41 protein-coding genes and 18 pseudogenes (1 of these 59 running past the window's edge) are annotated in these 57,671 nt (G+C 58.9%); 19 read left to right on the forward strand and 40 right to left on the reverse strand.

The features are described from left to right. The 5 genes and pseudogenes from X771_RS137295 to X771_RS1000000169505 all read left to right on the forward strand — a co-directional run. Nucleotides 1-795: ATP-grasp domain-containing protein (locus tag X771_RS137295; RefSeq protein WP_023690338.1), on the forward strand; the 795-nt coding region annotated here is incomplete at its 5' end. 762 nt (nucleotides 796-1,557) lie between these two features. After that, entirely contained in the window at nucleotides 1,558-2,265 is a 708-nt protein-coding gene (locus tag X771_RS137290; RefSeq protein ID WP_023690339.1) for a class I SAM-dependent methyltransferase, read from the forward strand. Nucleotides 2,266-2,341: 76 nt separating this feature from the next. Beyond that, the gene (gabT, locus tag X771_RS137285) at nucleotides 2,342-3,703 is read left to right on the forward strand and encodes a 4-aminobutyrate--2-oxoglutarate transaminase (protein WP_084566840.1); all 1,362 of its coding nucleotides are present in this window, start codon (nucleotides 2,342-2,344) and stop codon (nucleotides 3,701-3,703) included. 475 nt (nucleotides 3,704-4,178) lie between these two features. Then, nucleotides 4,179-5,399: an acetyl-CoA carboxylase biotin carboxylase subunit family protein gene (locus X771_RS137280; RefSeq protein WP_031203253.1), complete on the forward strand. Its 1,221-nt coding sequence runs from the start codon at nucleotides 4,179-4,181 to the stop codon at nucleotides 5,397-5,399. Nucleotides 5,400-5,583: 184 nt separating this feature from the next. Further along, nucleotides 5,584-5,908: pseudogene (locus X771_RS1000000169505) on the forward strand (IS481 family transposase); the annotation flags it as partial. Nucleotides 5,909-6,895: 987 nt separating this feature from the next. On the opposite strand, the gene X771_RS1000000169510 reads toward X771_RS1000000169505, so the two are convergent. Next, nucleotides 6,896-7,264 carry a LysR substrate-binding domain-containing protein gene (locus tag X771_RS1000000169510; protein WP_245262798.1) on the reverse strand — a complete coding sequence of 123 codons (369 nt, stop codon included), beginning with the start codon at nucleotides 7,262-7,264 and terminating at the stop codon, nucleotides 6,896-6,898. Next, nucleotides 7,218-7,472, reverse strand: a complete 255-nt coding sequence (locus X771_RS1000000169515) for a hypothetical protein (RefSeq protein ID WP_245262799.1) — start codon at nucleotides 7,470-7,472, stop codon at nucleotides 7,218-7,220. Before X771_RS1000000169515 ends, X771_RS1000000169510 begins: the two co-directional genes overlap by 47 nt. A gap of 193 nt (nucleotides 7,473-7,665) precedes the next feature. Here X771_RS1000000169515 and X771_RS01615 point away from each other — a divergent pair. After that, nucleotides 7,666-8,666, forward strand: a pseudogene (locus tag X771_RS01615) (IS256 family transposase). Nucleotides 8,667-8,710: 44 nt separating this feature from the next. Here X771_RS01615 and X771_RS137275 read toward each other — a convergent pair. The 5 genes and pseudogenes from X771_RS137275 to X771_RS1000000167515 all read right to left on the reverse strand — a co-directional run bounded on the left by X771_RS137275 (nucleotide 8,711) and on the right by X771_RS1000000167515 (nucleotide 14,115). After that, nucleotides 8,711-9,043 carry a LysR family transcriptional regulator gene (locus X771_RS137275; RefSeq protein WP_023690347.1) on the reverse strand — a complete coding sequence of 111 codons (333 nt, stop codon included), beginning with the start codon at nucleotides 9,041-9,043 and terminating at the stop codon, nucleotides 8,711-8,713. A 256-nt stretch (nucleotides 9,044-9,299) separates the two neighbouring features. Beyond that, nucleotides 9,300-9,786 (reverse strand): annotated as a pseudogene (locus tag X771_RS1000000169520) (transposase); the annotation flags it as partial. A 197-nt stretch (nucleotides 9,787-9,983) separates the two neighbouring features. Then, complete coding sequence (locus X771_RS137270; RefSeq protein ID WP_023690349.1) at nucleotides 9,984-10,979, reverse strand: 2-oxoglutarate and iron-dependent oxygenase domain-containing protein; 996 nt, start codon at nucleotides 10,977-10,979, stop codon at nucleotides 9,984-9,986. Nucleotides 10,980-11,197: 218 nt separating this feature from the next. After that, nucleotides 11,198-11,926, reverse strand: coding sequence for a class I SAM-dependent methyltransferase (locus X771_RS137265; RefSeq protein WP_023690350.1), 729 nt, complete (start codon nucleotides 11,924-11,926; stop codon nucleotides 11,198-11,200). 926 nt (nucleotides 11,927-12,852) lie between these two features. Continuing rightward, on the reverse strand, nucleotides 12,853-14,115 hold the full coding sequence (locus X771_RS1000000167515; RefSeq protein WP_084566841.1) for an acetyl-CoA carboxylase biotin carboxylase subunit family protein: 1,263 nt from the start codon (nucleotides 14,113-14,115) through the stop codon (nucleotides 12,853-12,855). A 311-nt stretch (nucleotides 14,116-14,426) separates the two neighbouring features. Between X771_RS1000000167515 and X771_RS1000000167520 the strand changes: the two are divergent. After that, nucleotides 14,427-14,628 (forward strand): annotated as a pseudogene (locus X771_RS1000000167520) (transcriptional repressor TraM); the annotation flags it as partial. A gap of 438 nt (nucleotides 14,629-15,066) precedes the next feature. Here X771_RS1000000167520 and X771_RS137250 read toward each other — a convergent pair. Both X771_RS137250 and X771_RS137245 read right to left on the reverse strand, forming a co-directional pair. Next, on the reverse strand, nucleotides 15,067-15,489 hold the full coding sequence (locus X771_RS137250) for a hypothetical protein (protein WP_023690356.1): 423 nt from the start codon (nucleotides 15,487-15,489) through the stop codon (nucleotides 15,067-15,069). Nucleotides 15,490-15,768: 279 nt separating this feature from the next. Then, a complete protein-coding gene (locus X771_RS137245; protein WP_023690358.1) occupies nucleotides 15,769-16,935 on the reverse strand; it encodes a M24 family metallopeptidase in 1,167 nt (388 codons plus the stop codon). Between the two features lies 1 nt (nucleotide 16,936). Between X771_RS137245 and X771_RS137240 the strand changes: the two genes are divergently transcribed. The 6 genes from X771_RS137240 to X771_RS137220 all read left to right on the forward strand — a co-directional run bounded on the left by X771_RS137240 (nucleotide 16,937) and on the right by X771_RS137220 (nucleotide 23,077). After that, entirely contained in the window at nucleotides 16,937-18,430 is a 1,494-nt protein-coding gene (locus X771_RS137240) for a PLP-dependent aminotransferase family protein (RefSeq protein ID WP_156936046.1), read from the forward strand. A 295-nt stretch (nucleotides 18,431-18,725) separates the two neighbouring features. Continuing rightward, a complete protein-coding gene (gene ehuB, locus X771_RS137235; RefSeq protein WP_031203256.1) occupies nucleotides 18,726-19,607 on the forward strand; it encodes an ectoine/hydroxyectoine ABC transporter substrate-binding protein EhuB in 882 nt (293 codons plus the stop codon). Between the two features lie 104 nt (nucleotides 19,608-19,711). Next, nucleotides 19,712-20,497 (forward strand): ectoine/hydroxyectoine ABC transporter ATP-binding protein EhuA, encoded by a 786-nt coding sequence (gene ehuA / locus X771_RS0135235; protein WP_031203257.1) that lies wholly within the window; start codon nucleotides 19,712-19,714, stop codon nucleotides 20,495-20,497. 54 nt (nucleotides 20,498-20,551) lie between these two features. Then, nucleotides 20,552-21,223 (forward strand): ectoine/hydroxyectoine ABC transporter permease subunit EhuC, encoded by a 672-nt coding sequence (ehuC, locus tag X771_RS137230; RefSeq protein ID WP_031203258.1) that lies wholly within the window; start codon nucleotides 20,552-20,554, stop codon nucleotides 21,221-21,223. A gap of 4 nt (nucleotides 21,224-21,227) precedes the next feature. Next, on the forward strand, nucleotides 21,228-21,887 hold the full coding sequence (ehuD, locus tag X771_RS137225; RefSeq protein WP_023690364.1) for an ectoine/hydroxyectoine ABC transporter permease subunit EhuD: 660 nt from the start codon (nucleotides 21,228-21,230) through the stop codon (nucleotides 21,885-21,887). A gap of 101 nt (nucleotides 21,888-21,988) precedes the next feature. Beyond that, nucleotides 21,989-23,077 carry a M14 family metallopeptidase gene (locus X771_RS137220; protein ID WP_031203259.1) on the forward strand — a complete coding sequence of 363 codons (1,089 nt, stop codon included), beginning with the start codon at nucleotides 21,989-21,991 and terminating at the stop codon, nucleotides 23,075-23,077. Between the two features lie 52 nt (nucleotides 23,078-23,129). On the opposite strand, the gene X771_RS1000000167530 is transcribed toward X771_RS137220, so the two are convergent. The 6 genes and pseudogenes from X771_RS1000000167530 to X771_RS1000000168425 all read right to left on the reverse strand — a co-directional run. After that, a protein-coding gene (locus tag X771_RS1000000167530; protein WP_245262801.1) for an IS630 family transposase occupies nucleotides 23,130-24,078 on the reverse strand; the annotation gives its coding sequence in 2 pieces (ribosomal slippage) (nucleotides 23,130-23,736 and nucleotides 23,735-24,078; 951 coding nt in all). A gap of 267 nt (nucleotides 24,079-24,345) precedes the next feature. Beyond that, nucleotides 24,346-24,651: pseudogene (locus X771_RS1000000168415) on the reverse strand (transposase); the annotation flags it as partial. A 54-nt stretch (nucleotides 24,652-24,705) separates the two neighbouring features. Next, nucleotides 24,706-25,097 (reverse strand): annotated as a pseudogene (locus tag X771_RS1000000167535) (transposase); the annotation flags it as partial. A gap of 63 nt (nucleotides 25,098-25,160) precedes the next feature. After that, nucleotides 25,161-25,646 (reverse strand): annotated as a pseudogene (locus tag X771_RS0135245) (transposase); the annotation flags it as partial. Between the two features lie 11 nt (nucleotides 25,647-25,657). Further along, nucleotides 25,658-25,772: pseudogene (locus X771_RS1000000169525) on the reverse strand (transposase); the annotation flags it as partial. Nucleotides 25,773-25,818: 46 nt separating this feature from the next. Further along, a pseudogene (locus X771_RS1000000168425) lies at nucleotides 25,819-25,960 on the reverse strand (IS630 family transposase); the annotation flags it as partial. A gap of 72 nt (nucleotides 25,961-26,032) precedes the next feature. On the opposite strand from X771_RS1000000168425, the gene X771_RS0135250 reads away from it, so the two are divergent. Further along, complete coding sequence (locus tag X771_RS0135250) at nucleotides 26,033-27,043, forward strand: IS110 family transposase (RefSeq protein ID WP_031203262.1); 1,011 nt, start codon at nucleotides 26,033-26,035, stop codon at nucleotides 27,041-27,043. Between the two features lie 276 nt (nucleotides 27,044-27,319). Here the strand turns inward: X771_RS0135250 and X771_RS1000000167540 are convergent, their stop codons facing one another. Together X771_RS1000000167540 and X771_RS1000000168430 are read right to left on the reverse strand one after the other, a co-directional pair. Further along, entirely contained in the window at nucleotides 27,320-28,078 is a 759-nt protein-coding gene (locus X771_RS1000000167540) for an IS630 family transposase (RefSeq protein ID WP_280942430.1), read from the reverse strand. 86 nt (nucleotides 28,079-28,164) lie between these two features. Then, a pseudogene (locus X771_RS1000000168430) lies at nucleotides 28,165-28,314 on the reverse strand (IS1380 family transposase); the annotation flags it as partial. Nucleotides 28,315-28,471: 157 nt separating this feature from the next. On the opposite strand from X771_RS1000000168430, the pseudogene X771_RS1000000169530 reads away from it, so the two are divergent. Then, nucleotides 28,472-28,711 (forward strand): annotated as a pseudogene (locus tag X771_RS1000000169530) (hypothetical protein); the annotation flags it as partial. A gap of 48 nt (nucleotides 28,712-28,759) precedes the next feature. Here X771_RS1000000169530 and X771_RS01530 read toward each other — a convergent pair. After that, nucleotides 28,760-29,231, reverse strand: a pseudogene (locus X771_RS01530) (IS5 family transposase); the annotation flags it as partial. A 104-nt stretch (nucleotides 29,232-29,335) separates the two neighbouring features. Between X771_RS01530 and X771_RS01000000165525 the strand changes: the two are divergent. Next, nucleotides 29,336-29,615: pseudogene (locus X771_RS01000000165525) on the forward strand (transposase); the annotation flags it as partial. A 119-nt stretch (nucleotides 29,616-29,734) separates the two neighbouring features. Next, nucleotides 29,735-30,774 (forward strand): annotated as a pseudogene (locus X771_RS1000000167550) (IS110 family transposase). Nucleotides 30,775-31,076: 302 nt separating this feature from the next. Here X771_RS1000000167550 and X771_RS137200 read toward each other — a convergent pair. The 5 genes and pseudogenes from X771_RS137200 to X771_RS1000000169535 all read right to left on the reverse strand — a co-directional run. Next, the gene (locus X771_RS137200; protein WP_050587504.1) at nucleotides 31,077-33,275 is read right to left on the reverse strand and encodes a xanthine dehydrogenase family protein molybdopterin-binding subunit; all 2,199 of its coding nucleotides are present in this window, start codon (nucleotides 33,273-33,275) and stop codon (nucleotides 31,077-31,079) included. Between the two features lie 63 nt (nucleotides 33,276-33,338). Continuing rightward, the gene (locus X771_RS137195) at nucleotides 33,339-33,812 is read right to left on the reverse strand and encodes a (2Fe-2S)-binding protein (RefSeq protein WP_023690383.1); all 474 of its coding nucleotides are present in this window, start codon (nucleotides 33,810-33,812) and stop codon (nucleotides 33,339-33,341) included. Between the two features lie 252 nt (nucleotides 33,813-34,064). After that, a pseudogene (locus X771_RS1000000167555) lies at nucleotides 34,065-35,400 on the reverse strand (acetyl-CoA carboxylase biotin carboxylase subunit family protein). 372 nt (nucleotides 35,401-35,772) lie between these two features. Continuing rightward, nucleotides 35,773-36,000 (reverse strand): hypothetical protein, encoded by a 228-nt coding sequence (locus X771_RS1000000168440; RefSeq protein ID WP_156936047.1) that lies wholly within the window; start codon nucleotides 35,998-36,000, stop codon nucleotides 35,773-35,775. A gap of 421 nt (nucleotides 36,001-36,421) precedes the next feature. Next, nucleotides 36,422-36,846: pseudogene (locus tag X771_RS1000000169535) on the reverse strand (IS21 family transposase); the annotation flags it as partial. Between X771_RS1000000169535 and X771_RS1000000169540 the strand changes: the two are divergent. After that, a pseudogene (locus tag X771_RS1000000169540) lies at nucleotides 36,840-37,036 on the forward strand (integrase core domain-containing protein); the annotation flags it as partial. The pseudogenes X771_RS1000000169535 and X771_RS1000000169540 sit on opposite strands and share 7 nt — an antisense overlap. Nucleotides 37,037-37,265: 229 nt before the next feature. Here X771_RS1000000169540 and X771_RS01000000165530 read toward each other — a convergent pair. From X771_RS01000000165530 to X771_RS137120, 17 genes and pseudogenes are all read right to left on the reverse strand, one after another. After that, nucleotides 37,266-38,288: pseudogene (locus X771_RS01000000165530) on the reverse strand (IS110 family transposase). A 360-nt stretch (nucleotides 38,289-38,648) separates the two neighbouring features. Then, on the reverse strand, nucleotides 38,649-40,133 hold the full coding sequence (locus X771_RS137175) for an aldehyde dehydrogenase family protein (protein ID WP_084566843.1): 1,485 nt from the start codon (nucleotides 40,131-40,133) through the stop codon (nucleotides 38,649-38,651). Beyond that, nucleotides 40,126-41,502, reverse strand: coding sequence for an aminotransferase (locus X771_RS137170; protein WP_023690393.1), 1,377 nt, complete (start codon nucleotides 41,500-41,502; stop codon nucleotides 40,126-40,128). Before X771_RS137170 ends, X771_RS137175 begins: the two co-directional genes overlap by 8 nt. A gap of 39 nt (nucleotides 41,503-41,541) precedes the next feature. Beyond that, on the reverse strand, nucleotides 41,542-43,233 hold the full coding sequence (locus tag X771_RS137165; protein WP_023690394.1) for a hydantoinase B/oxoprolinase family protein: 1,692 nt from the start codon (nucleotides 43,231-43,233) through the stop codon (nucleotides 41,542-41,544). Nucleotides 43,234-43,689: 456 nt separating this feature from the next. Further along, a complete protein-coding gene (locus X771_RS1000000169545; protein ID WP_245262803.1) occupies nucleotides 43,690-43,926 on the reverse strand; it encodes a transposase in 237 nt (78 codons plus the stop codon). A 541-nt stretch (nucleotides 43,927-44,467) separates the two neighbouring features. Further along, nucleotides 44,468-45,397, reverse strand: a complete 930-nt coding sequence (locus X771_RS137160) for a polysaccharide deacetylase (RefSeq protein WP_023690395.1) — start codon at nucleotides 45,395-45,397, stop codon at nucleotides 44,468-44,470. 219 nt (nucleotides 45,398-45,616) lie between these two features. Further along, nucleotides 45,617-47,407: a CocE/NonD family hydrolase gene (locus tag X771_RS137155; RefSeq protein WP_031203267.1), complete on the reverse strand. Its 1,791-nt coding sequence runs from the start codon at nucleotides 47,405-47,407 to the stop codon at nucleotides 45,617-45,619. Nucleotides 47,408-47,535: 128 nt separating this feature from the next. Further along, nucleotides 47,536-48,669 carry a serine hydrolase gene (locus X771_RS01470; protein WP_023690397.1) on the reverse strand — a complete coding sequence of 378 codons (1,134 nt, stop codon included), beginning with the start codon at nucleotides 48,667-48,669 and terminating at the stop codon, nucleotides 47,536-47,538. A gap of 54 nt (nucleotides 48,670-48,723) precedes the next feature. Beyond that, complete coding sequence (locus X771_RS1000000168955; protein ID WP_198025866.1) at nucleotides 48,724-48,909, reverse strand: serine hydrolase; 186 nt, start codon at nucleotides 48,907-48,909, stop codon at nucleotides 48,724-48,726. After that, complete coding sequence (locus X771_RS137150) at nucleotides 48,906-50,030, reverse strand: serine hydrolase (protein WP_156936049.1); 1,125 nt, start codon at nucleotides 50,028-50,030, stop codon at nucleotides 48,906-48,908. The genes X771_RS1000000168955 and X771_RS137150 overlap by 4 nt, the downstream gene beginning before the upstream one ends. A 113-nt stretch (nucleotides 50,031-50,143) precedes the next feature. Further along, on the reverse strand, nucleotides 50,144-51,127 hold the full coding sequence (locus X771_RS137145; protein WP_023690400.1) for an ABC transporter ATP-binding protein: 984 nt from the start codon (nucleotides 51,125-51,127) through the stop codon (nucleotides 50,144-50,146). Beyond that, nucleotides 51,124-52,113, reverse strand: coding sequence for an ABC transporter ATP-binding protein (locus tag X771_RS137140; protein WP_031203275.1), 990 nt, complete (start codon nucleotides 52,111-52,113; stop codon nucleotides 51,124-51,126). Before X771_RS137140 ends, X771_RS137145 begins: the two co-directional genes overlap by 4 nt. Next, complete coding sequence (locus X771_RS137135) at nucleotides 52,110-52,991, reverse strand: ABC transporter permease (RefSeq protein WP_023690402.1); 882 nt, start codon at nucleotides 52,989-52,991, stop codon at nucleotides 52,110-52,112. Before X771_RS137135 ends, X771_RS137140 begins: the two co-directional genes overlap by 4 nt. Then, on the reverse strand, nucleotides 52,991-54,007 hold the full coding sequence (locus X771_RS137130; protein ID WP_023690403.1) for an ABC transporter permease: 1,017 nt from the start codon (nucleotides 54,005-54,007) through the stop codon (nucleotides 52,991-52,993). The genes X771_RS137135 and X771_RS137130 overlap by 1 nt, the downstream gene beginning before the upstream one ends. A 36-nt stretch (nucleotides 54,008-54,043) precedes the next feature. Further along, nucleotides 54,044-55,597: an ABC transporter substrate-binding protein gene (locus tag X771_RS137125; RefSeq protein ID WP_023690404.1), complete on the reverse strand. Its 1,554-nt coding sequence runs from the start codon at nucleotides 55,595-55,597 to the stop codon at nucleotides 54,044-54,046. Nucleotides 55,598-55,660: 63 nt separating this feature from the next. Continuing rightward, nucleotides 55,661-55,795, reverse strand: a complete 135-nt coding sequence (locus X771_RS1000000168960; protein WP_023690405.1) for a hypothetical protein — start codon at nucleotides 55,793-55,795, stop codon at nucleotides 55,661-55,663. Beyond that, a complete protein-coding gene (locus tag X771_RS137120) occupies nucleotides 55,779-56,891 on the reverse strand; it encodes a serine hydrolase (protein ID WP_245262805.1) in 1,113 nt (370 codons plus the stop codon). Before X771_RS137120 ends, X771_RS1000000168960 begins: the two co-directional genes overlap by 17 nt. A gap of 735 nt (nucleotides 56,892-57,626) precedes the next feature. Here X771_RS137120 and X771_RS1000000168450 point away from each other — a divergent pair. Beyond that, on the forward strand, nucleotides 57,627-57,671 hold the 5' portion of the coding sequence (locus X771_RS1000000168450) for a hypothetical protein (protein ID WP_156936051.1). 162 nt of this gene lie beyond the right edge of the window; 45 of the gene's 207 nt are visible here — the first part of the coding sequence; the start codon lies at nucleotides 57,627-57,629; the stop codon falls past the right edge of the window.

The following is a 57,671-nucleotide window of genomic DNA, read 5'->3' on the forward strand; positions in this document are numbered from 1 at the left end:
CGCAACGCCGATGAGGTGGCCGAACATACGACCTATCTGTTGGGCGGGAAGCACATATGGCGGTCGTCGCCAAGGATGCTGGTTGAAGAGTTCGCAGAAGGCCCCCATTATATCGCTGAGATAATGGGAAATGAGGTCATCGGGATCACCGCTGCCGAATTCGGCCCCCCACCGCATTTCGTCTTTCGTGAGTTCATCTTTCCGGCCCTGCTGACCGATGACGAGCATGAGCGGATCGCCGATGTTTCGCTGAGCTGTTTGCGAGCTCTCGGCCTTGGTTGGGGGCCAGCGAACATTGAACTCCGGTGGACGAAGCGTGGCCCAGTCGTCATTGAAGTCAATCCGCGTCTTTCTGGCGCGCCCGATCCTCAACTGGTTCAGCTGGGCTACGGTGTCGATCTTGTCACCGAGCACATCAAGCTTGTCATCGGGGACGAATGGGATTTGCGCAGAAGGCATTCGCACATTGCGGCCGCGCGGATTCTGGTTCCTGATCGCGATGGCACCCTCGATTGGATAAGTGGCGACAGTCGGGCGGCTGCTATATCAGGTGTCGCCGAGGTCAAAATTTTTGTTGAATCCAAGACGCCGATCGTCAGGACAGGCGATTACAGAGACTGTCTCGGATATGTCATCGCCGCTTCACCCAGCCGTGCTCTGACCGAGGCGACACTCCAGCGTGCCCTCGAGTTAATCGATTGGTCGATCACACCATTGCCGCCCCTTGGCGAACAGGAACAATCCTTGGACCCAACCCTCTCTGCTCCAGCGTCGGCGGCGCCCGGTAAGAGATGATCGTGTCAAGCTCGTAGAGTTAGCAAACGGACAGCCCCCCGTGTCAAATTCCCGATGCTTGCATAACCGCCAGGTCAGCGACTAGCATGCTTGCCCCTACCACGCGAAGGGCGTTGCAGCAAACCACTACATACACCCGAAGGAACTCAAGATCGTATTCGAGCCCTTGCGACCGGGACGAGGCTCGCCAGCTCGAGCTGAGGCAGCAGCGCATGCTCCCTGAAGCGAGCGCAGTCATGCAGGATAGGCGTTGGCGATCAGTTTGCGATAAAGGCGCCCCAAGTTGCGCCTTTTCGTCGACGTTACTGGTGTGTGTTATGCTAACAGAATAACCGACTCTCTACCACGCCGTGCAGCAGGCCCACATCTGGCTCAAGGCCGCTGCACAACGTTGCTGTGTTGCGCGACCGCTCGCTTCCGGGAAGCGCGGTCTTCGGCGCGAATACTTATGCTAGTCCGCGGGATTGCTTCGAGGACTAGAAACTCGAAGAAGCAGTACGCGATCGTCCGACATTATGTCAGCTTTGTCTGGTCATGTCAGCTTTGTCTGGTCATGTCAGCTTGGTCTGGTGGGCGACACAGGCTTGTTTAGCCAATTTCGAATTTTTGCCTGCGGCCAAACAGCTGATAACAGCCACAAAAAATGTTTCTCGCCTAGTTCGGCCCAATTGGCACGAGTTTTGAGGCCCTGGTTTGCGAGGCGGCATCAGGTGCCGCCCGGCGCGCCGCCGACCATCTGCCCCCAATTAGGAAGGAACTGTCATGAACACCCTCGATCAGCAGACAGCACTGGAGCAGGCCGCACGAAAGCGCATCAAGGATTCCCACGCCCTCAACGGCGACGCCAGTCGCTTGGCCCACTTCTATCGCGAATGGGCCAGTTCCTACGATTTGGATGTCGGCCGCGACGGGTACTGCGGGCCGATGATCGTGGCGGAACTTGCGGGTGCCGTGCAGACGGCCTATTTGGCCACGCAGCGAACTGCCATCGCAATCCTGGACGCCGGCTGCGGAACGGGCCTCGTCGGCGTGGAACTGGAACGCCTCGGCTTCCGGTTGATCGACGGGATCGACCTCTCCGAGGAGATGGCCGAACAGGCCCGGCAAACCCGCGTCTACCGCCATGTTCAAGGCAACGTCGACCTTAACGGGCCGCTCTCCGACTACTCCAGCGCGAGCTACGACATTACGGTCTGCTGCGGCGCATTCACGCTCGGGCATGTCCGACCGGAGGGGCTGCGTGAGTTGGCTCGCATCACGCGCCCAAATGGATTCATCATCGCAAGCACCCGCAAGAGCTATGCGGAGACGGCATCCTTTGAGGACGAGGTGCGGCGTCTGCAGGATGCGGGCGTCCTGGTGCCGGCACAGCGTCTAAACGATGGCAGATACGTCGCCGAGGAGGACGCGCACTACTGGGTTTTCCAAGTTCCCGAGAAGGCCATCGCACCAGAGGAACAGGGGCTATGACCACGCTACCGCAAATCTCGCTGGCGAAGCTGGCAACCGATGCAAGGCGTGTTTGTACAGGGGAGTGCATTGCGGCATGACGGCACGATCGAGCGCGGAGTTCCAGGCGAGACGTGAGAGCGCACTGCCGCGTGGCGTTGCATGTGCGTTTCCGGTATGCGCGGAACGCGCCCAAGGCGCAGAGATTTGGGACACGGAGGGCCGTCGATACATCGATTTCATCGGCGGCATGGGCGCGCTTGCGGTCGGACATTCGCATCCGCAGGTCGTTGATGCGGTCAGAACGCAACTCAAGCGCTTCACCCATACCTTCTTCGGCAGCATTCCTTATGACGGCTACGTGCGGCTCGCGGAACGCCTCAACGCGATGGCTCCGTTTCCCACGCCGGCGAAAACCCTGCTTGTCACCACTGGCGCAGAAGCGGTCGAGAACGCGGTAAAGATCGCTCGTTTCCACTCGGGTCGAAGGGGTGTCGTCGTCTTCAGAGGAGGCTTTCACGGACGCACGTTACTGACCCTTGCGATGACCTCACAGCTCGACCCTTACAAACGCGGCTTCGGCCCCTTCCCCACAGATGTCTACCGCGCGCCCTTTCCTTCGGCCTATCGAGGCCCGAGTGCAGAGGAGGCCCTTCAGGCGCTTCGAGACCTCTTCGAGACGCAGATCGAACCCGACCAAGTTGCAGCCATGGTGATCGAGCCGATCCAGGGTGAAGGTGGTTTCCTGCCGGCGCCGCCGGAGTTCATACGCGGTCTGCGCGCTTTGTGCGACGCGCACGGCATCGTCCTGATCGCGGATGAGGTCCAGTCCGGCTTCGCTCGCACCGGCCGGGTTTTCGCCATCGAGCATTCAGGAGTGGAGCCGGATCTTGTAGCGCTGGGAAAGAGTTTCGGCGGCGGGCTCCCAATCGCCGCTGTCATCGGCAAGGCGGTGATCATGGACGCGGTGCCGCCGGGCGGACTCGGAGGCACCTACGCGGGGAATCCCCTTGCATGCGCAGCGGCACTTGCCGCCCTGAACGTGCTTGAGGAGGAGAACCTGGCTGCCCGCAGCATGGAAATCGGCGAGCGCCTTGCCTCCGGCTTCCGCTCCCTCAATCTGGGGACCAATTGCCCAATTATCGGCGAGGTGCGCGGTTTGGGCGCGATGATCGGCATTGAACTCGTCGATGATGCAATGTCCCAGCGCCCGGCGACAGCGCTGACGGCGAGGCTCGTGGAAGACGCCGCGATGCATGGTCTTCTGCTCGCCTCGGCCGGACTTGCGCATAACGTCATACGCGTCCTTGCTCCGCTTACAGTATCGAACGAGATCATCGACGAAGCCTTGGCGATTTTCGAGGATTCGCTTGCGCGGGTGGCCACGCTTCCCACGCTTGATTCATATGATCCCGACGAGATGGCCATGCTGCGCTTAGAAACAGAGCCGCAGATCTGATGGGTGAGCTTTTCCCGCTCCGCATCCAGGCGATGGGGGGAGACGATGGACCGCGTGCACGCTATCTCCTCGGCGGATTTGGACGGCATGAGCGCATGGAGCGCCGGCCGGCTGCTTTGCAGAAGGCTCCCGTTTCAGGGTTGTCGTTTTGATTGGACTTGACGTGAGGCGTAGCGAAGTGCGGCTGATCAGTCACACTTCGTATTGAGTGCTCACCGGCTCCGCAGCATTCGAGCGCGCGTCGTCATCCTCAACGATAGCCTCAGGGCCGCAAAAAGTAGCCTGCCAGGTTGTTTCGGCTGCTGCCGCCGCGCGGTATCAAGACGGTTGCAACAGATCCTTCAAATGAGCTTGCAGAACTTTCACGCCTCCCAACCGCTGACTAGGGTACAACGTCCGAGGTAAGGCACGGCTTCAAGAGCTTAGCCTGATTTACGCTTAGATGCCCCAACAGCACGCAATCTCGGAGTTTACAATGGCAAGAAGAGCGCTAATCCTGCTTGAAGGCACAAGCGCGAATGGCCAGCTATACGTCCAAGCCGCCCAGCGTCTTGGTCTTCATCCAATTACCCTGTCCGCTAACCCAGCGCAGTACGACTATCTTGCGCCGGAAAGCATTGAGGTAGTCGCGATCGACACAACCAAGCTCGACGCGCTGATCCACGAATGTTCCCGGTTGAGTGCGACCTATGACATTGCAGGGATTACGAGCGCCGAGGAGGCGGTCTATGCGACAGTTGGCGAGCTCTGTCGGTATTTCGAGCTACCGGGACCGAACCCCACAGCGATTGCACAATGCTGCGACAAATTCACTCAACGTCAGCTCCTCGCTGAGGGCGGCGTTCCAATCCCAGCTTATCGCTTGGCAGCGAATGGCGCGGAGGTAAAGAGCGCTGCTGAGGAGATTGGGCTGCCGGTGGTTCTTAAGCCGGCCGTGGGCGCGGGCAGCAGCGGCGTCCGATTATGCCGCGACTTCGATGAGCTAGCTGAACACACGACCTATCTGTTGGGCGGGAAGCACTTCTGGCGGTCTTCGCCAAGGATACTTGTGGAAGAACTCGCGCAAGGCCCCCATTATTGGGCTCACATAATGGGAAATGAGGCTATTGGTATTGAGGCCGCTGAGTTCGGCTCCCCACCTCATTTCGTCTTTCGTGAAGGTATCTTTCCGGCCCCGCTGACTGATGACGAGTATAAACGTATAGCCGAACTTTCGCTGAGCTGCTTGCGAGCTCTCGACCTCGGCTGGGGGCCAACGAACATCGAATTCCGTTTGACGAAGCGTGGCCCAGTCATCATTGAAGTCAATCCGCGCCTCGCTGGCGGTCCCCAAGCGGTTCAGTTGGCTTACGGTGTCGATCTTATCACTGAGCACATCAAGCTTGTCATCGGCGAAGAATGGAATTTGCGCAGAAGGCATTCGTATATTGCGGGCTGGCAGTCCCTGCTTCCTGATCGCGATGGCATCCTCAATTGGATAGACGGCGACAGCCGGGCGGCTGCCCTGTCAGGTGTCGCGGAGGTCAAACTGTATGTTAAACCCAAGACACCGATCTTCAGGAAAGGCGATTACCGAGACTCTATGGGATGTGTCTTCGCTGTTTCGCCCAACCTTGCTCACACGAAAGCGATCCTTCAGCGTGCCGTTGGCTTGATCAAGTGGTCGATCACACCATTTCCGACCATTAGCGAATAGAAAAAAGTCTGAACCCAACCCTTTCTGCTCCAGCGCCGGGGCGCCAGGTAAGAAATGATGGGCATGTAAGCCTGCCCGTTCGGGGAGAGATGATGGGCGGGCGAGGAATTCCAGTTCACCACCCCCGGCGCCGGTGGCTCAGCTGTACTGCCGATTAAGGAAGCAAATGGCAAACGGCGAGCAGTTCCGAGCGGACGCCTTCGAACATGCCTGCGCCAAGAACGACATTGAGCACCGCACGACCAAGCCAAGCATCCATGGACCAATGGGCCAGGTCGAGAGAATGAACCGGCCCCTCAAGGACGCCACCGTCAAGCGCTTGCACTACGAGAGCCACGATCAGCTCCGCCGACATTTAGCCGACTTCGTTGCCGTCTACAACTCTGCCTGAAGGCTCAAGACCCTTAAGGGCGGCCATACGAGTTCTGCAAGACTTGGGCTACATGCCAGAACGCTTCAGGGTAAATGCGGTCCAGCAACTGCCTGGACTTCTCTATTCGGCGTGTTGAAGTCAAGCGCCTTTTAAAGCCTTCCCTCGGCCAACGGCTTTTGATGTCTTCGCGGGCCTTGCTTCTCTTCGGGATCGGCGCGCGCTGGCCCTCCCAGCATGGGATCAGTTGGAATGAAGGACAATCTAAACAGCGTTCTCACCGTGTGCTCACGATCGATGCGAGTCCCGGCACGTCCTCTCTTCATCCTTCGTCCCGCGAAGGACATTCATCCACCCTTGGCAGATCTCGTTATCGGCTTTTCCCTTTCCTTTGCTGGACCGGCTATAAATTCACCGCTTCTGCATCCTCTCGCGCCCAGCGGAACTCACTGCCGTCGGACCCATATTATTCTATGCATGATAACCCTAATCTACGAGCAAGGGCGACGGTCGCTCTTTGCCGGCACTCGCTTGTCGGTGATGCCAGGCACATTCAACGCAACGCAGCGTGGGCGCTGCTGATCACCACGGCCGCGTCGAACTCGCAAACGTCGCCGATGGTGAGAACCAGTTCGTGCTCAGGAGGACCTAATGTTGTCGGGCCAGAAAGGGCCGGCCATGATCGGCGCTTGCAATGCCCCACCGAAGCTATGAATTTGAGAGTAAAGTCACGCACTTGTTGGTGATCAGCTTGGGGCAGCCCTTAGCGCTATTTACATCCCCAGATCAGATTGTTTCCTTTTTTCGATCTGCTCGCCCGGAAACGTCCGTAAGAATGGTGTCTTGCGGTCTCCAGCACTTCATCGCAGCGAGAGCTCTCTCGCCTGCCTGCCGAACTTCTGTCATTTTCGGAGGTCCCGCTAAGGCAGGGGCGACGGCACTCAGCACTGATCGGATTTCTTTCTGATCCTGTCCTGGAATGCGGAGCGGGAACGAAGCTTCAATTCTAGATCGAGAATTCCTAAATGAATCCACGCCCAGTAAACGTCGTCCCGAACCCGTGATGCCGATCACCGTACCGCTGTGATTCGGGCCATGCAGAGGCGTGCCGGCGCGAGTTCTAACTTCAAGCGTTCCGCTCTTCGGCCGAGATCTTCCGCAACCACTCGCGCAGCCGCTCGGCCCCCGGCGATAGGATCCGGTTGTCGTTCCACGTCAGACAGTATCCTCCCGGGGCGTCCAGCTTGAGGTCGGTAATCCTGACGAGCTTGCCCTTTTCGACCGATGTTCGCACCAGCCGGTGCCAGCCCACGGCAACGCCCTGATCAGCCTGGGCGGCTTGCGGAGCCACGAAGAACTTGCTGAACCTATGGCCACGAAGCGGCCCGTGTGGAATCCTGGCGCGGCGCAGGATCTCGTCCCAGCCGACCCAACCGGATTGGATCCCTTCAACGTGCAGGAGTGGCAATTCGGGCAAGCACTTTGGCGGTCGCATCGCTGTGCTCCTGGGCGAAGCCGGGACCGCAAACCGGGTAGATGACATCGCTAAACAACAGTTCCGCTGTCTGGTCAGGCCATGAGCCGCAGCTATAGCGGATGCGCAGCTCGACTTCGGCGCGCCGATAATCGCGCGAACTGTCGGAAATCACATGGTCGACTTTGATATCACCATGCTGTGACCAAAAGCGCCGCATGCGCGGCATCAACCACATCGACGCGAACGCATCGGTGGAGGCAATGGTCGTGTCCCATCAGGTGGTGTAGCTCGGCGGTAGCGAAGCCGCTCACGAGCGCGCCGTTAGCAGCGCTGTAGCGAGCGAGCGGCGTGTGGGTGGTCATCGGCGCTTTCCGGTAGGGTTTGGTTGTTGACCCCAACCCATTTCGGAAGGACCACTGATGACCGACGACATGATAAACCTGCGCACGCTCGTGGAGAAGACCCCGGATCCCGATCTGCTGCGGGAGATGATCGGCTTTGCCGCCGAGCGACTGATGGAAATGGAGGTGGGCGCGGCCACCGGCGNATCTCGACCCGGTCGGTTGACGACCTGGTCAAGGCCATGGGTATGAGCGGCATATCCAAGAGCCAGGTCTCGCGGCTGTGCGAGGAGATCGACGGGAAGGTGAAGGCCTTCCTCGAGCGGCCGATCGAGGGCGATTGGCCATACCTGTGGATCGACGCCACTTACCTGAAGGTCCGCCGCGGTGGGCAGATCGTCTCGGTCGCCGTTATCATCGCCGTCGGCGTCAACGCGGACGGCCGGCGCGAGGTACTGGGCATGGAGATTGGCACCTCGGAGGCCGAGCCGATCTGGACAGAGTTCCTGCGCAAGCTGACACGTCGCGGCCTGCGCGGCGTCAAGCTCGTTGTCTCCGATGCTCACGAAGGCCTCAAGGCGGCCGTCAACAAGGTGCTGTGCGCGACATGGCAGAGGTGCCGCGTCCACTTCATGAGGAACGTGCTGGCCCATGCCGGCAAGAGCGGGCGCCGCGTCGTCTCCGCTTTCATCGCCACCGCCTTCGCCCAGGAAACGCCCGGGGCTGCAAGCACGCAATGGCGCGCCGTCGCCGACCAGATCCGGCCGAAGGTGCCGAAGCTGGCGACAATCATGGACGACGCCGAGCCCGATGTGCTTGCCTACATGACTTTCCCCAAGGAGCATCGCGCCAAGCTGCACTCGACCAACCCGATCGAGCGCCTCAACGGCGAGATCAAGCGGCGCACCGAGGTCGTCGGAAGCTTCGCGAACGACGATGCGATCGTGCGCCTCGTCGGCGCAATCCTGCTCGAGCAGAACGATGAATGGGCAGTGCAGCGGGCCAGATATATGACTCTGCAAACGATCAGCCAGATGAGCGATGATCCCCTGATCAGCCTGCCAGCCGTGGCGCGCTGATCAGCCCGGCCCATGCCGGAGAGCACGGCGACTAATGCCGCCAGCTACACCACGCCGCGGGACACGATCGAGGCAATCGTTACATTGCGGGAATAATCGCCGCGTTTGATGGCCCTGACGACATCGGACGCCTTGGAAAAACTGCTTGCCAGCACGCTATAGAGGTCCTTGCCAGCGCTGGTAAGCCTGACGTCGGTTCCAGGTCCCGCAAACAGCGGAACGCCAAGCTCGTTCTCAATGGCTTTGATCTGCCGACGGATCTCTCCCGATGTCACGTCTAGCTCGGAAGCCGCAAGCTTGAACGAGAGATGGCGTGCCGATGCCTCGAATACCTCAAGGGCAGTCGGGGACGGGAGATCGTAATATTGACAAACCATTGAAAAACCCAATCAGATCGACAGTCTCGAACCAAACAACAGGGTACCCACGCCGTCCTCTGGCCCATAGACGACCGCAGTTTACAGGCGTTAAAGTTGAGAGACTGGTCAATCACCAACGGCCTCGGTGACGGATTGCGGCCGTCCGCCGTGACCCACGCAAGTTGCGTGCCGAATTCGCGCACCGTTTTACGCACCACTCACCCATACCGACGGCCCGGCCGTCATTGGCCTAGCTGCGACCGATATCGGCCTTGCCGCTCGCCAGGATCGGCACGGTGGTGCCGTCATCATGCAGACAGCTTCGCAGCAAGCACATGCGCCTCGGTTGCGCGTGCACCGGCTTCAGCACCGCGGCACAGGGCCGACTGGTCTGCCAGCGTGGAGAGGCTCAGATCGATGCCCGCGCAGTGATAGCGCTCGCTCTGCCGGTTCAACGGCTAATGGTGGGCAATCTTCTCAAACAGGACCGCCAACAGGTTAGGCCCAGCAAAGCGGCGCGGCTCACATATGAAGGGTGCAGGCGGCTGGTCTCGCATTCGCGAGAGGCGACTTCTCGCGTTCGGTCTGGATCACTTTCCACTGGCGCGGGATGACCTCAGGGTCTTAGTGATGTCCTCGCCAAGCTTCGCCAGTCTGGCCGAACCAGTACGACGGAGTGGCAAATGACCACGCGTTCACGCGGCAGATGCTCGGGACAGCTTCCTCGATGGTCGTTTGCGCTCGAAGGCCCTAATCGTTGTCGGCGACCGCGCCGCCATCGGTGTCGTGCCTGACAGTATTGTCTCACCCATGGCGTTTTATCTGAAATTCCATCCGCGGGCGACTTCGAAGGCCCGCCTGTTTGCGGACTGGCTCGCCAAGGACGTTTGGATGGCTGTAGTTCTCCGGAATGAAGCGCGGCAGGCAGTGTCACGTGGTAAGTGCCTGTCCGCTCTCATCACGCTTTGGCCAAGTGAGCGTAACTTGCTGCGAATCGCCCGAATTTGTGCTCGCCGCAAATCACCGGCTTGTAGCGAAGCGGGTTGCTGTCCGTGACAAATGAGGGCAATGGTTCGATGATCGCATTGAAATCGGCATCAATAAAGAAGGGGATCGAGTATCGTTCGCGGCCCGAGCTATTCACCACGCGGTGCATGTTCGCCAAGTATAGATCGTTCGTGAGCCGCTGAATCAGATCGCCAATGTTGATTACGAATGTGCCGTGGATTGGAATGCCCTCGATCCAATCGCCATGGCGGTTCATGACCTGAAGACCACCCACATCGTCCTGCGCCAGGACGGTCAGATTCCCGTAATCCGTGTGGGCGCCAATACCGATGATCTCTTCGCCAACACAGCCACTCTGCGGCGGGTAGTGAAGCAGGCGCTGAATGCTGATGGGGTTGCGCGTGAGGTTCTCGAAATAGCTTTCCGACAGGTCCAGACTGAGCGCAATGCCCTGCAAGAGTTTTTTCGCGAGGTCCACCATCTTTTGATGGTATCCGTATGTCAGTTCCCGAAACTCGGGCAGACTTGAGGGCCACTGGTTGGGGCCAAAGAACGGACCTTCCAGCGTCGAACGTTCAGGTCCGAAGTCAAAGCACTCCTTCAGGTCTTTCGTTTTGCCCGGATCGGTGTTCTCCCCGAACGGCTCAATGTATCCGCGCAGGGCCACATCGGATTTGCTAATATGCAATGTCATCTTCTGCGACATCGGCAGATCAAAGAACCGACGGCTCACATCGAATACCGAATCCACGAAATCCTGAGCAATACCGTGGTTCTTCACATACATGAACCCAGTGTTCGACAGGGCCCAACGTATCTCCTTGGCCACCATCTGTTTGTTGCTGCCATCGAGAAGCGGCGCTATATCAACCAGGGGGATCTTGTCAAAGCTTTCGCGTTTCGCGCGAAGCTTGTCGTCCAGTTTGGCAACGATATCCTTAGACATGGGCACACCTTTGTTTTGGCAACAGGAGCCGGCGCGACGATTGGCGCATTTTCTTGGTGGACTGGCTGCGTGAAGAACAGTCAGGAAGCCTTGGATAGCTTGTGCGGTGCATTCTTTGGGGGGCGTGCTCAGCAATGTAGAAGAACCCGAACTCCTGGTAGGGCATACGCAGGGGCTCGTGCTTGTCGTGTCGCGTCGCATCGGCCGTCAGCTTTTCGTCAGAGAGTTTTCGGCAACGTTGTCATGGCCGGTCCTCCGTTGGCACTGGGGTTCTCGGGCACCTGGAAAGCCCAATAGTGTGCGTCCTCCTCCGCCAAGTATCTGGCGTCCTTTAGACGTTGTGTCGGCACAAGTATGCCCGCATCCTCCAGACGCCGCACCTCCTCTTCGAAGCATTCGGTCTCGGCATAGCTCCTGCGGGTGCTTGCGATGATGAATCCATTCGGGCGCGTGACGCGAGCCAGTTCGCGCAGTGCTTCCGGTCGGACATGCCCGAGCGTCAAGACACCGCAGCAGACCGTGATATCATAGCTCGCGCTGGAGTAGTGGGAGAGCGGCCCGTTGAGGTCGACACCGCCTCGGACGTGGCGGTAGACGCGGGTTTGCCGGGCCTTTTCGGCCATCTCCTCGGAGAGATCGAGGCCTTCGATCAACCGGAAGCCGAGGCGTTCCAGCTGGACTCCTAGCAGGCCCGTTCCGCAGCCAGCGTCCAGGATTGTAATGACTGCTCGCTCCTTGGCCAAATAGGCTGTCTGCACGGCACCCGTCAGTTCGGCCACGATCATCGGCCCGCAGTATCCGTCGCGGCCGACATCCAGATCGTAGCCACTGGCCCATCCGCGATAGAAGTGGGCCAAGCGATCGGCGTCGCCGTCGAGGGCGTGGGAATCCTTGATGCGCTTTCGTGCGGCTTGCTCCAGTGCCGTCTGCTGATCGGGGGTGTTCATGTCAGCTCCTCCGTGTAGTGGTAGATGGTTATCGGCGGCTCGCGGTCGCCACCTGCTGCCGCTTCAAAACTCGTGCCAATTGGCCGAACGAGGCGAAGAAAAAATTGTGTCACTTTTTCCAGCTATTTGGCCCCAGCAAAAATCAGAAACTGGCCGAACAAGCCTGCGTCGCCGACCGGACAAAGCTGACAGAATGTTGGATGCCGTCATCTGAGGCCCTGTACGTTGAGGTCGCCTAAGAGGTACTTTTACGGAAATAGTGGCCTACCAGAGACACCGAGAGCAAGACGGAAGAACAGGCGGCTGCGGCGCTCCAAGGCTTCGGTTCAATCGCCGAAACTGCGGTCCACCAACTTGCAGATGTCAGCGCAAGGATTGACTGACCGTGGGGAGGTGGGCGTCGGCTGCACAGGAGCTCAGTCCCTCCTATGTCGGGCTCCGTTCGCTAATCGCAGCGTGCAAGCTCTGGCCTCAGGTCTCTGAGTGGCACCAGTAGCTGGTCGATGAGCTGTGCCATCGGGCCCGGATCGAGCCGCTTGAAATTCACCTCGAAGAGACGCGACAATGAGGGCATCCGTTCTGGCGGCAACTCGAAAGCGCGAGTTTCCAGCCCTCGAAGTAAATCGTGGTCAAGTCGGGTTCCCTGTTGGCATGAGATATCTAGAGCGTCGGCGAAAAGCGGTTCGCTTGATTGTCCACTTGTGGCGCCGTGCCCTGACGCAAACTACTCCGCTCGGGCTCAAAGCTTATCGACGTACGTCAAATCCTCAGGGAAGGCGCAACTTCGGCGCGTTTATCGCAGACTGATTGGCAACGCCCATACGGCATGGGCGCTTCTCGTTTCAGGAAGCTTGCGATGCTGACTCAGCTCGAGCCGGCGAGCCAAGCCGCCGGCGTTGGAGCAGAGAGTGGGCCTAGAATCGTTCCTATTCGTCACCGGTCGGAAATGGTGTGACCGACCAATCGATCAAGTCAACGGCGCGCCGAAGTATCGCCTCGGTCTGAGCTCGGCTTGGAGAAGCGGCGGCGACGTGTCCGAGACAGTCTCGCCAGTCGCCTTTCCTGACGATCGGCGTCTTGAGTTCAACATAGAATTTGACGTCGGCGACACCTGGCACGGAAGCCGCTTGACTGTCGCCACCGATCCGATCGAGGATGCCATCGCGATCAGCAACCAGGAACTGCACAGCCGCTGTGTGCGAATGCCTTCTACGCAAATCGAATTCCTCGCCGATGGCAAGCTTGATGTGCTCGGTGATGAGATCGACACCGTAAGCCAGCTGAACCAGTTGGGGAGAGGGCGTGCCCGGAAGACGCGGATTGACTTCAATTACGACTGGGCCACGCTCCGTCCACCGGAATTCAATGTTCGTCGGCCCCCAGTCAAGGCCGAGAGCTCGCAAACAGCCCAGCGACACATCGGCGATACGCTCATGCTCGTCATCAGTCAGCGGAGCTGGATAGGTGCTCTCACGATAGACGAAATGCGGTGGGCGGCCGAAGTCAATAGTGCCAATCCCAACGACCTGATTTCCCATTATGTCAACGGTATAATGGGGGCCTTGTGCAAATTCTTCGACGAGTATCCCCGGCGAGGACTGCCATTTGCGCTGGGTAGGCGAAGGCACGCGTATGTGCTTTCCGCTCAACAGATAGGCCGTGTGTTCGGCTAACTCATCGACGTTGCGGCACAATCGGACACCGCTGCTGCCGCCGCCAACGGTTGGCTTAAGAATTACCGGCAGGCCGATCTCTGCGGCTGAGCTTTCTACGTCCGTCGCATTCGCTGCCACGCGGTAAACAGGTATTGGAACGCCAGCCTCCGCGAGGAGCTGACGTTGAGTGAATTTATCGCAGCATCGTTCAATGGATGCGGGGTTGGGTCCCGGTAGATTGAAATGCCGGCAGAGCTTGCCGACTGTCGCATAAACCTCCTCCTCCTGGCTCGTGATGCCAGCAATGTCATAGGTCTCACTCAGCCGGAAACATTCGCGAATCAGCGCATCGAGATCATCTGTATCGACGCGGATTGTCTCAGACCTTTCCGACGCAAAATAGTCGTACTGAGTGGACGCTGGATCGGCCGACAGGATAATTGGATGAAGGCCAAGACGCTGGGCCGCTTGGACGTACAGCAGACCACAACCGCATGGACCGCCTTCAACCAGGATGAGCGCTCTTCTTGCCATTAGCGTTGACCTCCGTTGCGTGCTGTGCGGCGGTCTGAGTGCAACCACGCGTCGGCTTTTTATTCGCGCCTGAACCCAGACTTGCGATAAATACCATCGTCAGCGATTTGCAATCGCAAAGGTTCTGTAAATTTAGTTGAAGGATCTGTTGCAACGTTGCGATTGCTGGCGGAGCGTCTCGATGAATTTCTGGTCGACAAACGCGCCAACACCCGGTATCGACACTAGCAGCTGACATGGTGAGCTTTCCCGCGCAGCGGCGACAAGCTGCCGATCAAGTTCCGCCGCCCGGTCGCGTCCCCACGGGGGCAGCCATCCGCACATACCGGCGTCTGGTGGACAAGGCCGACAAACTGTTTCAGGCCTTGCCTGACGCTTACAAGTCCGGAAAAGCGGCCAGTGGCGCTCGGCATCTCTGTTACATCGAAGCCGCCGTCGATGCACGCGCAGATGAGCGTCGTGAACACATTGATCGGCTTCCTCGGCTTTATCCCGAAGGCGTCGGTGAACTAAGTTTCAGATCAGATGAGCTTTCTGCGAGACGCGGCGGCAACGGCGTCGATCTCCCCGTCGAGATCAATCGTCAGCTTCTCTGAGGCGAGGGTGAAGATCGACATCGAATATGCAGGAGAAGCCGAAGCCGGTCTACGCCGAGCCTGGCCAAGCCCGCGCCCAGGCGCTCCGCATGGTGTGGCCAATCGTTTGCCGCCGATTGGAGGAATTCCCCAAGTCAACGCCACGCAGCTCTTTAAGGACCGTTGGAAAGAGTTGGCACGGTATCCCTAGTGAGTTGTCTGTGGAATGCGACCTGCAAGCGCATTCCCGTGGTCAAATTTCCAAACACCCCGACCTTGTTCTCGGCTAGGAAGCGGTCGCCTTCGGCCCCCGGGCAAGAAAAACCGTGCGTACCTGCGCGGGCGGGAATTGAAAGCGGCGTATCGCATCAGGTGATCATGACTGGGATAGCGACGCGTGCACTGCAGAAATGATGTCAAAGGTGGGACGCTGAAGCACACTTTGAATCTGATCCACAAAGGGCGAAAACGCACAGCATTCGACGATGATCGCGCCGAGATTTTCGTTGCGCAACGAGCTTTCGCAAAGTCGGTTCAGTGTAGCGCCGATTAGATCCCAGTCGTAGACCGCGTCAGGTCGGTTTATCTGCCGCCAGGCTTCAGTTCCCTCAATCCCCGCCTTTGTGATTCTGCCTTCCTGCAGTTGCGGCCACGCGGCACGCAAATGCGCGTCAGATAGGGCCGTGGAATCAAAGCAGATGATTGCAATCTTCTGTCTCGCGGGTGTAATAGCTGCGAGAACAGGAAGAAGCAGTAGGCTAGACGTCAGCGTGGGCAGGCCAACGGTTTCTTTGATCATGTTATGATATAATACCGAGTACCCGCAATTCGAGATAATCGCTGAACATCCACGATCCTTCAGCCGACGAGCGGCTTGTAGATAAGCATCCCGTACATGAGGGAGATCGTGAAGTATGTCGGGTACAGACACCTCTTTGACAACCTCCTCGATCACACCCTGTGGGAAAACTCCGGTCTGACCCAAACACCGCGACGGGCAGCCCCTTGGTTTAGGCTCGTCGAGGCGAAGTAGGCCTAGCGGAGTTACTACCGGGCTCGAAGTCATGAAATGCTCCCTTTAGGAGACGGCAAACAATTCACGCGGCATTCGGGAAAAGGATTCGCAGCCCTTTTCCGTCACGCGAATGGTCTCACTCAGGACAAAGCTGAGTTCGCCCTGCCACATCCCAAGAATTACGTGAAAAATCATATTGGGCTGGAGTTCGGTCGTATCGCCCGGCCTCAGGCTGGCCGTGTGTTCACCCCAATCGGGCGGATAGCCCAGGCCGATGGAATAACCAATTCGAGACGATTTGTTCAGACCGTGTCGCGAAATCACGTTCCGCCAGACTTCCTCCATTTCCGAGCATACTCGTCCCGGAGCGATGGCAGAGAGCACGGTCTCCATTCCTTCTCGCACAACAGCAGCAAGTTGACGCAATTGCCCAGGTGGGGTGCCCAAATAAACACTTCTCGCCAGACCGGCATGATAGCGAGCCCGACAGCCGCCAAGTTCGATGTTCACCACTACGTCACTGCCTACGGGATCGTCGGTCCAGGAAAGGTGGGGTGCGTCTGCTCGGGGGCCAATCCCCATGACCAACCCGCCAGGGACAGCGCCTCCGAATGACTCTGTCCCAGTGATCTGGGCCTGCATGATCCGCGCAGCCAAGTCGCATTGCCTCATGGACGGGGTGATGGCATCGATACCCGCCCGCATCGCGCAATCTGCTATGACGCCAGCCTGTTTTATGAGTTCGACCTCCGCCTCTGATTTGATGATGCGAACCCAGTTGACCAGGTTCGAGCCGTCCTTGAAGGTGCAGTTGGGCAGCGAGGATTGCAGCCGCTCAAAGCATCGTGCGGTAAAGAAGTAGTTGTCCATTTCGACACCGACGACGCGATTGCCGAGTCCTCTTCGGTCAAGCTCTTGGGCGACAAACTCCATAGGATGTCGCTCCGTCGACTGAACATAGTGGTCGGGGTATCCAATTACATCGCTCGACGGCAGATATGCCGTGCTGGTCGCACATGGAACATCGATGCCACGGCCCACCCAAACCGGCTGATGATCGAGCGCGACGATAACCATCTGGTGCGTGTAGAACGACCAAGCGTCGTAGCCGGTTAGATAGTTCATATTTTCCGGCGAGGTGATCAGCAGCACCTCGATCCGGCGCTGCATCATCTCTTCCTTGGTTCTCGCAAGGCGGCGCGCGTATTCTTCCAATCCGAACTGAGGCATCGTGGATCCCTTTGCATTTCGCGTCACAGGTGATACGACGCTTGCTGACCATGTCAATTGCTGTATTGGATCAGCACAATATCTGGCAAAGAGGGAGAACATGCGTTGGACTTGGAAGCCCGTGCTATCCTCATTAAAGGGCGCGAGGTACCAAGCAATCGCGGACGCCATCGCCGCCGCGATCGATTCCGGCGAACTTCGGCCGGGGGAAAGATTGGCTCCTCAGCGCGACCTGTCATTTCGCATGGGGGTCAGTGTTCAGACCGTCTTTCGGGCCTATGCCGAACTCGAGCGCCGCGGTCTGGTATCCGGGGAGGTCGGGCGCGGCACCTACGTGCGGTACGCGAATCTAGACAGAGTGCCCGGCTCAATCGTCGACAAAAGCGAAGAAGACCTTTTGGACTTCTCGACTATGGCGCCAATAGTCGGAGACAAGCATGTCCAGGCTCTCCGAGATATGCTAGCGGCGCTATCGAAGTCGCGAGAGCTCGAATCCCTGCTCGCACACAGGCCGATCGTGGGATTGCATCATCATCGAAGCTTGGGCGCCGATTGGCTGAAGGCCTTAGGTCTGAAGGCTTCTTCAGAGACGATATTGATTACGAATGGCTGCCAGCATGGCCTTTGGGTCGCGCTTGCATCTCTGACGGAGCCCGGCGATGTCGTCGCAACCGATCATCTCGTCGACAGCAGCATCATCACAGCGGCCACGATCCTAAAACTGCAGCTGCGGGGGTTAGCCAGCGACGAGAGCGGCGTGCTTCCGGACGTTTTTGCCGCCCTGTGCAGCCGTGAACCGGTAAAAGCAGTCTGCCTGACCCCAACCCTCAACAATCCAACCGCGAGCTTTATGGACGAGGAACGACGACGCGCTATCGCTGAGGTCGCGAGAAGGTTCAACGTCTGGATCATAGAGGATGACGTCTTCGGTCCGCTTGTCGAAAGGCGGCCGCCTCCAATAGCTGCGTTCGCTCCAGAGCGGACGTGCTACGCGACAAGCTTTTCCAAGAGCGTAATGCATTCCCTTAGGACCGGTTATCTGCTGGTCCCCGAGGATCTGGTTTCGAGAGCAGTTTCGCGGCTAAGGACGACAGGTTGGATGTCGAATTCGTTCGTCGCCGAGATCAGTTGCAGATGGCTTTCCGATGGGACAACAACTGAATTGATTGCCTGGCAAAGGCAGAAGCTTGTGCAGCGCCACAAGATCCTCCATCGGGCTCTAAAAGATGTTCAAAAAAATACGTGCCCGACATCGCTGCACGTTTGGTTACCTCTCCCCGGGCTCTGGCGCACGGGCCCTTTCGTCGAAGAGGCCAGACGGAGGGGGGTTTTGGTCACCGGACCGGATCCTTTCATCGTCGGTCGGGAGGCGGACCCACACGCGGTGAGGCTAACGATCGGCGATTCCGTTCGCGACGATGACGATTTTAAGCGAGGAGTAGAAACGTTGGCGCGCCTGCTCGTCAGCGACCCTGAGCCGACCTTGCCGCCATGAGCGATAGTTGAGCTTTCGTCACCAAGCTTCTCCCACGCACTCGCCATATGCAGATTCAAAATCAGTGCAACGACGGGGAGTTTAGGATCTGCGAGCAAATGGATCATGCCAATTTCACGATTGACATGCATGTCCTCTGCTGGAACTGTGGCACGTAATCGGCCGGAAAGCGAAGGCCGCGCACAATCGGTGCCGCGTGCGTAGAGCGGCTTTGCTGGTGGGAGCTTTTGGTCCGCCGATTTCGGTGCGGCGCATAAGCGTTGCCACCTCAAAAAGATAATAAAGGGGAACGAACATGAGAAACTTCCTTAATTCCATTCCTCACCAACGCACATTCTGGGCGGTAGCTGGAATCGCCGTTCTTCTGCTCGCGTCGATGGGCATTCGGGCAGCCGAAGCTGAGGATGAAGTCAGCGCGCTCAAGCAGAAGGGCACAATTACGTCAGGCGTTGCGAACGAGGCACCGTGGATGATCGTGGGATCGGACGGCACCCTCTCAGGCGTCGGCCCCGAGGTTGATCGTGAGGCGCTGGCGGCAACCGGTGTTTCCAATTATGCGGCGCAGGTGATGGACTACGGCGCGATGATCCCCGCGCTGCAGGCAGACCGTGTCGATATCATCTCGTCAGGTGCTCTATTCATCAAACCTGCCCGTTGTGAGCAGGTCATCTACTCAGAGCCGGTTGTTTGCAATTCCGAGGGCTTTCTGATGAAGAAGACCCTCCAGGCAAAAATTCAAAGTTACAAGGATGTCGCAGAGGGGAACCTTCGCATAGGTGTCTGTGGCGGCTGCTCTGAGCAGCGGTTTGCGACTGAAGCCGGTGTTTCGCCTCAGAACATGGTAATTTTCCCTGACGGCGTCAGTGCCCTCAAGATGCTCCAAGACGATCGCATTGATCTGTTCGCACTGCCGGATGCCTCCTTGGAGGCCCTACAAAAACAGAGCCCGGATGCCAACCTGGCAGTTGTTTTTCCCGTCAAGGGCACTCCAATCGGCTGCGGTGGCGCCGCGTTCAAAAAGGAAGACGTCGCCCTGCGCGACCTTTACAATCAAGGGTTGGCGAAGATTGTCGCCAACGGCCAGTATGCAGCGATCATGGCAAAGTATGGCCTGTCATCGCACGTACGCTTGCGTGAGGGCCAGACGACCGCTGCTCTGTGTTCCGCTTCACAATGAAGTCCTGCTGACGGGCGGTGTCCAGCAACGTGGGGATTGGACGCCGCCGCAGAGGCTTTTGAGCGGAGGTCCGTTTAGCTGAATATAACGCAAGGATCTCCGGTATGACGAACCCTGCTGTCGAGTTTCGGGGCGTCCGCAAGCACTATGGCGGAAAATCCATTCTCAATGACCTGTCTTTCTCTGTGCAGAGCGGAGAACGACTGGCATTGATCGGGCCTTCAGGTTCGGGCAAGACCACCGTGTTGCGGATATTGATGACGCTGGAAAACATCGACGGCGGAGATGTCCTTGTTGGAGGGCAATCGGTATTCTCAGAAGTGCGAAACGGCTCGCGGCAAGCAGCCTCTAGTCGGCATTTGACCCGCATGCGAAGCCAGCTTGGAATGGTGTTTCAGCACTTCAACCTCTTTCCACATAAGACGGTTCTGGAAAACGTCACCCTGGCACCGATTCTGACGAAACAGAACAGCCCGACAGAGGCACGACGGGCCGGCCTCGATCTCCTTAAGATTGTCGGGCTTGAGGACAAGGCAAACGAACGTCCAGCAGCATTGTCTGGAGGACAGAAGCAGCGGGTCGGTATCGCCAGGGCGCTGGCGCTAAAGCCACAGATACTTCTGTTCGATGAAATTACGTCCGCCCTGGACCCGGAACTCGTCGAGGAGGTGCTCGCGGTGATCACCAAACTGGGACAAGAGACGGACGTGACTATGTTGCTCGTCACGCATGAGATGAGCTTTGCCCATGATTTTGCTGACCGTGTGCTCTTTATGGACGCAGGCTCAATCGTCGAAGAAGGAACTCCCGAGAAAATCTTTCGCGAGCCGTTCTGCGAACGGACAAGAGCGTTCTTGAAGAAGATCATAGCTGCTGGCCAACGTCTTTGATATGGCTCCAAACGGCTGGCCGATCGCGTCAGAACCAGCGAAGGTATGTTCTCAATGTGGTTAGTCGATCAAGGCTTCGGTTACTTCCTGCTCATCCTTCAAGGTGCGTGGGTCACAGTTGAAATTACGATTGCCGGCAGCCTTATCGCCTTGCCAGCGGCGCTGCTCGCCGGTTTGGGCAGGTTATCGCGAGTCGCACCAATTCGCTGGATTAGCACCGCCTACATTGAATTCTTTCGCGGTACGTCCGTGATCGTTCAGCTTTTTTGGGTTTATTTCGCACTGCCACTGTTTGACGTCCGCCTTTCTCCTTTCCAAGCTGGTTCGCTAGCGATCGGACTGAACGTGGGAGCCTATGCAGCCGAAGTCGTCCGGGCAGCCGTGCGCGCTGTCCCGAAAGACCAACTTGAAGCGGCAGTGGCCCTGAATCTCAGCCGCAGTCAGTCGTTGAGGCACATCGTTTTACCGCAGGCGTTCGTCATCATGCTTCCAGCCCTCGCCAATGCCGGAATTGAACTCCTAAAGGCGACTTCAGTTGTTTCGCTTATCTCGCTGGCGGACATGACCTTCAATGCGCAAATCGTACGGATGCAGACCGGCCAGACCGCGGGGCCATATCTATCAATCCTCGTTGTGTATTTCATTTTGGCGTCTGTGATCGCGTGGGGCACGCGAAGCCTGGAGCGGCGCGTTAACCTTGGCCTCGACCGAAGCTGGAAACCCTGACCTCATGACCTGGGACTGGCAATTCGTAGGCAAAATCCTGCCAGACATGTTGGCCGGCTTGTTGGTGACTATCGAAGCCACGCTGCTTGGCTCGGCCCTGGCGATGACACTTGGGTTGCTCTTCGCCTTCGGTCAACGTGTTCAAAGCGCAGCTTTGCGGCGCGCGACCAGGTTTTTCGTCGAGTTCATTCGACGGACGCCACTGCTCGTACAGTTGTATTTCTTGTTCTACATTCTTCCCGATTGGGGCATTATCCTATCCCCACTCACTTGCGGCGTTTTCGGTCTGGGCTTGCATTATGCCGCATATACATCCGAGGTCTATCGCGGCGGGATCGACAATGTAGCGCGCGGCCAATGGGATGCTGCGAAAGCTTGCAATCTCTCTTCCTGGCACACCTGGTGGCAGATCATTTTGCCCCAAGCCATCCCGCCAATGATACCAGCCCTGGCCAACTACTTCATCGCGATGTTCAAAGAAACTCCTATCTTGTCAGTCATTTCACTCATGGAGGTTATGGGTGTAGCGCGGCAAGAAGCGAACATCTATTACCGCTATCTCGAACCTATATCGTTGGTCGGATTTTTGTTTCTGGCGATCAGCATCCCCGGGATAATACTGACTAGACGCCTGGACCGCCTCTTTAATTCCGCGCCGCGCTAGGAAGGGACGAGAGTGACGGGCCAATAGGAACTTGGCCCATCGCCTCACCGCACCGATTGTCAATCGATCAGCCGTGCGTCACGCCGGCCCTGGAGTGGACGATGCTAACTGTGGACAGCTATTTCTCCGCCGATTATCAGGGAGCAAGGCTCAAGTTTCGTGATGCCGCTACGCAAGCGCGCGCGGCTCTTGCCGAGTTTCGCCATCCCGGCCGCGGACCGAGCGACGAAGTCTTATCTACGGACGTGGCCCTGTTTGGGGACACAACGCTACCGAACCTGGCAATCGTAGCGACAGGACTACATGGCGTTGAAGGCCTCTGCGGCTCTGGATGCCTTGTCGGACTTCTAGAAGATAGGATCGTCAACGAGTGGACCAGCGACACTGCCGTGTTGCTGGTCCACGCGCTTAATCCGTACGGTTTCGCACATCTGAGGCGAGTGAACGAGGACAACGTTGACCTCAATCGAAATTTCGTCGACCATAAGAAGCCGTTCCCGAAAAATGATGAGTACCGGAAATTGCATGGCAGCCTACTCCCAGAATACTGGGAAGGCCCCTCTAGAGACGCTGCAGAAAGCGCACTCCGCCTTTACGCGGAGGCCAACGGGTATGACAACTTCATCTCGGCAGTGACGCGGGGCCAATACGAGTTCGCCGACGGCCTTTTTTTTGGGGGTCGATCTCCTGCCTTTTCGAATTCGCTCTGGCGACGGCTGCTTTCCGAGTATGGTTCCCAACGAGAACGTGTATGCGTCATCGACATCCATAGTGGGCTTGGCCCCCGCGGGTATGGCGAAATTCAGTTCGAACGTGGTCCGTTGGATCCAGAATACCAGCGAGCTCAGACTTGGTATCGAGGCGCGGTAACAACGGCAGAGAACGGCTCATCATCATCGGCAGCCATTACGGGCTACAGTGCGATCGCTGTTGCAGAAACCCTGCCCACGGCCGAACGCACCTGCGTGACGCTCGAATATGGCACCGTTGAATTGGAGCAGGTTTTGAGTGCACTTCGAGGAGACCATTGGTTGCATGCTCGCGCATCGAACGACCCGCGCTTAACGCGGGAAATTAAGCAGAACATGCGTGACGCATATTATTGCGACGAAGCTGCGTGGAAACGGGACGTCGCGGAGCGCGCAGTCGAGGTGTTTCGTTGGAGTTTACACGGATTGTCCGAGTGGTGAGGGATCCACTCAATTGGCGAAACTTTGTCCGGCCGACTAGAGCAGAATCTGATCACTCAGGCTCGTATCCTGCGGCGCAGAAGTAGTTTGAGCACTCCTCGGCGGTGAAGCGTGGCAAGGCGTCGCGGATAGCGTCCCAAAGCTCGGGGATGTTGCGTGCGGCGGCTTTCCTGAGGATCGACTTCAGCTTGGAGAAGGCATTCTCGATCGGGTTAAAGTCGGGGCTGTAAGGCGGTAGGAAGAGCATTCGCGCGCCGGCCGCTTCGATCGCTTGGCGGGCGGCGGCGACTTTGTGAGCGGGCAGGTTGTCGAGGATGACGATGTCACCAACTCGAAGCGTAGGCGCCAATACATGCTCGGCATAAGCGGCGAACCATTCACCCGTCATCGGTCCGTCGAGGACCATCGGCGCAGTCATGCCCGTCAGGCGCAATGCGCCTGTAAAAGTAGTCGTTTTCCAGTGCCCGTGCGGGATCGGAGATCGGCACCGCATGCCCCGCTTTGCCCGTCCACGCAGACGAGCCATCTTCGTCGATGCGCCGGTCTCGTCGATAAAGACCAACCGTTCGGGATCGAGATCAGGCTGGGCCTTGAACCAGGCGCGTCGCCGCGCGAGCACGTCGGGCCGATCCTGCTCGCTGGCGTGCGCTGTTTTTTTTGAAGGTCATCGAGTGACGGTCGAGAAAGCGCCAGATCGTGCTCGGCGCGAACACGACCGCATGCTCCGCCCTGAGAAATTCAGCCAACTCGACCAGTGTGATGTCGTCCTGACCTTCGATCACCGCTAGGATCGTATCCCGGTAGGCTTCGATCCGCTGGGAGCGCTTGTCTCCGCCTTGGGGCTTTGCCCGCGTCGCGCCGCTCTCTCGCCATTCGCGGACCCAGCGGACCGCGCTTGCCGCGGCAACACCGAAACGATCCGCCGCAGCCCGCCGCGACAGACCACTCTCAACCGCTGCGATCACTCGCGAACGCAAATCCTCCGATATGGCTCTAACCATGCCTGCTGGCCTCCATACCCAGCCGACATGATGAATCAGATATTCTCCCCGATGGGGAATCCCTCGCGATTCCATCAGGTCAGATTATGCTCTAGCCGCCTTGATGCACGGCGATGAGCTTTCGGCGGCCTGCATCGGCGATCTGGCCGCCCTCGGGGTGCATTTTGACAAGCCTCGTCGGGTGCCGGCGATGATCCGTCGTGATGGCAGGCGGGGGTTTGCAGGTTGCGGTCGGCGGGTTCGTTTCGGGGCGCCTGCGCCCCATCGTTATGTCGCGAGTTGAGGGATGCGATCGAGGACGATGCGCAGGATGCGCTGGTCGGGGCACGATGTCGGCAGGTGCAGGCGGATTTGGGTTTTCATCTCGACCACCCGCGCAGCGATTTTGATGAGGCGCAATCGCAGCCTGCGGATCTTGCCTGTCTTGGTGACGCTTCGAAGCGCGCCGTTGTGCTGGCCTCCAGATCCACGACATGCTTGCGCAGGGTCGTGGTGGGCGCGAGGCCAAAGATGAAGTCGACGTCGTTGGCGCGGCACCAGTCGATGACCTTGCGGGCTGCAATAATGGCTATCGCCGCGGAGCAGGATTCGAANCTTGAACATGCGGACCTTGCCTCTCTTGGCCGACGCTTCCAGGCGTGCTGTCGTGCTGGCCTCCAGATCCGCCACATGCTTGCGCAGGGTCGTGGTGGGCGCGAGGCCAAAGATGAAGTCGACGCGCAGCACCAGTCGATGACCTGGGTTGCAATAATGGCTATCCCCGCGGAGCAGGATTCGAATGTTCGGCCAGTTGATCCGGATCGCCCGCACCAGACGGCGCAGGTGGGGGCGGATCTCAGCCCCACTCGGCCGCTTGGCCGGTCGCAGGATCGCGCTGACGAACCGTCCCGCACCATCGAACACGACGATCGGCTGGAAGCCGTACTCGTATGGTGGGCATTGAACAGGCGAAGCTGTTGGCCTCCGTGCACAGCGTCGAAGGTGTCGTCAATGTCGAGTACGATCCGCTTCGGCACTTGCCGGAACGAGGCGCAATAGAGATCGACCATCGCCCGTCCCATCGCGACCAGCTCCCGCACCNGGATCGCCCGCACCAGACGGCGCGGGTGGGGGCGGATCTCAGCCCCACTCGGCCGCTTGGCCGGTCGCAGGATCGCGCTGACGAACCGTCCAGCACCATCGAACACGACGATCGGCTGGAAGCCGTACTCGTCATGGGGGGCATTGAACAGGCGGAGCTGTTGGCCTCCGTGCACAGCGTCGAAGGTGTCGTCAATGTCGAGTACAATCCGCTTCGGCACCTGCCGGAACGAGGCGCAATAGAGATCGACCATCGCCCGTCCCATCGCGACCAGCTCCCGCACGCCGGGTAGGTTCTCCAGCCGGCACAGCGTCGATTGCGACGCCAGATCCCGACCCGACGGCATCGCATCCTGGGCCATCTTGAAGACCGGATCGCGGCGCAGCCGGTTGGCGTCGTTGCCGTCCTCGTAGCCGGCGCCGATCATCTTCATGCGAAAGTCGATCATGTCCGCCAGGCTGTGGACGACCTGGTCCGGGCAGCGCGGANCGCATCCTGGGCCATCTTGAAGACCGGATCGCGGCGCAGCCGGTTGGCGTCGTTGCCGTCCTCGTAGCCGGCGGCGATCATCTTCATGCGAAAGCGCGATCATGTCCGCCAGGCTGTGGACGACCTGGTCCGGGCAGCGCGGATCGTCGATGCAACGTCCTGTCTAATCCAGGTTCATATCCTACGGCTTTGAAGTAGTTGGCACATTCGGCTGGGGTGAAGAGGTGCGCCGACCGCGTCCCAGAGAGCCTTGATGGTTCTCTCGGCCTTTGCTCGCAGCAGCGCCTTGAGTTTGGCGAAGGCGTTCTCAATTGATGGTGTGGATGGCTCCTGCTCCCGGCGTCGCATTGCGCCATAGTTGGGACCCGAGCAAAGGAGCCATCCATGTCAGAACTTGCCACAGTTGGCATCGACCTCGCAAAGAGTGTCTTCCAGATCCATGGTGTCGATGGGAACGGTCGGGTTCTCGTACGCCGTCAGCTTCGCCGCAACCAGTTGCTGGTGTTTTTCCAGAAGCGTCCACGATGCCTGATCGGCATGGAGGCTTGCGCAGGTTCTCACGATTGGGGGCGCAGGCTTCTGGAGATGGGGCACGACGTCCGGCTGATGCCGCCCTCCTATGTGAAGCCTTACGTGAAGCGCGGGAAGACGGATGCTGCGGATGCGGCCGCCATCTGTGAAGCCGTGACACGCCCCTCCATGCGGTTTGTCGCCATCAAGAGCGAAGCCTGCTCGTCGGTTCTGGTTCTTCACCGCACGCGAGACTTTCTGGTTCGCCAGCGCACGCAGATCGGCAACGCGATCCGGGCCCACATGACGGAGTTCGGCGTCATCGCGGCGAAGGGCGCGCAGAACGTCAATCGACTGAAGGATCAACTGGATCAACTGCCGGAAGTAGCTCGAATGCCTGTGAGTTTGCTCTTCGATCAGTTGGCCGAGACGGACAAGCGGATCGAGCGGCTGACCGACGAGCTCGAAGAGACCTACGCGCAAAGCGAGACAAGCCAGCGTCTAGCCACAATCCCAGGTGTGGGGATGCTGTCGGCGACGATCATCGCGGCGACGACGCCGGATGTCGACAATTTCGGCAGCGCAAGGGACTATGCCGCCTGGCTCGGCCTCACTCCCAAGCCGCACTCCACCGGAGGCAAGCAGAGGGTGGGTCGGATCTCGAAGATGGGCAATCGTTATATCCGACGCTTGCTGTATCTGGGCGCCATGGCGCAGATCATGCTCAGATGCAGACTCAAGCGCGAGCCGAGCTCGGACTGGCTATCGGGCATGCTGATGCGAAAGAAGACGAAGATCGTCGCCGTCGCTTTGGCGCATCGCATGGCACGAACAATATTCGCCGTCCTGAGGGACGGATCGCGTTACGAGCCGCAGTCAGCCTGACAGGCTCTCGGAATGGTCAGGGCAAAGTGAGGTGATGGCGAACAAACGGAGACGAAGAACCAGGACACCCCGATCAATCCGAAGCGCCTCGAGCGCGCTCGATTGAGTGGGACCTGTTCTCCAAGCGGATATTCATCAGGGCGCGCAGCGATCCCGTTGCACATTCAGACGCCGTATACATGGCCGCAACCGACCTGTTCACCAAACCCGATCCGATACCCTTGACCCGCAGGAGCCATCCATACACGGATTGAAGTCGGGACTGTAGGGCGGCAACTAGAGCAGGCTCGCGCCTGCGGCCTCAATCGCGTCGCGCACGCCGGCGGCCTTGTGGGCGGGCAGGTTGTCCATGACGACTACGTCGCCCTCCGACAATGTAGGGACCAGCACCTGCTCGACATAGGCCAGGAACACGTTGCCGTTCATGGCGCCGTCGTAGATGAAAGGCGCAGTCATGCCCGTCAGCCGCAGCGCTCCGGTGACGGTCGTGGTCTTCCAGTGGCCATGCGGCACGCCGGCCCGGCAGCGCTCGCCGCGCGGCGCTCTTCCACGCAGGCGGGCCATCTTTGTGGAGAGGCCGGTCTCATCGATGAACACGAGCTTCGCCGGATCAAGATCGAGCTGGCCGTCGAACCAGTCCCGGCGCCGCTTCAGGATGTCGAGGCGACCCTGCTCCAGTGCGTGCGCGGACTTTTTTTGAATGTCCAGCCGTGACCGCGAAGCCAGGCGCTCAAGGCGCTGCGGCTGATCCGCACTGATCGCTCGGCGACGAGCCGCTCCACCATCTCGTTCAGCGTGATTGTCCTGGCGCTCCTCGATCAGCCCGACTATGAAGGCTTCATGCGCATCGAGGCTGGAGGCGCGGCGGCGGCCCTGCGGGCGTGGCGCCAGTTCGCCGATCTTCGCCCGCGCAATCCAGCGGATCGCGCTGGACGCTCCCACGCCCAACCGCGCCGCCGCTTGCCGCGCCGACATGCCCTCGTCCGAAGCCTTCAAGACCCGCGACCGAAGATCACCGCTCAATGCTCTTCCCATCGTCCACCTCCATCGAGGTGGATGTTGAATCAGCACAAAACGCAGCCGTCACATCACAATCGATTCATCGATCACAGGACGTGCTCTAGACGCTCAGCCACCCGCAACCGCTTTTCCACCTCGGCCAAAGCCAGAACGCCGCTGCTGGACGACAGCATGCCGCCGTCAAAACGGGCGACGACGGACTTGCCGCCGACTGATGACAAACCGCTCAGCGGCAGCGTAAGGTCATTCATGGCGTGGTCTCCGGGAAATGGTTCGGATCGGCTTAAGCAACCAAATCCTACGTCATTTTCAACAGCTTGCTCCACATCCGCCAACCCCCGTGAATTTTTCGGGTTAACCTTTAACGCTAGATGCGACCATCGGACAGGCGGTGGAAATCGGCGGCATCCTGAGCGCATCTGTCGTCAAGGGCAGCATGATTACCTGTGCGACGCCACCGTCGTCATCGCCGGGCAGAAGCGCGGCCTGACTGCTACCATGCGACGCGAACTCAAACGGCGATCGGCAATCGAGGCCGGTCATATGAAGACCAATGGTAGGCTGGACCGTAACTTCCTCTTCGGCCATACTGGCGATGCCGCCAATATCGTGGCTGCCACGCATAATCTGCGCCTCATCCTTCAGGCTGCTCACTTTTTGGTGCTTAGTGTCTGAATCGGAATGGCCGCCGTGTTTTCAGGTCCTTGCGAGCCGTCGGGTGAGCATGCGGATGTTTGCGATGAAGACCCAGGCCTGTGCGGATTCGATGGATCGCTCGAAGTTCTTGGCCAGCCTTCGGCATCTGCCCAGCCATGCGAAGGTCCGCTCGACGACCCCATCGGCGCGGCAGGACTTCGAAGCCTTTGGCGCTGTCCGACCGCTTGACGATCTCCATCGTAAACTTGCCGATCTTTTGCAGGGCGCCCCGCAGTTTCGGCCCTGCATAGCCACCATCGGCAAAGACATGGCGCAGCCACGGCCAGCGCTCGAGTATGGATTTCAGGACGGCCGGCGCGCCGTCGCGGTTCTGGATGTCGGCGGCGTGAACGACGACGCCGACCAACAGGCCCAGCGAGTCGACGACGATGTGCCGCTTGCGGCCCTTGACCTTCTTGCCGGCGTCGAAGCCACGAACTCCGCCGCTTTCGGTGGTCTTCACCGACTGGCTTCTTCTATTCGGCGGTTTAACGTCAAGCGCCTCCTACCTCTTTTTCGCTTTGCCGGCATTGGACGTCTTTCGCGGGGCCTTGCTTCTCACCGGGATCGGCGCTCTGGCCCTGGGTGAACCACCTGTTCGCCGACGGCGCCTACGATCGGCTCAAGCTCATGTACAAGGCCGCCTGATCTGGATTTCGTGGTCGAGATCATCCGCCGATCCGACGACCAGAAGGGCTCCGAAGTCTTGCCCCGCCGCTGGGTCGTCGAGCGAACCTTCGGCTTGATGACGCGGTGGCGGAGGCTCGTGCGCGACTACGAGAAGCGCATCGACGTCTCTCACGCCATGATCCTCGCTATGGGCGGCAATCTTATCCGCAGAAACGCCCATCCCTGATTTTCAAAACAGATAGGGTGATTTGGGGTCTCTCCCGAGCCAGATGATGGCGGCTGCTCCTATCGAAATGTGAAAACGTGGTCGATGTGAGTCGCCACAAACATTTGGAAGGAGCAGCCATGAAGTACTTTGCCGGACTTGACGTGTCTTTGGAAGAGACCTCTATTTGCATTGCCGACGAGACTGGCCGGATCGTGAAGGAGGCGAGAGCGTTGAGCGATCCGCAGGCATTGCGTGACGCGCTGAAGGGGACCGGCTTGCCGCTTGAGCGGATCGGCCTGGAAGCGTGCTCGCTGACGGCCTGGCTTCACGATGGACTACACGCCGAAGGCTTGCCGGCGACCTGCATCGAGACGCGGCAGGCCAAGGCGGCGATGAAGACGATGCCCAACAAGACCGACCGCAATGACGCCCGCGCGCTGGCGCAGATCATGCGCACTGGCTGGTATCGGCAGGTGCATGTCAAGAGCAGGCAGTGCCGGCTGTGGCGTTCGCTGCTGGTTGCCCGCCGCACGGTGCTGAACGAGATGCGTTCGATTGAGAACGTAGTGCGGGCGATCCTGCGCGAGGCCGGCGTCAAGGGGCCCGCCGTCGGGCAGCGCGTTTGCCGGCCGCGTGCGTGAGCTGACGGGCGCCGACGCCGAAGTGATGGCGATGGTCGAGCCGCTGCTTGCAATCCTCGGTGTCATGTTGAGAGAGTTCGCCCGCCTGACGAAGCAGGTTGTCGACATCGTCCGCAATGAAGAAGTCTGCCGGCGGCTGAAGAGCGCGCCGAGCGTCGGGCCGATCACCGCGCTCGCCTTCCGCGCCACGATCGACCGGCCTGAGCGGTTCGGCTCGTCGCAGGTGGTGGGGGCGCATCTGGTCTGACGCCGGCACGCTACCAGTCCGGCGAAACCGACATCCAGGGAAGGTCAGCCGATGCGGCGACGAACTTGCACGCACCGCGCTTTATGAGGCGGCCCACACACTGCTGGTGCGATCGAAGAAGTGGTCGAGCCTCAGAGCATGGGGCATGAACATGGCCAGGCGGCGCGGCATGGCACGAGCCCGGGTCGCGGTCGCCCGCAAACTGGCCGTCATTCTGCATCGCATGTGGGCCCACGCGACCGAGTTCCGCTTTGGAAAGGAGCCTGTTCACCTGGCCCGCGTGAACTGAGACAGATCGAGGAGCAAGCAACACGAACAAAGCCTTCGCCCGAAAGGGCGATGCCTGGATCGTTCCCTTGGGACGATGGGCGAGGCGATCTCGTCGAGTATCCCGAACCTGCCGGCCCAAGCGCGGCAAGGTCGTGAAACAGATTGAGACGCCTCGCCCTCCTGACCCCATCATGCGGCGGCCCAAGCGCTGACCGCGAAGAGAAGCGAGTGACCCACGCAACGGTCCAGAAAAAAGTGCAGGAGCATCTTGACCAAAACGACCCCAATCAGAGAGGATTCTTAGCCGTTCTTCAGGGCGGACTACTTCAGATTGAAGGGCAACTGGCGCACCGGCTTTCCGGTGAGCCGTGCGATGGCGTTGGCAAATGCCGGAGCCAAGGGTGGTAGACCGGGCTCACCCATGCCGGTGGGCGGTTCGGCGCTTGGCACGATGTGGATGTTGAATTCCGGCACATCCGTCAAGCGCGCCACGGCATACTCGCTAAAGTTGCTCTGTTCGACGACGCCGTCCTTGAGCGTTATTGCAGATCCCGCCAGGCACATTGACAGGCCCATCACTGCCGCGCCCTGCACTTGGGCTTCAACGGTTCTAGGATTCACCACAAGATTGCAGTGCACACCGGCGGTGACCCGGTGCAGCACCGGTTGTCCGTCAGTGGCGGAGGCTTCGACCACATAGGCCACCACTGAACTGAAAGACTCGTGCATGGCCACACCCCAGGCTCGACCCTCGGGAATCTGCGTCTTGCCGTAGCCGCTCTTGTCCACGGCCAGTTGCAGTGCGTCACGGTGGCGGGTGTGCTGATCACCGAAGAGCCGCATGCGGTAGGCCACAGGGTCTTGGTCGGTCGTGCGAGCGATCTCGTCGAGCAAGGTCTCCATGACGAAAGCGGTGTGAGTGGAGCCCACGCTACGCCACCAAAGCACCGGCACGTTAATCTTGGGGTGATGCACCGTAAGGCGCATCGGGAGCGGATAGGGGTTGCGCATGCCCTCGGTCGCGGTGGGGTCGATGCCGTTCTTCACCTCGACCTGCTCGAACACTGATCCCGCAAGTACGGACTGGCCGACGATGCTGTGATCCCAGGCCAGCACATTGCCTTCTTCGTCAAAGCCGATGCGAGCGCGGTGCAGGTGCATGGGACGGTAATAGCCGCCCCTCATATCGTCCTCTCGGCTCCAGATCGTGCGCACCGGCGCGTTCAGCCCGGCGGCGCGAACCGCCTTAGCGATTTCGCAGGCTTCGATCACGGTATCGCTCGTGCTTGAGAGGCGTCTGCCAAAACCTCCGCCCGCCATCTGCACGTGCAGGACAACCTGCTCGGGTTTCAGACCCAACACGCCCGCCGCGGCTCCGGCATCCAATCCTGCGCTCTGGCTGCCAACCCACAATTCGGCCCCTCTCTCGGCGAGCGCAACAGTGCAGTTCAGCGGTTCCATCGCCGCGTGGGCGAGATACGGGAACACGAATTCAGCTTCTAGTTTCAGGGGCGCCATTTCCAACGGCGCCATGTCGGAATCGAACTGGCGCGGACCGGGGCGAGCGGCCATTTCGCGGTATTGCGCGAGTTGCTGTTCGCTGTCGACTTTTTCGACAATCGATGTGTCCCACTCCACCTTAACGGCATTGCGGCCTTGAGAGGCCTGCCAATATCCGTCGGCGATTACGGCCACGCCCTCTGCACCACGATCCAGCGGCACGCGCAGGACGGCCTTCACGCCCTTGACGTTGCGGGCGGCGCTGTCGTCCAAAGAGGCTATGCGGGCGCCGAAAACCGGTGGACGGGCGACCACTGCGGTCATTTGTCCGGGCCGCCGCAAATCGATCCCGAAGTCCTGTTGTCCGCTAGTCTTGGCGCGTGCATCGAGCCTCCCGGTGGGGCGCCCAATAATGCGGAAGTCCTTCGGATCCTTCAGTTTCACTAGCGAGGGCACGGGCTGTTCCATGGCGGCGTCGGCGAGGTCGCCATAACCAAGCTTATGGCCATCGGGGCCTAGGACCATGCCCCCCTTAGTGTGCAATGTGGACACGTTCATGTTCCAGCGCGCGGCTGCGGCACCGACCAACATGGCCCGCGCGCGGGCGCCAAGCTCGCGATATTGCATGAAGCTGTTCTTGATCGTGCTTGATCCGCTCGTGATGTGAATGCCAAAGACTGGGTCAGCATAGGCAGCGTCGTTGGTGCCTAGCCGCCCGCGCACCAGGGTCCAATCGGCATCCAGTTCTTCGGCCAGGATCATCGGCAACGCAGTGTGTACACCTTGGCCAAATTCCAGGCGATTGACTGTAACGGTGACCTCGCCATTGGGCGCGATCTGCACAAATGCAGCCGGTTTGTCCATAGGTTCGAGGTTGCGGGCCGTCCCAGCCGCATGGGTGGACTGCGCGGGAGCGACGTGCGGAAAAACGCCGATTGTCAGCCCGAGGGCCCCAGTCAACTTTAGAAAGCTTCGGCGCGGCAACCCGCGAGCAACTTTTGATTGCCCCCTCTCCAGCATGTGTTGCAGCGCACGTGGCAGGTCCCTGTGGTCTAAGGTGTTGGCTAACACGTGGTGCCTCCTTCATACGAGTGTGCTGGCGGCGGCGGCTATTGCGACGTGGATACGAGCATAGGTTCCACAACGACAGATGTTCCCAGCCATGGCGGAGTTGATTTCTTCGGAGGTCGGCAGCGCGCCAACGGTCAGCGAGGCGAGGAAGGCCGTCGCGCTCATGATCTGGCCACTCTGACAATAACCGCACTGTGCCACGTCGTGCTTCATCCATGCGGCGTGGACGGCCGCGCCGACGCGATCTGTGCCATCGGTCGTTTTTTCGATCGTGGTGATCTTCCGGCTTTCAACGGCGGAGATCGGTGTGCAGCATGAGCGGATGGCCTCGCCATCTAGATGCACCGTACAAGCGCCACAGAGGGCTGCGCCGCAGCCGAACTTAGTACCGCTCATTCCTAGCGTGTCACGCAGGACCCAAAGAGTTGGGGTTTCGGGGTCAACGTCAACCTCGTGCTCTTTACCGTTGATATTTAGTGAGATCATGGCTTTTCTCCGGGGTTGCTCCAGTTGAAATGCTCCGAGGGCCGCGAGCTTCTGGGGACCGAGCGGCGCCCACGACGAAGTTCCATCTCGCAGCCACAGCCCAGAACCTCCGGAACTCGCCAAGCATCGCCTCGCGGCACGCCCGTCGCCGACGTCCTCAACGGAATCGGCGTAAGTGCGCCCATAGCGCAGTTCGAACCTGCCGACACCCCGAAGCACACAAGTATTTGATCTGAAGCCTTCCCGCAGATCCTATTCTATAAGGGTTGAAAATGGTGTGATCGACCAATCGATCAAGTCGACGGCACGTTGAAGTATCACCTCGGTCTGAGCAACGCTGGGGGAAGCAGCGACGACATGTCCAATGCAGTCTCGGTAGTCGCCTTTCCTGACGATCGGCGTCTTGGCTTCAACATAGAATTTGACTTCGGCGACACCTGGTACATCAGCCGCCTGACCACCATGGAACCAATCGAGGATGCCATCGCGATTAGCAACCAGGAACCGCGCGGCTGCAGTGTACGAATGCCTTCTGCGCAAATCGCATTCGTCGCCGATGGCAACCTTGATGTGCTCGGTGACGAGATCAACACCCCAAGCCGCCTGAACCATTTGAGGATCGGGTGTGCCACCAAGCCGCGGATTGACTTCAATGACGACTGGGCCATGTTTCGTCCACCGGAGTTCAATGTTCGTTGGTCCCCATCCAAGGTCGAGAGCTCGCAAACAGCTCAGCGAAACATCAGCGATCCGCGCACGCTCCTCATCAGTCAGCTGGGCCGGAAATATGCCCCCACGAAAGACGAAATGCGGTGGGCGGTGGAACTCGCCGGCGGTGACTCCAATGACCTCATTTCCCATTATCTGAGCGATAAAATGAGGGCCTTGTGCGAATTCTTCGACCAGTATTCTCGGCGAGGACTGCCATTTGCGCTGTGTTGGCGAAGGCACGCGTATGTGCTTTCCGCTCAACAGATAGGCCGTGTGTTCGGCTAACTCATCGACGTTGNTGTGTTGGCGAAGGCACGCGTATGTGCTTTCCGCTCAACAGATAGGCCGTGTGTTCGGCTAACTCATCGACGTTGCGGCACAATCGGACCCCGCTACTACCGCCGTTTACGGTTGGTTTAAGAATCACCGGCAGGCCGATCTCCGCGGCAGCGCTTTCAACCTCCGTCGCATTCACTGCCACGCGATAAGCAGGCATTGGAACGCCAGCCTCCGCGAGGAGCTCACGTTGAGTGAATTTGTCGCAGCATCGTTCAATGGATGCGGGGTTGGGTCCCGGCAGATTGAAATGCCGGCAGAGTTTGCCGACTGTCGCATAGACCTCCTCTTCCTGGCTCGTGATGCCAGCAATGCCATAGGTCTCACTCAGCTGGGAACATTCGCGGATCAGCGCATCGAGATCATCTGTATCGACACGGATTGTCTCAGTCCTTTCCGACGCAAAATTGTCGTACTGGGTGGACGCTGGATCAGACGACAGTATAATTGGACGCAGGCCAAGACGCTGGGCCGCTTGGACGTATAGCAGACCACAACCCCAGGGACCGCCTTCTACCAGGACGAGTGCTCTTCTTGTCATGGGCTTGACCTCCGTTGCGCGCTGTGCGGCAGTCTGAGCGCAAACAAGCGTCGGCTTTTTCGCCTGAACTCAGATTTGCGATGAAGGTACCATTGTCAGCGATCTGCAGTCGCAAAGGTTCTGTAATGTTATTTTAAGGATCTGTTGCAAGGTTGCGGTTGCTGGCGGTGGGGCACCGAGCGTCTCGTTGAATTTCTGGAATTGCGACGTTCAAGGGGCGTCAATTCGCCCAGCGTGCCTGACATAGCGTGCGAGATTAGCCATGCCAATCTTCGTCGAGGATGTCGCGATGGCGATGGTCCGCACGAACAGGTGCAGATTCGGACGTGAAGCCGGCCGTCATTCCCGATTTCAAACCGGCCACCATTTCAATCAAAAGCCGGCCGGTTTTCGGCTGAAGGTTAGTTCCTGGGTCAGCACTGTTGGCATCAAATGCCCCGCCATGAACGAGGACATTTCGATGCTGGCAAGGCTGGCCATGAGACAGTTAAGATGAATGCTTCGCTTGCCGGAAGCGGGACTGGAAATCTGCAGCGCGGAACAGCGGTAGGATTGAGCTGGCCCTTGCCGGCGGAGCTGACCGACGATGCGCTTGAGCACAAGCTCTTCCGTCGCAAGGGCATCAAACAGGGCACGAGACGACGCGCGGAACCGAACTGGCCGATCTTGCCGTGCTCAAGAAGCCCGGCGTCACACCTTGCTCATCCTCTGGGAGGGGTACGTGAGTCGCACCCCGACGAATACGGCTACCGTCACTTCTATGAGCTCTATAGAAACTTCGAGCAGCGACTTTCGCCGACGATGCGCCCAAGAGCATGCCGCCGGCGACAGGTCTGCGTCGATTATTCCGGCAAGAAGATCCCGGTCGTTGACCGGAAGACCGGTGGATCCGCGAGGCGGAGATCTTCGTGGCAGTGCTCGAGGCCTCCAGCTTCACCTAATGCAGAAACTCTCCGACGGGATTGGCTCGCATGTCCGGACGTTTCGGATCTTTACGGCGTTCCCCGATTGATCGTCTGCGATTACGTGCCCCGACACCATCGCCGGCGACGGACAGCTTCATGGGGTGTGCTTCGCCGGTGGTGGGATCGAAGATGTCAATGGTATAGCCGGCGAAATCGACAGACACCTTCTCGCCGCCTAGGTGCGTATGGCGCATCGTCGGGCGCGCGCCCTTTGCAGGTCTCTGAGGTCTTGCGAAACCACGTTAGCCAAAGCCGTCGGGGTTGGCGGCGCGATGCTCCTCCCACAGAGCACGCGCGTTACGCTGGGCCGGCGCAACTCCTTCTCAACATAGGTCCAATCGGGCACCGGCCGGCGGGGGCTTTGCGATGCCGCCATCGGAGCCGGGAAGAGCTGCAGCTCAAGGCCCTCGTCATCCATTTCTTCGGACAGTGGCCAGCTCAGCCCGGCAAGACCGGCGCGCCGCAGATACCCATGCCGAATGGCGGGACGACTTCAACACCGGGAGGCCTCATCCTCGCTCGGCTACCAGACCCCGGCGGCATACGCCGAGGACATCACCGCAACCGGCTCCGACGCTGTGCTGATGGAAGGCTCTGCGCCTCCGCCGGTTGCTCAACCCGCGCCAAGAGGCGTAACAGAAACGGCCAAGGCTCTATTCGCCACTGGATGACTGTTCAGTGGCATGTATGGACGGCCTCCGCGTGGCAAGGGCTTTCTGACATTGATGACCGGCCTGTTCATGCCGCTGGCCTTGATGAAGTCCGCGGATCGGATCCCAGACAGGTCAACGCGCTTTTTGAGCGGCACCCACTGAGCGGGTTTTCCGATCCCGGTTCGACCGTCCGTCATCACACCATCAGCACCTCACCAACCTCTGCGCTTCCTCTGCGACTACGTCACTACGCCGGTGAATCCGCGAAGCGCTTGCCCGTAGTCATCAGCGCCCAGACGATCCGGGCATCTTGTTTGCCAAGGCCACCGCAACGACGTTGTACGGCTTTTTCGCCAGAAGCTCGGCAGCCCAGGGAGTGGGTGCCGCTTTGCCCTTACGACAGAAGCGAAGCACGGCATGGGCTCCCACAACAAGAAGGCGACGGATGTAGGGATCGCCTTGCTTGCTGATCCGCCCGAGCCGATCCTTTTCTCCGATGAGTTCTGTCGCGGCACAAGGCCAAGCCAAGCCGCGAGTTGCCGGCCGGATTTGAACAGGGAAGCATCTGTCACGGTCGCAACGATTGCGCTGGCGGTGATCGGACCGATCCCGGGGATCGTTTCGAGGCGACGGCTCAACTCGTGCGAACAATGCCAGATGTGAATGTCGGTCCAGCTCACCGACCTTCTCGCCTTCTCGTGCACCTCAGGCAATTGCTGTACCAAAAGAAAGAGGGCCGATCGGGCAAGCGGGGGAATGAGGTCGTGCCCCTCGTCCTCAACCAACGCGACGAGCATGCTCAGCCCTGTAGCACTCTGACGAGTTATGATGCCCAACTCCGCCAAGTGGCCGCGCAAGGCGTTCACCAGCATTGTCCGCTGCCGGATCAAAAAGCTCGCGGACGCGATGCAGCATCAACACGCTCTGCTGCTCCTCGCTCTTTGTCGGAACAAAGCGCATCGTCGGTCGCGTGACCGCCTCGCAGATTGCCTCGGCATCCGAAGCATCATTCTTCTGCCGCTTCACGTATGGCATGACGTATGACGCAGGCATCAGGCGAACCTCATGCCCCAGAGCCGTGAGGACACGAGCCCAGTGATGGCTCGTTGCGCAGGCTTCGATGCCGATCAAGCACGCCGGCAAGGACGTAAAGAATGCGACTACATCCTCGCGAAGCAACTTCCGGCGGACAACCACTGCGCCCTGCGCATCAACGCCGTGCACATGAAACACGTGCTTGGCGACATCCGATTGTGCTAACCTTCTCCATGGACGGCTCTCCCTCATGTGACTTTCGACAGCCACACTTTGGCACATTGCGATGCCGGGAGCGGAGGCCGTCCACCTCATCAGATCAAGCTTTGCCGAGATCTGCCACTTGATTTCTTCGTCAGCGGAGCATCGACAGCACAAGGATCTTTGCCAAGCTCGACATCGAGAAGCTGCTGAACTGAGCCTGCCCTGGCCGGGAGCCGAGGATCGTCCCTTCGCTGGCAACGCGAATTCTTACTCGGTACTCCGTCAGTAGGACAACAGTCAGACTACCATACGACCACGTCCGCAGCCGGATGGTATGTTCATCACTTGCCGACGCTCCGATGAGATTTCGTTCCTCTCCCTCGACGAGTTGTCATCCAATATTGATCAACCTGTAATGAACGAATGTATCGAGCCCCCTGCGGCCACCTTCATATCCGTAGCCACTTTGCTTCACGCCACAGAACGGTGTGAACTCCGTAACCGTGGCGGTCGTGTTGACGAACACACCACCCACATCGAGGTTTACAGTCAAACGTTCGATGCGCTCGCGTGATTGCGTATAGGCGTAAGCGGCCAGTCCATAGGGCAAGGCGTTCGCCATGCGCACCGCTTCCATCTCATTAGTGAACCCCGTGATGGGCGCGAGTGGGCCAAAATACTCGTCGCGCATGATAAGGCTCTCAGGGGCCGCATCGCATAGTACTGTAGGTTCGAAGAAATAACCTGGCCCCTTGACCCTATTGCCACCGGCGATGATCTGAGCTCCACCAGCTATCGCGTCTTCGACCACCCCGACTGTGGCATCAATTCTGCGCGAATGCGCGAGTGGACCGATATCTGTATCAGGATCCAGCCCATTTCCGATCCTTAAGCTGTTAACTTTGCACAAGAAAGCGTCCACGAACCTGTCATAAGCCGGCATTTCGACGAGAAGTCGGCTAGGAGCGGTGCAGACTTGGCCGGCGTTCGCAAATTTGGCTGCGGCAAGTTCACTTGCTGCTGCATCTATGTCGGCATCTGCGAAGACAAGCGCGGCAGAGTGCCCGCCCAATTCCATGCTTGCGGGTTTCATTCCCTCCGCCGCCAGACGCGCAAGGGATTTACCAACCGGGATCGAGCCAGTGAGCGAGATTTTTCGAACCACCGGCGATCCGATCAACTGTCTTGAAATCTCAGCGGGATTGCCAAAGACCAGATTCAGATATCCCTCTGGCAAGCCGGCCTCCTGAAGGGCCCGTACGAGCTCAATTGCTGCCGTAGGTGTTTCCTCTGCCGCCTTCAAGATAACGGGACAGCCAGCAGCTATTGCCATCGCCAGCTTACGCCCCGGCAGCACCAGAGGAAAATTCCAGGCGGTAAAGGCTGCAACGACACCGATCGGCACTGGTTTCGACGAACGCTTGATTGCTTGTCGGTTATCCCCAAGATCGGCATCGCACAATTCCAGCGCCAGCTGCGCATAATATCGAAAAAGCTCGACGACCCGGCCGACCTCGGCCCGGGCCTGGCCCAGCGGCTTGCCCTGTTCTAGAACTATACGCAATGAAATCGAGGCTTCCCTTTCCGCAAGAATATCGGCCGCTCGTTCCAATACTTCCTTCCGGTTCTCAGGCAAGAATCGGCGCGAGCACCGAAATGCGCGCTCAGCCGAACGCACCGCCCTTTCCAGCAATTGGGGAGTGGCCGAAGGCAGAAGACCTAACACTGTCTCGTCAGCTGGGTTTATCACTTCCAGGGGCGCAGCCAAGCTGGACTCGATAAATTCACCATCGATGAACATCCCGAGCGTCGGATAGCCCGAATTCGCTCCGGCAGTCGTCGAGTTGTGCTGGCCTGTAACGATGGTGCTAGGCATTGGCTTGTACTATTTCCCAAGTTTCGGCTAGGGCAACATCAAACCGTCGGAACATCTCGTCTATTTCGGGTTCTGTGATGATCAGCGGAGGGCAAAAAGCGATGATGTCCCCGATATTCCTGATGATCAGTCCATGACTCCGGCACTGCTGACTACAGTACGGGCCTACTTTCCGTGACTTGTCGAACTGCGCCTTAGTGGCTGGGTCAGACGAAAATTCAATCCCGCCGAGCAGACCGACCCGTCGAATATCCCCAATCAGGGGATGGCTGGCGAAGGAATCAATGCGCTGCGCAAAATGTTTTCCGACAGACTGGACGTGCTGGAAAATCGAGCGCTCTTCATAAATTTCAAGGGTCCGGAGCGCGACCGCCGCGGCCACCGGATGACCCGAATAGGTAAAGCCGTGTGCGAATGCGCCATACTTGTCGCTGCCGCTTATGAGCGGTTCCCAGATAGTCGGCGCCACAATTGCGGCCGAGATCGGCAGATAGGCGGAGGAAAGGGCCTTGGCGACTGTGATAACGTCTGGCTGCAGATGGTAGGTATCGGAGGCAAATGCGCGCCCGGTGCGTCCGAAGCCGCAGATAACCTCGTCCGCCACGAATAGGATCTGATTTTCCTTCAGGATTTTCTGAACTCTATCGAAGTAGCCTACTGGCGGCGGCACCACGCCGCCGCCAGCTATCACCGGATCGGCGTAGAATGCTGCGATTGTGCCCGCACCCTCGCGCTCGATCAACTTTCTAAGATCGTCCGCGCAGCGCTCAGAAAACTGCTCTTCGCTTTCGCCCGGCAGGCCCTCACGATAGTAATCTGGGCACATGCATTTTAGAAACCGATCGAGCGGCAGGTCGAAACCGTTGTGACACGGTTCCAAACCGGTCATGGAAGCTGTCGCAAGCGTGACGCCGTGATAGCTGCGCAGACGCGTAATGATCTTCTTCTTCTCGGGATGGCCCAGAATATTGTTGGTGTACCAAATTAGCTTGATGACCGTGTCGTTGATTTCAGACCCGGAATTGGCAAAAAAAACGCGCCCGTCAGATATGGGAACCATATCCTTTAGGCGATCGGCGAGTTCGATCATTGGTCGAGTCGCCATGCCATTGAAGCTATGATACGTTGGCAACTTGTCGAACTGCTTGGCAGCCGCGGCCGCAAGTTCGGGTTCGCTGAAGCCAAGCGAAGTGCTCCATAGCCCAGCTAGCCCTTCAATATAGCTCTTGCCATTCTCGTCGATGACGTGGATGCCGTCGCCACGTTCAATTATCAACGGGCCAGTGCGCTGATGGTTGGCAAGATTTGTGTATGGATGGATCAGCGCATGCTTATCCAGATCCATAAGCGACCTGTTTTTATCGTGCATTTTTCCTCCACAATTCCCGGCCGAGCGGAGCGTAACCAACTACGGAAGGGAGCAACTCTTTGTCAGAGTTTTTGGTTCGTAGCCGTAGTCTCGAACTGCGCCTTCGACGGTAATAAACCCGTCAATGATATCGTCTTCGACTGCGTTTCTATCGCGTTGCGAAGCGTCGCCGTATCCGCCGCCACCGCCGGACCGGCAAATGATCAAATCGCCAGACTTCAGCCTGATGCCATTAGCTTTCAGGCAACTGATTTCTCCTGCTTCGGAGGATTTTACGATTACCGAGGGCGGACGACCATGCATGCCTCCGAGGAGGCCCCAAGCAGGGGTAACAGACCTTTCCCACCAGAAGCCAGCAGAGCAATTGTCGGACAGCATCTCGTAACTCTTGTTTATGCCGCAGCCTCCTCGCCATTGTCCGGCGCCGCCGGAATCTGGGCGGAGACAATACTCCTTGATCCTGAGCGGATAGCGCGTCTCGCAAACCTCGATGGGAATGTCCTTCAGGCCGCCATTCACTTTATTGATCAGTCCGGAGACCCCATCATGACCACGGAACGCCCCCCAGCCTCCGACATGGCACTCGAAATCGATAAAAATCCCTCTACTACGGGGATCCGTGCCCGACATGATCACCGGATTTGAATCGCCATAGTCAGCAGCTGTTACGTTGTCTGGCATCGCATTGGCCAGTGCCTTAGCGAGGAGATCGATTTGCAATCCCAGCGAACTAAAGTACCAGTTTGCCGGTGCGGGACTGGTACAGGCGAGGAACGATCCCTCGCGCAGTTTTACTGACAGCGATCGAAACGAGCCACCGTTAACCGGCTTGTCCGATGCGAACAGATATTTGAAGCCGACCCGACATGCTGAGATTGTCTGGGAAGCGCCGCTGTTGATCGGGCCGGGCGCCTGGTCACTGGCCTCGGTTACATCGATTTCGATATCGCTACCCTTTACAGTAACTCGCATTTTCACCTGTAGCGGGCCGTTTCCCAATCCGTCATCGTCGACAAAGCCTTCCGCCGAGTATTCTCCATCCGGAATCGCTTCTATGGCTGCCCGTTCAAAGCTTTCGGTTTGATCGAAGATGACCTTCTTTGCCTCGTTAACAACTTCAACTCCATATTTTTCGAGGAGTTCGATAACGCGGCGAGACCCCACGTTCGCAGCCGCGATCTGCGCCTTTAGATCGCCGATTACTCCCTTGGGTAGTCGGGTGTTGGCCTCGATAACGTCAACCACGTCATGATTGATTTCGCCCCCTATTGCCACTCGGGTGGGCGGAAGGCGTAGGCCCTCCTGGAATATCTCCGTTGAATCGAACGACTGCCCCGGATCCTTGCCGCCAATGTCCAGCCAATGGGCTCGGGATACGGCGAAACCAAAGAGCTCGCCCCTGAAAAAGATCGGTGCATATACAGAGACGTCATTGAGATGGGTACCAACCACGTAAGTATCGTTCAGTGCCCAGATGTCGCCTTCGCGCCAAATGTGCCTGCCGAATTTGCGCTCCGTATATTCCGAACAGATTTCCAGATTGCCGAGAAATATCGGCAGGCCCGACGATTGGCCGAGAACCTTGTGGTCGCGGTCCAGGATCGCAACAGCGCAGTCCTTCATCTCATAGATGATCGGCGTGAATGCGGAGCGGATCAGCATCGCGTTCATTTCTTCCGCGGCGGATATCAATCCATTCCTGACGATCTCGACAGTGATTGGGTTCAACATTTTCCGTCCCATTGCCCAACTCTGATGCTCATGATCCACCGCCCTTCGAGTTCCACAAATCGGCTTCTGTCCGCTACGTGCTTCGAACGCTCCAGGCTCGGCCCCGAGCCATAGTCGGCAGCGTACTCAGCTTAGCCTAGCTGGTGGAGGCATGTGCAAAGATCCCGCATTTAATGCCCAGACCCATACGTCTCTTAACTCCCAAGATCACGCCAACGATAACGGTCACTGAAAGGCCCGCTAATATCAAAGTTTTGGTAGCCACTGTGAAATTGATATGACCTAGGCCGCACCAGTTCTGGTCAACGTTACTCTAACCTGCGGCCGGTTCGTACGTTCCAACGTATCGAGGGGAGGAGTTCCACCCAGGTCAGCTGACGCGCCTTCTGCAGTGTCGGTGACCTGAGACCCGAATCTCCTCCGTTGGAGGGAGAGTCCTGGGTTTGATTTCTAGCCTCATGCGGCCTGTTTTCCAGCGTGGATTTCATTGCGAGCTCGACCGGCGGCATGTTGCCGAGGGCCAAGTGTGGCCTGTGGTGGTTGTAACCCTCCTTCCATGAGGTGATCGCTGCGGGCTTCCGGCAGCGTCGAGAACAGTGTGTCAATGAGGCATTCGTCGCTGAAGCGCCCGATGAGCTCTCGACGAAGGCGTTCTGCAATGGGCTTGCCCGGCGCGATGTAGTGCCATTCCACGCCGGCCTGCTGGCACCACCCCGGGACCGCCATCGAGGTCGGCTCGGTGCCGTAGCACCTATAAGGAGCGGCGGCAGGCGAGACAGCGGTGCGCGCAGCTTTTCCCTGCAGGCGCGCAGACCCGAGAGCGAGGTGTCGGCGATCAGCGCCGGGCATTCCTTCGTGTAGTCGTCAACCATGGGGACCACCCGGAAGCGCCGCCCGTCAGTGAAAGTGTCGGAGACGAAGTCCATGCTCCAGCGGGCATTGGCACGATCGGGAACGAGCATGGGCCTGCGCGTGCCCAGCGCCCGCTTGCGGCCGCCGCGCCAGCGAACCTCCTGATTTCGACGCGGACCCCGGCGGCCATAATGGCATGGACGCCCCCTTCGGTTCCGGCGATCGTGTTCCAGGTGGTCTAGGAATTTGCGGACGATTGCCGGCGTCAGGTCTTTCACGGTTATTCGGTCGATGGCACAGCCTGCCTGCTCGCTCGCGAATGGCGGCAGCAGTGTCAGCGTGTCGCGGTATCTGGCTTGGGTGTTGAAGCACCAGCGTGAAATCACGCGCGTCGGTCCGGCCAGTTATAGTCAGCAGGCATTGGCTCGACGCCGCGGGCATCCGGCAGCGCCATCATGCGCCGGTCGTTGTCGTCGTCCACCCAGCACCCAGCGATCTCCTCACAACTCGCGAACCATACGCCCTCATGCGATTTGATATATTCGATAAGACGCTCCAGCATGACCATGTGATGGGCTTGGCCAATGATTTGCGGGTGCAGTGCCAAGGCATACACGCCGCCGGGCTGGTTCTTATAGGCGTAGTCGAAGATGTCCTTCCAGCGGCGAAGAACTATTTCTGTATCTCCCATGCCTACATGAGTTCCGGTATAGGCGAGTGGGGGCCAATCGTCGAGATACCAGCTGACGGGAAGTTCCAGCACCTTGCTCGCTGGACCAGCGACGTTGCCCTCTTCCCAACGTATCTGCCAGCGCTGCGGACGGTAAGGTACGAGGTCGCGCGCCATCAAGCTACTGTCATAACTGAAACCCGCCGCCTCAATCAAATCGAGAGTATTGTCACTAAAGTCCCAATAAGGAGAACGATACCCGACCGGCCTAAGGTCGAGCACCTTCTTATACGTCTTGAACGCGAGATCCATCAGCCGTTTCTCGGTGTCACGCGAAAGCAGGGTCGGGTTTTCGTGGTAGTAGCCATGGTGACCGATCTCGTGGCCTTCGTCGCAGATGCGCCGGGTGATTTCGGGGAAGGTATCGACGGTGTGCGCGGGAGTGAAGAATGTGGAGCTGATGCCTTCCCTCTTGAACAAGTCAAGTAGCCGCGGCACGCCAACGGCCGCGCCAAATTCACCTCGAGACATGGACGAGGGCGTGGGGCGGTTGAAGCCGCCCAGCCACAATGCTTGAGCGTCGAAATCGGCGCCTAAATTAACCGCGATTTTCTTGTCGGCCGGCAAGTTAAGTTTGCCCATTTTGGTGCACCTTCCTCAGGCGTTATGAAATATGACATAGCTGACCTGACGGAGTTTCCAGACCCCTAGCAACCAGCGGCAACCGATGTGCAGCGGGATTAGTGGATTTCACTGTCCTCTACTCACACATAGGTAGTTCAAAGCTATAGTTCCTCATTCGCCACCCCGTAGCGGTTCACCGGGGTGCTGTCCGCATAGGAAGTAGCGTCTGGGTTAAAGCTAGAGAATCGACAGCCCTCCAGGCACAAATTCAGTTTGCTTTCGAGAAGGTTGGCCTCGCAACGTGAGGGGGTCAGGCGCGGATGCTTGCGCAACTGCCCCCGGTATGATGGGAAGCAGGATTTTCGAAGGGTACCTCTTCGAGTGATAGACCCTGTTGACGGACGGGCCACCGACCGGGATGCTGCTTTGAAAGTTGTGCGGATATCGTTGGGGAGCGGTCTGCTGGTCGAGAATTGAGCACGGTGCGCCGATAGTTAGCTCGAGACGGTGCCCTCGCCGGACAACGTGAGCAATTGGGTTCAGCAATGACATCCGTATCTCGTAGATTTCACCCGGTACGAGTTTCTCGCTTTTCCGGAACGTATGAACGACCTCATCGGCGTGGGTCTCTGGTTCATCGACCGCGCGCAGCGAAGCTCTTAGCAAGCCTCCCTGTAAAAAGAGTACATTGCCCTCGGCATCGACGTCTTTCAGCGTTAAACCAAGGTCCGCGTCATCTCCGTAGTCAATACTGATATACAGCGTGACCTCCGGGTTCCCGAGCAAAACCATGTCTGAATCCGCCGGCTCTGTTTTGTAATTCAATACGCCTGGAGAATATGGCTGGAGTGCAAACTGCTCGCTGCTGCCAACGAGCTCTGCGGCCGTAGGATAAAGATAGGCGCGGACGCCATCGGCTGGGCTACCAATCGGCTGTTCAACAGACAGCGCGGCGTCAGCGGTCAGATAGAAGGGACGACGCTCAACGGTCGGTTCTGGCCAAGTCTCGTGCGTTGTGGTCCAACCCGCGAATGCTTTCTTAGCGTTTCCATCAACCTCTCGAACGTCCCAATACACAGTGACGGGAGCTTCGTTTTCGACGCCATTCTTTATGCCCTTCACCCAACGGTCCAGGAACTTCATCTGCTCCGTATCCACAAAGCCAAAGCTTCGGACTCCCATAGTTGGGTGGGGACCGGCCACATTGTGATCACCGTTCATCAGCAGAAGTTTCTTGTTCTTCACACTTCTGAGTAGGTGAGTAAATAGCCGGGCGCTTTGACTGGCGCAGCGGCAGGATTCATCTTGCCACGAGGCAACGATCATGGTCGGGACATCGACCTTGCCGGCAACCTCCGTGCGCGCCAATGTGACTGAGTCCCACCATTCATCCTTGAGTGGGCGGCTTCTGATCTCATCGAGAAATCCGCGTTTAACGCCTTGCTTACCCTGGCGAATCGCAGCGCATTGGCTATCACCCGCGTTTATGCGCCATTCTGCACCGGCTGCCTGCGTCGCCTTGGTCGTGACTTCCCAGGCCGCGGCACCCAGCTGGAACATCCCGCCAACGTAGACAAAATTGTCGTAGCCATCCCCTATCCCGCTCGCCACGACGGCTCTTAGGTGAGGAGGTCGCTCTGCTGCCACCGAGAATTGAATGACGCCGGGAGTTGAATTACCGATCATTCCAACGTTGCCGTCGCTCCAGGGCTGTCGGGCAATCCATTCCACCACCTCGGCTCCATAAACGCCTTCCTTATTGTCATACCAATATTCAACGATTCCTTCTGAGCAACCCGTGGCCGGGAAGTTGGCACCAACGAAAGCGTAGCCGGCTTCGAGAAACGGCTTTGCCATTTCGAAAGGTGCGGCACTTGCTTTATAATGGGAATACCAAAATATGGTCGGATAGCGGCCGGTTTTCGGGCGCCACGTAATATGAGCGATGCGCGTTCCGTCCGCCATAGAAACGTAGCCGATGTCGCGTGCGACGTCAGCTTCCGTAAAAGTGGTGTTAATTGGCTTCATCTTTTTCTCCACACCCTTTTTGGTTTATTAGCGACTTGTGGTTCGACCAAGAAGCGCGATGGCCACATCAAAGCACGGCAGTTGCATTGCAGCCGCCGGTCAACCGGAATGTCGACGCAGGCCGTCGGTCAACTCAAGATTGCGCAGCGATTTCGGCCATCGTCTCTACCAGAGGACCTTGGAAGGCGGGGTCGGGATCCGGAGCGATCGAGTTTTCGTTCGCGCTGAAGTAGACGACGACGGTCCTGGTCTCGGGGTGCGCGAGCATGTATTGGCCGTTGACAGAGCCGCCGTGGCCGAGCCAGGTGCCGTCGGTCTGCATCTAGCGACTTAGCGCATCCAGTCGCGCGGCTTCGGCATGGGAGGGCCGGGATTGCTTCGCGTTTCTTCGATGAAGGCGGCATCGCCCACTCGGCGGCCGTCGAACCCTCGCCCATGCGCGCAAACAACAGCCCGTAACGCGCGAGATCCCGCGCAGAAAGGGATGCGCCGCCCATGATGGTCCGCATCCCGTCGCGGTCGCAGGTGATGTGGAAACATACCTCGATGCCGGCGGACTCGACGATCTCGATCAACCAGTCGCGCAGCGGCCGGCCGCTGACACGCTCGATGATCCAGCCCAAGACATCACTGTTGGCGGACTTGTAAAGCGCGTACCCGGTGCGGTTTACAAGATCGCCGCCGGTGATGTCGCACAGGAAGGAGCGGGTGGTGCCCTCTATGTTGCCTTCCGCCGGCAGGCGCCAGCCCGTGGCGACCTCCATGTCGAAGTACGACACATCGGGGTCGTCGTAATTTTCGACGAAATCGTTAGCGACGTTCATGTCGGCAACCGCGGCGTAGCCGCTTCCGATCTCCGGCAGATAGGTGCCTACTCGCTCCTCCAGATTGACGAGGCCCTCGCGCACTGCGCGGCCGAGCATCAGGTTGAGGGTCGTCTTGGTGATAGACATGATGGCATGCGGCCTGTCAGGCCCAAACTCCGGCGCATAGCGTTCGTAGAGGATGCGGTCGCCGCGTACCACGATGAAAGCCGAGAAATGCGGCATGGCGAGGAAGCGTGCGACTTCAGGCCGCTCCCCGATGGTCCAGTCGATCTGCTTTCTAAGAGGCAGGACGCGGGGCGCGCGCAGAGAGATGCCATAGCGCATCGTGGTATGTAGATTGTGGAAGCCATGGCGGCGGTAGTCGGGCAGGTTCCAGCACGGTTGATTGTCAAACAAGATGTCGAGGTCGGGATTGGCGATCGAGGGGAGCGTCATACGGAGGCCCTTTCCAAAATCGGGTTAGTTTGTGAAACTCTCGCGGCCATGCACTCAGACTTCCGCGGCGAGTTCGGCCATCATTTTTACCAGAGGGCCCTGGAACTTGGGGTCGGGGTCGGGGTCGCCCGTGTTCTCGAGCACGCTGAAGTAGACGACGACGATGCCGGTGTCAGGATTTGCGAGCATGTACTGGCCACCGTAGCCGCCATGGCCGAGCCAGGTGCCGTCGGTCGTCANACGCTGAAGTAGACGACGACGATGCCGGTGTCAGGATTTGCGAGCATGTACTGGCCACCGTAGCCGCCATGGCCGAGCCAGGTGCCGTCGGTCGCCATTTGATTGCTGTACCGGAACCAGTCACGTGGTTTCGGCATGGGCGGGCCGGGATTTCGACGTGTTTCTTCAATAAAAGCGGCATCGCCGACGCGGCGGCCGTCGACACCTTCCCCCTTGCGCGCAAAGAGCAGTCCGTAGCGCGCGAGATCTCGAGCTGAGAGGTAGGCGCCGAACACTGGCACGCCCTCGCGGTCGCAGGCCGTGTGATAGCAGCCTTCGATACCGGCCGCCTCGACGATCTCGATCAGCCAGTCGCGCAGCGCCCGGCCGCTGGCGCGCTCGATAATCCAGCCGAGCACTTCAGTGTTGCTCGACTTGTAAAGCGCGTACCCGGTGCGATTTGCCAGGTCGCCGCCGGTGACGCCGCAGAGGTAGGAGCGGATCGTTTCCTCCTTCTGGCCTTCCGGCGGCAGGCGCGAGCCGCTGGCGGCGTCCATGTTGTAGACTGTCGCTTGGGCGTCGCTGTAGTCCTCTGAGAAGTCGTTGGCGACGTTCATGTCGGCGACCGCCTTGACGGTAGCCTCGGCGTAGCCCGTCCCGATCTCCGGCAGATAAGTGCTTACTCGCTCATCAAGATTGACGAGGCCGTCGGCCATCGTGCGGCCGAGCATCAAGTTGAGTGTCGTCTTCGTGATAGACATGATGGGATGCGGCCTGTCGGGCCCAAAGTCCGGCGCATAGCGCTCGTAGAGGATGCGCTCGCCGCGTACCACGATGAAGGCCGAGAAATGCGGCATGGTGAGGAAACGTGCGACGCCGGGGCGTTCGCCGATGGTCCAGTCGATCTGCTTCCTGAGTGGCAGGACGCGGGGGGCGCGCAGCGACATGCCGTAGCGCATCGTGGTGTGGAGGTTATGGAAGCCGCGGCGGCGGTAGTCGGGCAGGTTCCAGCGCGGTTGGTTGTCGAACAAGGGAACGAGGTCGGGATTGGCGATTGAGGGGAGCTTCATGCGGCGCGGGCCTTTCAAATTGGGATTCTTATAACTCAGGAAACAGAGCGTCGGCTTTCCACCGTCAGCCACTCACAACACAGTCGTCGATGTCGTTAGCCCTGCCCGCTACATCCAGTCGAGAACAGAACTCTTCGCGGTTTGATAGACGCTCGCGCCGACCTCCAGTACGACCTGGCTTCTCCTTATCTGGACGTCGTTTGGGGCGACAATGGACGGAAACATGCGTAAGCCCTCCGTCCTGGCTCTTCTTCGCAAAGCGCAGGCTCCGATGAGCGACACTCGTCCGCCGCCCAACGGCAACGTGGTGCGAAGGCGCAGCCGGGAAGGCGGTTGAGAGGGCTGGGGACCTCGCCGTCGAGCGGTGGGGACTGGCGCCGTCGCCGAGGGTCGATGACCGGCACAGCGTCGAGCAATGCCCGGGTGTACGGGTGGCGCGGACCGGCGAAGACCTCATCAACGGACCCGCTCTCCACGATCCGGCCAAGATACATGACGGCGACACGGTGGGCGATGTAGTCGACGACGCCAAGATCGTGGGTGATGAACAGATAGCTGACGTTTGTTTTTGCCTGGAGAGCCTTAAGAAGCTTCAAAATCTGGGCTTGCACGGAGACATCAAGCGCGGCGGTAGGCTCATCGAGGACAAGCAGCCGTGGTTCAAGCGCCAACGCACGTGCGATGGCAACGCGCTGCATCTGCCCACCCGAGAGCTGATGGGGATAACGGTTGAGGTAGTCCGCGCCGAGTCCAACTTGGCTCAGCAATTCGCTGGCGCGCCGGGTGACGGACTCGCCGCGCATGCCTAGGATACCGCTCAGCGGTTCGCCGACGATCGAGCGCACCTTCATCCTCGGATCGAGCGAGGAATGTGGGTTCTGAAACACCACGCCGATGTCGCGGCGTGGGGGCATTGTGGTCCCGTGCAGGTGGGCGGTGACTACATTGCCGCCGATCTCGATTGTGCCTACATCGAACTTCACAAGCCCCAGGAGCGCAAAGGCGAGCGTGCTTTTGCCGCAGCCCGACTCGCCAACGAGTGCGAGAGTCTCGCCCGGCGCGATCTGAAAGCTGATGTCGTCCAAGGCCTTTATGGCACCGTGGCGCGTGGGATAGACTTTGCACAGGCCCTCCACGGAGACCAGGCGAACGGGTGGTGCGGCGTTCATGGTGTCTCCGTGACCTGCTGATGGCGAACGGCGTTATGGCATAGCGCCAGGTGGCCGTCGCCAAAGGTCTGGGCCGGCGGGTCGGCGTCTGCGCAGACGCCAGTCGCCCGGTCGCACCGGTCGTGAAACGCGCAGCCCGTCGGTATTACCCCAGGATCGGGTACATGGCCGGGGATTGAGACGAGATCGCGGGGACCGCGGCCAACTACGGGAACCGTACCCAGCAGCTTTGCCGTGTAGGGATGGCGAGGCTGGTCGATCACCGCCTCCACGCTCCCCATCTCAACGATCCGGCCCGCATACATGACGGCCACGCGGTCGCAAAGTTGCGAAACGATGCCGAGATCGTGTGTGATGAACACGACGGCAAGGCCCTTCTCATCGGCCAGACGCCGCACGAGCCAGACGATTTGTGCCTGGATGGTCACGTCAAGCGCCGTCGTCGGCTCATCGGCGATCAAAAGGCGCGGCTGGCAGGCGAGCGCAAGCGCAATCAGGGCACGCTGGATCTGTCCGCCCGACAGCTGGTGCGGGTACTTCTCAAGTGCCAGATCCGGGTCAGGGATGCGCACGGCCTTGAGCTCGCCTAAGGCCACGGAACGCGCTTCTGCCCGGCCGACCGGTCGGTGGCAACAGATGACATCGATCATCTGCCGTCCAAGCGTGAAGAACGGGTTCATGGAACGCATCGGATTTTGGAAGATCATCGCAACGCGGCTGCCGCGCATGGCACGCAGTTCCGACTCGGGCCGCCCAATCACCTCCTGCCCGTCAATCCTGATGCTGCCGGTGACGCAGCCGTGCGGCGGCACCATGCCAAGACAAGCGCTCGCGGTCATGGACTTCCCGCAGCCCGACTCGCCCACCAAGCCGAGCACTTCGCCTGCGGCAACTTCGAAATCAACGCCGCGCAGGATCGAAATCGATCGGAAAAGGCCGGGAAAAGCCACTCCGAGGCCGCTAACCTGAAGAACTGGATCGCTCATTCCCTTCGGCCCTGCTTTGGGTCAAGGATATCGCGGAGACCGTCCCCAACGAGATTGAGCGCAAGCACTGTCACGAAAATGGCCAGACCCGGAAACAGCGCTGTCCACCAGTGATCGAGGAAGTCGACCCGGGAATCCGCCGCCATCAGCCCCCACTCGACCGCTGGAGCCCTTGCGCCCAAGCCAATAAAGCTCAGCGATGCCCCGGCCAGGATCGCGTAGCCAAAATCCGCCGAGGCCGCAACGATGACCGGAGTCAGCGAGTTTGGCAGGACGTGCCGAACCAGAATGGTCAGATGCCCCAAACCGATCGTTCGCGCGGCGCCGATGTAAAGTTCCTCGCGCACCCGCAGAACGGCGCCGCGCATAATACGCGCCGTTCCTGGGAACCATGAGACACCAAGCGCGATCACGGCGCTCCAAATGCCAGGACCAAGTGCAGCAATGATGGCGATCGGCAGAAGCAAAGGCGGAAAGGCCAAAAAGACATCTGCAATACGCATCAAGAGAAGGTCGGTCCTGCCACCGAAATACCCTGCCACAAGTCCGATGGGAACGCCGATGACTAAGGATAGAAGGACAACACATAGGCCTACGAGCAGCGATATCCTTCCTCCATGGAGCACCCTGGCGAAGATGTCCCTGCCGAAGCGATCCGTGCCCATCAGATGCTCGGCGCCGGGCGCCAAAAGCCGCTCCGACATCATGATTTTGGTCGGCTCATAGGGTGCAATCCAGGTGGCCAGCACTGCACATGAAACCACCACCAGGAGGATGGCCACGCCAAAAACGAACAGCCGGTGCTGTCTGAAGAATGCTCTTGCAAGGATCAGCCGGTCGGGCCACTCGATGACATCGGGTTGCATCATCATCTCCATTACGCTGTTCTGAGCCGGGGATCGACGACCGCATACAGAAGGTCGACGATCAGATTGACCAAGAGGTATATGCCGGCCAGAAAGAGTGTGGCGCCGAGCGAGGCGGGGTAATCATTCTGCGCGATCGACGAAACCACAAAGGAACCGAGCCCCGGCCAGTCGAAGACAGCCTCGACCACAACGGCTCCGCCCAGAAGGTAGCCATAGGTCAATCCAATGACCGTCAGGATCGGTATGAGGGTGGCCTTCAAGGCATACCGATAATAGATCGCGGACTTCGGCAGCCCATAGGCAAACGCAGTCCGAATGTATTCCTCCTTCAGAACCTCAATCATCATGTTGCGCGTGATGCGTGTCACGGTAGCAAGCAGCAGGATGATCAAGGTGAGGAGTGGTAGCGCTATGTGTACAAGAGCGCTCGTAAAACCCTCCCAATTGCCGGTAAGCGGGGCATCTATAAGGAACAAGCCGGTGATCGGCCTGATAGGGTTACCCAAAAGGATCGAAGTATCCACGCGACCGTGGAGGGGTAGCCATCCAAGCGCGCCGTAAAAGAGGAGCTGCAGTGACATCGCCAGGATGAAAGAGGGGATCGCGACGCCGGCAACCGAGGCCGTCCGGACGACATTATCGATGACCGAGTTCTGCCTTACTGCGGAAAGGATTCCAATCGGAACGCCCATAAGCAGAACGAGCACCATCGCCAAGGTAGTGAGTTCGAACGTCGCGCCTAATCGCTCGCGCACCTCCAACAGCACGGGCCGTCCGGTCAGCAGGCTATTGCCCAATTCTCCACGCAGCATATTGCCAATGAAACCCAGATATTGAACCGCGAGCGGCCTATTGAGCCCGAGTTCGTCGTTCATTTTGGCGATCATTTCAGACGAAGGCCGCTGCCCCAGCATTAACTCCGCTGGCGAGGGGGCAAGCACTCGGCTCAGGACGAACATTATGGTGACGACGCCAAGTACGACGCCAATGATCATCAACAGTCGCTGAACCAAGTGCATTGCCATATTCGTGATATCCTCCCGCTACTTTCCGCCTAGCAGCTATCTGCTCAAGCTGTAGAGGGAGATCCATTCGTAGGCGGGATTGTTGGCTTGTTCCATTCCTTTGATATCGGAGGAATAGGCGACGACCCGGTCAACATCGGCATAAAAGATGGCGACGGCGTTCTGCATCAGTCTGTCCTGGGCAGCGATATACGTCTTAGCCGCAATGTCTTTGTCGAGACCTTCCAATTTGAAGCCCTCGCCTACCAGGCGGTCGTACTCTTCATCGTGGTAGTAGGAGAAGTTCCAGACGGGTTTCTCTTCGCCCTTAAAGATTCCCAAAAAGTCCTGTGGAGAGGGATAACCGGGCCAATTTACCATCGCGTTCAGGTGACCGGTGGTCTCCGGAGACCGTGCCTTGGCGTTGTAGCTGGTGGCAACCGCCTCAAGCTCAAGCTCGACATCGAGCCCGACAGCCTCAGCGTTGGCCCGGAACAGCTCTATTGCATCAATCTGCTCTTGATTACCGGCGTAGTACAGCGCCTTTATCCTCCAATCCTTCTTAGGAACGCCCGATTCTTCAAGGAGTGATAGAGCCTTTTGTGGATCATATGTGCCCACGTCGTATGTTCCGTGACCCCACATGGTCGAAACGACGGGACCTACCGGCTTTTTGGCGATGCCATGAAAGATGTCCTTCAGTACCGACTCGTGATCCCAAAGAGATAACAGAGCTTGGCGGAATTTTAAATTGTCTGTGGGGTATTTGTGCGTGTTAATCATATAGAATTGTGTGCGCCAGCTCGGAATATCCGCGACGGAAACATTTGATAAAGTCTTTAGGCTCTCCATCTGCGAAGCGGGAATACGAGGGCAAATGCTTGCTTCTCCGGAGCGGATCATCTGAATGCGCGTCGACATTTCGGCCACATAGGGGTGAAGGACACGGTCGATCTGGCCGCTTTTCCATCCGCCCCAGTAATCTTCGAATTTGTCGAGGACGATCAGCTTTCCCTGCTGAAACTCTGTCAACTTGTAGGGGCCGGTGCCGATCGCATTGCCCTGGTTCAGCCATTCGTCGCCCTTGTCGATGCCTGCCGGGCCGATCACGAAACCACTTCCACCCGCCACGAGATCGAAGGCGATGACATCTTTGAACCGGAAGAGGACGGTATGCTCGTCCGGCGTGTCCACATGCTCCAAACCAGCAATTAGGTAACTGTTGCCCTTCCCAAGATCACGCGTATGTTCGAACGACTTCTTGACCGCTGCCGAATTCATCGGCGAGCCGTCGTGAAACTTTACCCCTTCGCGCAATTTTACGGTCCAGGTCTTGCCACCCTCCGTGCCTTCCCAAGCGGTCGCCAGTTTCGGCAGAACCTTGCCGTCCTTGTAGGCAAAGAGGGTCTCGTAGACGTTGCCTAGGACATAGGCTTCGGCCGCATTGGCAATGGCTGGGTTCATGTTCTGGTACGCTACGTCCCAAATCCAGGTCAGCGTGTTCTTCTTTGTCTGCTGCGCAATCGCCTGCAGGCTGGACCAGTTCAGTCCAGCAATGGCAACGGACGAGCCTGCGGCACCCTTGAGAATATCACGTCGATTAATTGTCATTGTATTTCCCCTTTGCTTCGTTATTCGTTTCTTAGTAAATGCTGCGGCAGGCCAACAACCCGCTCAAACTTCCGCGGCGAGCTCGGCCATCATCTTCACCAGAGGACCTTGGAAGTTGGGATCGGGGTCGGGGTCGCCTGTGTTTTCGAGTACGCTGAAGTAGACGACGACGATGCCGGTGTCAGGATTTGCGAGCATGTACTGGCCACCGTAGCCGCCATGGCNGTACGCTGAAGTAGACGACGACGATGCCGGTGTCAGGATTTGCGAGCATGTACTGGCCACCGTAGCCGCCATGGCCGAGCCAGGTGCCGTCGGTCGTCAACTGGCGGCTATAGCGCATCCAGTCGCGCGGCTTCGGCATGGGAGGGCCGGGATTGCGTCGCGTCTCTTCGATGAAGGCCGCATCGCCCACGCGACGGCCGTCGATGCCCTCGCCCTTGCGCGCGAAGAGAAGGCCATAGCGCGCGAGATCGCGCGCTGAGAGGCAGGCGCCACCGCCGACCGCCGGCACGCCCTCGCGGTCGCAGGTGATGTGGAAGCATCCCTCGATGCCGGCCGCTTCGACGATCTCGATCAGCCAGTCGCGCAGTGCCTGGCCGCTGGCGCGCTCTATGATCCAGCCAAGGATACCGCTGTTGGCGCTATTGTAGAGCGCGTACCCGGTGCGATTTGTAACATCGTCGCTGCTAATGCCTTGGTAGAAAGAACGGACCGTCTGCACCTTTTTACCATCCGACAGCAGAAGCAAGCCTCCAGCAGCTTCCAGGGCCAACATCGGTCCGTCGGGGTCGGTGTAGTCCTCGTAGAAGTTCGTGGCGACGTTCATGTCGGCTACATCGCGTAGGGTGGCATCTGCATAGCCGGTGCCGATTTCCGGCAGGTAGTCCGCGACCCTGCGGTCGAGGTCAATGAGGCCCTCAGCGACGCAGCGGCCGAGAATCAGGTTGAGTGTCGTCTTGGTGATAGACATAATGGGATGTGGCCTCTCGGGCCCGAAATCCGGCGCATAGCTCTCGTAGAGGATGCGCTCGTCGCGCACCACGACGAAGGCCGAGAAGTGCGGCATGGCGAGGAGCCGTGCGACTTCGGGTCGGTCCCCGATGGTCCAGTTGATCTGCTTCCTGAGCGGTAGTACGCGGGGGGCGCGCAGCGACATGGCATAACGCGCAGTGGTGTGGAGGTTATGGAAGCCGTGCCGGCGGTAGTCGGGTAGATCCCAGCGCGGATAGTTGTGGAACAATGGAGCCAGGTCAGGATTGGCGATCGAGGATAGCGTCATGTGGCGGGGCATTTCCAAGTTGGGGTTCCTTCGTGAGACTTACGCCTGGACAATTACAGTGCCGGGTGCTGCGGCCGGCATCTCACAACCGTTACGCTTTCCGCTGCGACCGACGTCTTGCCTTCCAGTCCACGTTTCATGGGATATCTCCCACTTGCGCACCTGGTGGCCGGCGTCGGCAAAGCCACCGCATCCATTCAGCACATCCGTCTAGATGAAGGGTTCGCGACCACGCCGTTGCCTTGCAGATATTGGTCTCAATCACGTAACTGCGTCCGTGATTGATTTTCTCCCCCGCTCAAGATCATCCATAGATCCATTTTTTCTTAGCTTAGCGATGGTCCCGGAACCGGCTAATATCAAATCTTCGGTGGCCACTTCGAAACTGATATGGGGGAACTGCCGGGATGGCGCAGCTGGACCTTCGCAGTGGCGCCGCCCGCGCCGCCGTTATGCTCACCCTCATCACCACGGCGCGCCCCAACGAGGGCGTTCACGTCGGTATCGAAGTAAAGCTGCTACCGCATCGTGCCGATGGGCTACCCTTCGTTATCGCCGCTCCAGAAACGTCAACCGACATGACAATGTCGACCTTCTTAGCATCACCCCATCGACGCCGCCGTTCCTGCCCAAGAATTTCCACACATCGCGAACCTCGCCTCAGTCACGTCGCAAACGACGTCGTTAAACACGCGTCTTAAGCCATCACGACGATAGCCGGCAGCGGTGACAACCGGGCGGTTACGCTTGGCCGTGGCCGCCCTTCCTTTCCACGGTCAGCCGCGAAATGGT

It is taken from the genome of Mesorhizobium sp. LSJC269B00 (assembly GCF_000502815.1).
Lineage (GTDB): Bacteria > Pseudomonadota > Alphaproteobacteria > Rhizobiales > Rhizobiaceae > Mesorhizobium.

What these genes read in the sequence shown, in the direction of transcription:
- X771_RS137290 (WP_023690339.1), top strand. Translation starts at nt 1,558, where the DNA reads ATGAACACCCTCGATCAGCAGACAGCACTGGAGCAGGCCGCACGAAAG.
- gabT (WP_084566840.1), top strand. Translation starts at nt 2,342, where the DNA reads ATGACGGCACGATCGAGCGCGGAGTTCCAGGCGAGACGTGAGAGCGCA.
- X771_RS137280 (WP_031203253.1), top strand. Translation starts at nt 4,179, where the DNA reads ATGGCAAGAAGAGCGCTAATCCTGCTTGAAGGCACAAGCGCGAATGGC.
- X771_RS1000000169510 (WP_245262798.1), bottom strand. Translation starts at nt 7,264, where the DNA reads ATGCGACCGCCAAAGTGCTTGCCCGAATTGCCACTCCTGCACGTTGAA.
- X771_RS1000000169515 (WP_245262799.1), bottom strand. Translation starts at nt 7,472, where the DNA reads ATGCCGCGCATGCGGCGCTTTTGGTCACAGCATGGTGATATCAAAGTC.
- X771_RS137275 (WP_023690347.1), bottom strand. Translation starts at nt 9,043, where the DNA reads ATGGTTTGTCAATATTACGATCTCCCGTCCCCGACTGCCCTTGAGGTA.
- X771_RS137270 (WP_023690349.1), bottom strand. Translation starts at nt 10,979, where the DNA reads ATGTCTAAGGATATCGTTGCCAAACTGGACGACAAGCTTCGCGCGAAA.
- X771_RS137265 (WP_023690350.1), bottom strand. Translation starts at nt 11,926, where the DNA reads ATGAACACCCCCGATCAGCAGACGGCACTGGAGCAAGCCGCACGAAAG.
- X771_RS1000000167515 (WP_084566841.1), bottom strand. Translation starts at nt 14,115, where the DNA reads ATGGCAAGAAGAGCGCTCATCCTGGTTGAAGGCGGTCCATGCGGTTGT.
- X771_RS137250 (WP_023690356.1), bottom strand. Translation starts at nt 15,489, where the DNA reads ATGATCAAAGAAACCGTTGGCCTGCCCACGCTGACGTCTAGCCTACTG.
- X771_RS137245 (WP_023690358.1), bottom strand. Translation starts at nt 16,935, where the DNA reads ATGCCTCAGTTCGGATTGGAAGAATACGCGCGCCGCCTTGCGAGAACC.
- ehuB (WP_031203256.1), top strand. Translation starts at nt 18,726, where the DNA reads ATGAGAAACTTCCTTAATTCCATTCCTCACCAACGCACATTCTGGGCG.
- ehuA (WP_031203257.1), top strand. Translation starts at nt 19,712, where the DNA reads ATGACGAACCCTGCTGTCGAGTTTCGGGGCGTCCGCAAGCACTATGGC.
- ehuC (WP_031203258.1), top strand. Translation starts at nt 20,552, where the DNA reads ATGTGGTTAGTCGATCAAGGCTTCGGTTACTTCCTGCTCATCCTTCAA.
- ehuD (WP_023690364.1), top strand. Translation starts at nt 21,228, where the DNA reads ATGACCTGGGACTGGCAATTCGTAGGCAAAATCCTGCCAGACATGTTG.
- X771_RS137220 (WP_031203259.1), top strand. Translation starts at nt 21,989, where the DNA reads ATGCTAACTGTGGACAGCTATTTCTCCGCCGATTATCAGGGAGCAAGG.
- X771_RS0135250 (WP_031203262.1), top strand. Translation starts at nt 26,033, where the DNA reads ATGTCAGAACTTGCCACAGTTGGCATCGACCTCGCAAAGAGTGTCTTC.
- X771_RS1000000167540 (WP_280942430.1), bottom strand. Translation starts at nt 28,078, where the DNA reads ATGGGAAGAGCATTGAGCGGTGATCTTCGGTCGCGGGTCTTGAAGGCT.
- X771_RS137200 (WP_050587504.1), bottom strand. Translation starts at nt 33,275, where the DNA reads ATGCTGGAGAGGGGGCAATCAAAAGTTGCTCGCGGGTTGCCGCGCCGA.
- X771_RS137195 (WP_023690383.1), bottom strand. Translation starts at nt 33,812, where the DNA reads ATGATCTCACTAAATATCAACGGTAAAGAGCACGAGGTTGACGTTGAC.
- X771_RS137175 (WP_084566843.1), bottom strand. Translation starts at nt 40,133, where the DNA reads ATGCCTAGCACCATCGTTACAGGCCAGCACAACTCGACGACTGCCGGA.
- X771_RS137170 (WP_023690393.1), bottom strand. Translation starts at nt 41,502, where the DNA reads ATGCACGATAAAAACAGGTCGCTTATGGATCTGGATAAGCATGCGCTG.
- X771_RS137165 (WP_023690394.1), bottom strand. Translation starts at nt 43,233, where the DNA reads ATGTTGAACCCAATCACTGTCGAGATCGTCAGGAATGGATTGATATCC.
- X771_RS137160 (WP_023690395.1), bottom strand. Translation starts at nt 45,397, where the DNA reads ATGGGCAAACTTAACTTGCCGGCCGACAAGAAAATCGCGGTTAATTTA.
- X771_RS137155 (WP_031203267.1), bottom strand. Translation starts at nt 47,407, where the DNA reads ATGAAGCCAATTAACACCACTTTTACGGAAGCTGACGTCGCACGCGAC.
- X771_RS01470 (WP_023690397.1), bottom strand. Translation starts at nt 48,669, where the DNA reads ATGACGCTCCCCTCGATCGCCAATCCCGACCTCGACATCTTGTTTGAC.
- X771_RS137145 (WP_023690400.1), bottom strand. Translation starts at nt 51,127, where the DNA reads ATGAACGCCGCACCACCCGTTCGCCTGGTCTCCGTGGAGGGCCTGTGC.
- X771_RS137140 (WP_031203275.1), bottom strand. Translation starts at nt 52,113, where the DNA reads ATGAGCGATCCAGTTCTTCAGGTTAGCGGCCTCGGAGTGGCTTTTCCC.
- X771_RS137135 (WP_023690402.1), bottom strand. Translation starts at nt 52,991, where the DNA reads ATGGAGATGATGATGCAACCCGATGTCATCGAGTGGCCCGACCGGCTG.
- X771_RS137130 (WP_023690403.1), bottom strand. Translation starts at nt 54,007, where the DNA reads ATGGCAATGCACTTGGTTCAGCGACTGTTGATGATCATTGGCGTCGTA.
- X771_RS137125 (WP_023690404.1), bottom strand. Translation starts at nt 55,597, where the DNA reads ATGACAATTAATCGACGTGATATTCTCAAGGGTGCCGCAGGCTCGTCC.
- X771_RS1000000168960 (WP_023690405.1), bottom strand. Translation starts at nt 55,795, where the DNA reads ATGCTCGCAAATCCTGACACCGGCATCGTCGTCGTCTACTTCAGCGTA.